The sequence below is a fragment of the Lysinibacillus sp. NPDC094403 genome (assembly GCF_050278745.1).
Lineage (GTDB): Bacteria > Bacillota > Bacilli > Bacillales_A > Planococcaceae > Lysinibacillus.
In genome coordinates this window covers 230,063-287,733 of the sequence record NZ_JBNNTL010000002.1, presented here as the reverse complement: position 1 = coordinate 287,733, position 57,671 = coordinate 230,063, and the positions used below count along the sequence as shown (strand labels likewise).

At 35.7% G+C, this 57,671-nt stretch carries 52 protein-coding genes, 2 pseudogenes and 1 other annotated feature (2 of these 55 running past the window's edge); of the genes and pseudogenes, 17 read left to right on the top strand and 37 right to left on the bottom strand.

What is annotated here, in order from left to right:
• From rsgA to ACQKMV_RS05650, 4 genes are all read right to left on the bottom strand, one after another.
• Positions 1-967, bottom strand: partial view of a ribosome small subunit-dependent GTPase A gene (rsgA, locus tag ACQKMV_RS05665; RefSeq protein WP_427502806.1) — the 5' portion only. It extends 101 nt beyond the left edge of the window; only the first 967 of its 1,068 coding nucleotides appear in the window; the start codon lies at positions 965-967; the stop codon falls past the left edge of the window.
• 685 nt (positions 968-1,652) lie between these two features.
• On the bottom strand, positions 1,653-2,072 hold the full coding sequence (locus ACQKMV_RS05660) for a GNAT family N-acetyltransferase (RefSeq protein ID WP_427502805.1): 420 nt from the start codon (positions 2,070-2,072) through the stop codon (positions 1,653-1,655).
• Between the two features lie 107 nt (positions 2,073-2,179).
• A complete protein-coding gene (locus ACQKMV_RS05655; RefSeq protein ID WP_427502804.1) occupies positions 2,180-2,413 on the bottom strand; it encodes a hypothetical protein in 234 nt (77 codons plus the stop codon).
• Positions 2,414-2,977: 564 nt separating this feature from the next.
• The gene (locus ACQKMV_RS05650) at positions 2,978-4,564 is read right to left on the bottom strand and encodes a methyl-accepting chemotaxis protein (protein WP_427502803.1); all 1,587 of its coding nucleotides are present in this window, start codon (positions 4,562-4,564) and stop codon (positions 2,978-2,980) included.
• Positions 4,565-5,254: 690 nt separating this feature from the next.
• Here ACQKMV_RS05650 and ACQKMV_RS05645 point away from each other — a divergent pair.
• On the top strand, positions 5,255-5,815 hold the full coding sequence (locus tag ACQKMV_RS05645; protein WP_427502801.1) for an AAA family ATPase: 561 nt from the start codon (positions 5,255-5,257) through the stop codon (positions 5,813-5,815).
• A gap of 183 nt (positions 5,816-5,998) precedes the next feature.
• Here ACQKMV_RS05645 and ACQKMV_RS05640 read toward each other — a convergent pair whose 3' ends face one another.
• The 15 genes and pseudogenes from ACQKMV_RS05640 to ACQKMV_RS05570 all read right to left on the bottom strand — a co-directional run bounded on the left by ACQKMV_RS05640 (position 5,999) and on the right by ACQKMV_RS05570 (position 21,683).
• Positions 5,999-6,367, bottom strand: a complete 369-nt coding sequence (locus tag ACQKMV_RS05640) for a hypothetical protein (protein ID WP_427502800.1) — start codon at positions 6,365-6,367, stop codon at positions 5,999-6,001.
• 238 nt (positions 6,368-6,605) lie between these two features.
• Entirely contained in the window at positions 6,606-8,072 is a 1,467-nt protein-coding gene (locus tag ACQKMV_RS05635) for a class I adenylate-forming enzyme family protein (RefSeq protein ID WP_427502798.1), read from the bottom strand.
• A 16-nt stretch (positions 8,073-8,088) separates the two neighbouring features.
• Positions 8,089-8,820: a 3-oxoacyl-ACP reductase FabG gene (fabG, locus tag ACQKMV_RS05630; RefSeq protein WP_427502797.1), complete on the bottom strand. Its 732-nt coding sequence runs from the start codon at positions 8,818-8,820 to the stop codon at positions 8,089-8,091.
• On the bottom strand, positions 8,804-9,715 hold the full coding sequence (locus tag ACQKMV_RS05625) for an alpha/beta fold hydrolase (protein WP_427502795.1): 912 nt from the start codon (positions 9,713-9,715) through the stop codon (positions 8,804-8,806). Before ACQKMV_RS05625 ends, fabG begins: the two co-directional genes overlap by 17 nt.
• A 12-nt stretch (positions 9,716-9,727) precedes the next feature.
• Positions 9,728-10,732 carry a 3-oxoacyl-ACP synthase gene (locus ACQKMV_RS05620; RefSeq protein WP_427502794.1) on the bottom strand — a complete coding sequence of 335 codons (1,005 nt, stop codon included), beginning with the start codon at positions 10,730-10,732 and terminating at the stop codon, positions 9,728-9,730.
• Positions 10,729-11,748, bottom strand: coding sequence for a branched-chain amino acid ABC transporter permease (locus ACQKMV_RS05615; RefSeq protein WP_427502792.1), 1,020 nt, complete (start codon positions 11,746-11,748; stop codon positions 10,729-10,731). The genes ACQKMV_RS05620 and ACQKMV_RS05615 overlap by 4 nt, the downstream gene beginning before the upstream one ends.
• Complete coding sequence (locus tag ACQKMV_RS05610) at positions 11,745-12,617, bottom strand: branched-chain amino acid ABC transporter permease (protein WP_427502791.1); 873 nt, start codon at positions 12,615-12,617, stop codon at positions 11,745-11,747. The genes ACQKMV_RS05615 and ACQKMV_RS05610 overlap by 4 nt, the downstream gene beginning before the upstream one ends.
• A gap of 15 nt (positions 12,618-12,632) precedes the next feature.
• Positions 12,633-13,340, bottom strand: coding sequence for an ABC transporter ATP-binding protein (locus tag ACQKMV_RS05605; protein WP_427502790.1), 708 nt, complete (start codon positions 13,338-13,340; stop codon positions 12,633-12,635).
• Positions 13,315-14,091, bottom strand: coding sequence for an ABC transporter ATP-binding protein (locus ACQKMV_RS05600; protein WP_427502789.1), 777 nt, complete (start codon positions 14,089-14,091; stop codon positions 13,315-13,317). Before ACQKMV_RS05600 ends, ACQKMV_RS05605 begins: the two co-directional genes overlap by 26 nt.
• A 91-nt stretch (positions 14,092-14,182) precedes the next feature.
• Positions 14,183-15,424, bottom strand: a complete 1,242-nt coding sequence (locus tag ACQKMV_RS05595) for a substrate-binding domain-containing protein (protein ID WP_427502788.1) — start codon at positions 15,422-15,424, stop codon at positions 14,183-14,185.
• 390 nt (positions 15,425-15,814) lie between these two features.
• A complete protein-coding gene (locus ACQKMV_RS05590) occupies positions 15,815-18,193 on the bottom strand; it encodes a heavy metal translocating P-type ATPase (RefSeq protein ID WP_427503096.1) in 2,379 nt (792 codons plus the stop codon).
• The gene (locus ACQKMV_RS05585) at positions 18,186-18,551 is read right to left on the bottom strand and encodes an ArsR/SmtB family transcription factor (protein WP_427503095.1); all 366 of its coding nucleotides are present in this window, start codon (positions 18,549-18,551) and stop codon (positions 18,186-18,188) included. Before ACQKMV_RS05585 ends, ACQKMV_RS05590 begins: the two co-directional genes overlap by 8 nt.
• Positions 18,552-19,358: 807 nt before the next feature.
• Positions 19,359-20,627, bottom strand: coding sequence for a VTT domain-containing protein (locus tag ACQKMV_RS05580; RefSeq protein ID WP_427502787.1), 1,269 nt, complete (start codon positions 20,625-20,627; stop codon positions 19,359-19,361).
• Between the two features lie 65 nt (positions 20,628-20,692).
• Positions 20,693-20,780 (bottom strand): annotated as a pseudogene (locus tag ACQKMV_RS05575) (hypothetical protein); the annotation flags it as partial.
• Between the two features lie 273 nt (positions 20,781-21,053).
• Positions 21,054-21,683: a GNAT family N-acetyltransferase gene (locus ACQKMV_RS05570; protein ID WP_427502786.1), complete on the bottom strand. Its 630-nt coding sequence runs from the start codon at positions 21,681-21,683 to the stop codon at positions 21,054-21,056.
• Between the two features lie 125 nt (positions 21,684-21,808).
• On the opposite strand from ACQKMV_RS05570, the gene ACQKMV_RS05565 reads away from it, so the two are divergent.
• Entirely contained in the window at positions 21,809-22,633 is an 825-nt protein-coding gene (locus ACQKMV_RS05565; protein WP_427502785.1) for a MerR family transcriptional regulator, read from the top strand.
• Between the two features lie 578 nt (positions 22,634-23,211).
• Here the strand turns inward: ACQKMV_RS05565 and ACQKMV_RS05560 are convergent.
• The 5 genes from ACQKMV_RS05560 to ACQKMV_RS05540 form a co-directional block, all read right to left on the bottom strand.
• Positions 23,212-23,766: an alpha/beta fold hydrolase gene (locus ACQKMV_RS05560; protein WP_427502784.1), complete on the bottom strand. Its 555-nt coding sequence runs from the start codon at positions 23,764-23,766 to the stop codon at positions 23,212-23,214.
• A 94-nt stretch (positions 23,767-23,860) separates the two neighbouring features.
• Positions 23,861-24,289, bottom strand: a complete 429-nt coding sequence (locus ACQKMV_RS05555) for a helix-turn-helix domain-containing protein (RefSeq protein WP_053485525.1) — start codon at positions 24,287-24,289, stop codon at positions 23,861-23,863.
• Positions 24,290-24,661: 372 nt separating this feature from the next.
• Positions 24,662-25,495, bottom strand: a complete 834-nt coding sequence (locus tag ACQKMV_RS05550; RefSeq protein ID WP_427502782.1) for an alpha/beta fold hydrolase — start codon at positions 25,493-25,495, stop codon at positions 24,662-24,664.
• A gap of 165 nt (positions 25,496-25,660) precedes the next feature.
• A complete protein-coding gene (locus ACQKMV_RS05545) occupies positions 25,661-28,849 on the bottom strand; it encodes a BTAD domain-containing putative transcriptional regulator (protein ID WP_427502780.1) in 3,189 nt (1,062 codons plus the stop codon).
• A 191-nt stretch (positions 28,850-29,040) separates the two neighbouring features.
• A complete protein-coding gene (locus tag ACQKMV_RS05540; protein WP_427502779.1) occupies positions 29,041-30,021 on the bottom strand; it encodes a diaminopimelate dehydrogenase in 981 nt (326 codons plus the stop codon).
• A gap of 448 nt (positions 30,022-30,469) precedes the next feature.
• Here ACQKMV_RS05540 and ACQKMV_RS05535 point away from each other — a divergent pair, with 448 nt between their 5' ends.
• Positions 30,470-30,766: a hypothetical protein gene (locus ACQKMV_RS05535; RefSeq protein ID WP_427502778.1), complete on the top strand. Its 297-nt coding sequence runs from the start codon at positions 30,470-30,472 to the stop codon at positions 30,764-30,766.
• 6 nt (positions 30,767-30,772) lie between these two features.
• Here the strand turns inward: ACQKMV_RS05535 and yeiL are convergent, their stop codons facing one another.
• Complete coding sequence (gene yeiL, locus ACQKMV_RS05530; RefSeq protein WP_427502777.1) at positions 30,773-31,435, bottom strand: transcriptional regulator YeiL; 663 nt, start codon at positions 31,433-31,435, stop codon at positions 30,773-30,775.
• A 100-nt stretch (positions 31,436-31,535) separates the two neighbouring features.
• Here yeiL and ACQKMV_RS05525 point away from each other — a divergent pair, with 100 nt between their 5' ends.
• Positions 31,536-32,687: an MFS transporter gene (locus ACQKMV_RS05525; protein WP_427502776.1), complete on the top strand. Its 1,152-nt coding sequence runs from the start codon at positions 31,536-31,538 to the stop codon at positions 32,685-32,687.
• Between the two features lie 49 nt (positions 32,688-32,736).
• Here the strand turns inward: ACQKMV_RS05525 and ACQKMV_RS05520 are convergent, their stop codons facing one another.
• Positions 32,737-33,921 (bottom strand): oxalate decarboxylase family bicupin, encoded by a 1,185-nt coding sequence (locus tag ACQKMV_RS05520; RefSeq protein ID WP_427502775.1) that lies wholly within the window; start codon positions 33,919-33,921, stop codon positions 32,737-32,739.
• 58 nt (positions 33,922-33,979) lie between these two features.
• Positions 33,980-34,570: an O-methyltransferase gene (locus tag ACQKMV_RS05515; RefSeq protein WP_427502774.1), complete on the bottom strand. Its 591-nt coding sequence runs from the start codon at positions 34,568-34,570 to the stop codon at positions 33,980-33,982.
• A gap of 648 nt (positions 34,571-35,218) precedes the next feature.
• Between ACQKMV_RS05515 and ACQKMV_RS05510 the strand changes: the two genes are divergently transcribed.
• The 3 genes from ACQKMV_RS05510 to ACQKMV_RS05500 are packed head-to-tail and all read left to right on the top strand — an operon-like array spanning position 35,219 to position 36,248.
• Positions 35,219-35,554, top strand: a complete 336-nt coding sequence (locus tag ACQKMV_RS05510) for a hypothetical protein (RefSeq protein WP_427502773.1) — start codon at positions 35,219-35,221, stop codon at positions 35,552-35,554.
• Between the two features lie 10 nt (positions 35,555-35,564).
• Positions 35,565-36,032, top strand: coding sequence for a hypothetical protein (locus tag ACQKMV_RS05505; RefSeq protein WP_427502772.1), 468 nt, complete (start codon positions 35,565-35,567; stop codon positions 36,030-36,032).
• An 18-nt stretch (positions 36,033-36,050) separates the two neighbouring features.
• Positions 36,051-36,248 (top strand): hypothetical protein, encoded by a 198-nt coding sequence (locus ACQKMV_RS05500; protein ID WP_368638742.1) that lies wholly within the window; start codon positions 36,051-36,053, stop codon positions 36,246-36,248.
• A 216-nt stretch (positions 36,249-36,464) separates the two neighbouring features.
• On the opposite strand, the gene ACQKMV_RS05495 is transcribed toward ACQKMV_RS05500, so the two are convergent.
• Positions 36,465-37,640: an oxalate decarboxylase family bicupin gene (locus tag ACQKMV_RS05495; protein WP_427503094.1), complete on the bottom strand. Its 1,176-nt coding sequence runs from the start codon at positions 37,638-37,640 to the stop codon at positions 36,465-36,467.
• 546 nt (positions 37,641-38,186) lie between these two features.
• Here ACQKMV_RS05495 and ACQKMV_RS05490 point away from each other — a divergent pair.
• Positions 38,187-38,342, top strand: a complete 156-nt coding sequence (locus tag ACQKMV_RS05490; RefSeq protein WP_427502771.1) for a hypothetical protein — start codon at positions 38,187-38,189, stop codon at positions 38,340-38,342.
• Positions 38,343-38,905: 563 nt separating this feature from the next.
• Here the strand turns inward: ACQKMV_RS05490 and ACQKMV_RS05485 are convergent.
• From ACQKMV_RS05485 to ACQKMV_RS05475, 3 genes are read right to left on the bottom strand one after another with little or no spacing between them, the layout of a single operon-like run.
• The gene (locus ACQKMV_RS05485) at positions 38,906-39,628 is read right to left on the bottom strand and encodes a hypothetical protein (RefSeq protein ID WP_427502770.1); all 723 of its coding nucleotides are present in this window, start codon (positions 39,626-39,628) and stop codon (positions 38,906-38,908) included.
• A 2-nt stretch (positions 39,629-39,630) separates the two neighbouring features.
• Positions 39,631-40,494 (bottom strand): ATP-binding cassette domain-containing protein, encoded by an 864-nt coding sequence (locus tag ACQKMV_RS05480; RefSeq protein ID WP_427502769.1) that lies wholly within the window; start codon positions 40,492-40,494, stop codon positions 39,631-39,633.
• Positions 40,491-40,859 (bottom strand): GntR family transcriptional regulator, encoded by a 369-nt coding sequence (locus ACQKMV_RS05475; protein WP_427502768.1) that lies wholly within the window; start codon positions 40,857-40,859, stop codon positions 40,491-40,493. Before ACQKMV_RS05475 ends, ACQKMV_RS05480 begins: the two co-directional genes overlap by 4 nt.
• Positions 40,860-42,017: 1,158 nt before the next feature.
• Here ACQKMV_RS05475 and ACQKMV_RS05470 point away from each other — a divergent pair.
• Positions 42,018-42,287, top strand: coding sequence for a hypothetical protein (locus ACQKMV_RS05470; protein WP_427502766.1), 270 nt, complete (start codon positions 42,018-42,020; stop codon positions 42,285-42,287).
• A gap of 205 nt (positions 42,288-42,492) precedes the next feature.
• On the opposite strand, the gene ACQKMV_RS05465 is transcribed toward ACQKMV_RS05470, so the two are convergent.
• Positions 42,493-42,939 (bottom strand): hypothetical protein, encoded by a 447-nt coding sequence (locus ACQKMV_RS05465; protein WP_427502765.1) that lies wholly within the window; start codon positions 42,937-42,939, stop codon positions 42,493-42,495.
• 401 nt (positions 42,940-43,340) lie between these two features.
• Between ACQKMV_RS05465 and ACQKMV_RS05460 the strand changes: the two genes are divergently transcribed.
• Together ACQKMV_RS05460 and ACQKMV_RS05455 are read left to right on the top strand one after the other, a co-directional pair.
• Positions 43,341-43,949: a CPBP family intramembrane glutamic endopeptidase gene (locus tag ACQKMV_RS05460; RefSeq protein ID WP_427502764.1), complete on the top strand. Its 609-nt coding sequence runs from the start codon at positions 43,341-43,343 to the stop codon at positions 43,947-43,949.
• A gap of 224 nt (positions 43,950-44,173) precedes the next feature.
• Entirely contained in the window at positions 44,174-44,590 is a 417-nt protein-coding gene (locus ACQKMV_RS05455) for a YjdF family protein (RefSeq protein WP_427502763.1), read from the top strand.
• Between the two features lie 188 nt (positions 44,591-44,778).
• On the opposite strand, the gene ACQKMV_RS05450 is transcribed toward ACQKMV_RS05455, so the two are convergent.
• Positions 44,779-44,970 (bottom strand): hypothetical protein, encoded by a 192-nt coding sequence (locus ACQKMV_RS05450; protein ID WP_427502762.1) that lies wholly within the window; start codon positions 44,968-44,970, stop codon positions 44,779-44,781.
• A 233-nt stretch (positions 44,971-45,203) separates the two neighbouring features.
• On the opposite strand from ACQKMV_RS05450, the gene ACQKMV_RS05445 reads away from it, so the two are divergent.
• Entirely contained in the window at positions 45,204-45,404 is a 201-nt protein-coding gene (locus ACQKMV_RS05445) for a hypothetical protein (RefSeq protein ID WP_427503092.1), read from the top strand.
• A 373-nt stretch (positions 45,405-45,777) separates the two neighbouring features.
• On the opposite strand, the gene ACQKMV_RS05440 is transcribed toward ACQKMV_RS05445, so the two are convergent.
• Positions 45,778-47,205: a PLP-dependent aminotransferase family protein gene (locus tag ACQKMV_RS05440; RefSeq protein WP_427502761.1), complete on the bottom strand. Its 1,428-nt coding sequence runs from the start codon at positions 47,203-47,205 to the stop codon at positions 45,778-45,780.
• A gap of 109 nt (positions 47,206-47,314) precedes the next feature.
• Between ACQKMV_RS05440 and ACQKMV_RS05435 the strand changes: the two genes are divergently transcribed.
• On the top strand, positions 47,315-47,917 hold the full coding sequence (locus ACQKMV_RS05435) for a LysE/ArgO family amino acid transporter (RefSeq protein ID WP_427502760.1): 603 nt from the start codon (positions 47,315-47,317) through the stop codon (positions 47,915-47,917).
• 285 nt (positions 47,918-48,202) lie between these two features.
• Positions 48,203-48,646, top strand: coding sequence for a hypothetical protein (locus ACQKMV_RS05430; RefSeq protein WP_427502759.1), 444 nt, complete (start codon positions 48,203-48,205; stop codon positions 48,644-48,646).
• A 206-nt stretch (positions 48,647-48,852) separates the two neighbouring features.
• On the opposite strand, the gene ACQKMV_RS05425 is transcribed toward ACQKMV_RS05430, so the two are convergent.
• Entirely contained in the window at positions 48,853-49,701 is an 849-nt protein-coding gene (locus ACQKMV_RS05425) for an alpha/beta hydrolase (RefSeq protein ID WP_427502758.1), read from the bottom strand.
• A 162-nt stretch (positions 49,702-49,863) separates the two neighbouring features.
• On the opposite strand from ACQKMV_RS05425, the pseudogene ACQKMV_RS05420 reads away from it, so the two are divergent.
• From ACQKMV_RS05420 to ACQKMV_RS05410, 3 genes and pseudogenes are all read left to right on the top strand, one after another.
• A pseudogene (locus ACQKMV_RS05420) lies at positions 49,864-50,227 on the top strand (DUF3888 domain-containing protein).
• A 385-nt stretch (positions 50,228-50,612) separates the two neighbouring features.
• Positions 50,613-52,112 (top strand): glycosyltransferase family 2 protein, encoded by a 1,500-nt coding sequence (locus ACQKMV_RS05415; RefSeq protein WP_427502757.1) that lies wholly within the window; start codon positions 50,613-50,615, stop codon positions 52,110-52,112.
• Between the two features lie 1,133 nt (positions 52,113-53,245).
• Positions 53,246-53,386, top strand: a complete 141-nt coding sequence (locus tag ACQKMV_RS05410) for a YjcZ family sporulation protein (RefSeq protein WP_082172660.1) — start codon at positions 53,246-53,248, stop codon at positions 53,384-53,386.
• Between the two features lie 440 nt (positions 53,387-53,826).
• Here ACQKMV_RS05410 and ileS read toward each other — a convergent pair whose 3' ends face one another.
• A complete protein-coding gene (gene ileS / locus ACQKMV_RS05405; RefSeq protein WP_427502754.1) occupies positions 53,827-56,916 on the bottom strand; it encodes an isoleucine--tRNA ligase in 3,090 nt (1,029 codons plus the stop codon).
• A gap of 58 nt (positions 56,917-56,974) precedes the next feature.
• Positions 56,975-57,214, bottom strand: a binding site (T-box leader).
• Positions 57,215-57,295: 81 nt separating this feature from the next.
• Positions 57,296-57,671, bottom strand: partial view of a DUF2785 domain-containing protein gene (locus ACQKMV_RS05400; RefSeq protein ID WP_427502753.1) — the 3' portion only. Its footprint extends 470 nt past the window's final position; the window shows 376 of its 846 coding nt (coding positions 471-846); its start codon lies off the right edge, out of view; the stop codon is at positions 57,296-57,298.

Below are 57,671 nucleotides of genomic sequence, written 5' to 3'. Positions count from 1 at the left end.
TGTTTTCCCGCTTCTGTACAAGATAACGCTCCCAATGCTCTGGTGCTAACGATCCATCGGCAAGGGCGGCAAGAACTGCACAACCCGGCTCCGTCTGATGTCGGCAGTCATTAAAGCGACACAGTGTGAATAATTCCTCCACTTCGTTAAATCCCGCGCTGACCCCGTCGTCCGCACCGAACAGCCCAAGTTCACGCATACCAGGCGTATCAATAACCATCGCACCGGAAGGAAGCATGAAAAGCTGTCGATGCGTTGTTGTGTGCCGTCCCCGGCTGTCGACCTCGCGGATAGCCTTAACAGTCATCACTTCCTTATTCATCAAGGCGTTTAGCAACGAGGATTTTCCCACACCGGACATGCCTAGGAAAACCACGGTTTTTCCTGGTTGCAGATATTCGCTCAACCCGTCTAAACCACTCCCAGTGTGACTGGAAACTGCGTGTACCGGCACATCAGGAGCAATTTTCTTAACTTCAGCTAACGGTTCACTGAAATCCGGGGCCAAGTCAGCTTTTGTTAAGATGACGACAGGCTCGCCGCCACTCTGCCGTGCCTGTGTCAGGTAGCGCATGATACGGCTGACCTTGAAATCCCAATTTAGGGACGACACGATAAATACGTAATCAAAATTCGTTGCTACGACTTGCTCCAGTATGGTTTTGACATAACCTGCAGCGTGCCCCGAATAGTCAGCGCGTGAAAATTTCGAGCGGCGAGGCAGCAATTTGGCTATGCGAGAAGTACCACGTTCGTTGTATTGCAGAAATACAAAATCGCCAACGCACGGAAAATCCTCCCGAGTAACCGCAGTATAGTAGAAAGCGCCCTTCAATACAGCCGTCACTTCTCCTTGTTCGGTGATGACGGTATATTGCTCTCGCTGTTGTTCCGTAACCCTTCCAGGTATTAAACATATCGGCGGCGTTTCGGCTTCGTTATATCCGTATTGTTTCAAATCAATCATTGAACCGATCCACTCCTAAAAAATTAAAATTATTTTTGTGCATAAAAATACCGCGAACAAGAAGCCTCCTAAGAAGCTGCTTGTTCGCGGTGAAAAGCCAAAAGTCGACTATAATCAAAAAGAAATACGACCTTCATCGTATCCCGTTAACAGCAGTATTCACGAAAGGTTACTGTTTACGGCATAACAAAAAACACGGGTGATATTCCCGGTTGTCTCATTCCAAGCTATAATGAAAGATTGAAATTTACTATGCCCGATATTCGGTTAAGTTAAAACCACCAATACCATATAAGTAGTCATTAAAAACATCCCCTTTCGCAGGAAAAAGTTGGAATACAATTCCACTTCTATAGTGTGCCATAACCCCTCGTGAGAAATCAACAGAAAATTTTGATTATAAGCAAATTTCATCATTCAGTACCTCTCCACTCAATCCCCCAACTATTGCATAAAACACGAGAAAGCCACCTTCGTTTTCGATTTGAAGGTGGCCTCTTGTGCCGCTTTGCTACGTTTATTTTTTTGTGTGTAAAAAGTAAACGACAGTGCAATTACAGAAACTTCTTCGACCTATGCAACTCAATGGCCACAATAGTTTAAGTACAATGTTTTCATAATCTTAGTCTATCTTTTTCACTAAAACTTCTTTTTTAGGGAACCAATCAGATGTAAGCAAATATATTTAGCTGTATTTAAAGATACTAACGAAATAGTTTTCTTCAGGAAAATCACCAATATATTCTAAACCATTCCTTGAATAAAACTGTTTTAACTTTTCATTTCCAGCCCAACAGTCTAAAAATAGGGTTTTATCTAATCCTTTTGCAAAAAAACAAGCAAATTTTGTTATAGCTGAACCAATGTTTCTTCCTTGAAACTTGGGTAAAATGGCAATTTGGGATAGATACTTACCTTTTTCATCTAGGGAAAATTCATTTATATGATCTATATCATATATACAAAATGTTCCTATCATTTCTTCTTCTACTAATAAAACGTACAAAAAGTTATTCTTTAATTGGTTTATAATTTTGTTGTTATCCCAAGGGTATTCCCATTGGTCTATTCCTTTTTCTTGTAGATTTAAAGTAACCTCATTCAATATATACAACACTTACGAGAAGTCATCGATTTTGGCTAATCTTATTTCCACTATTTAGGTCTCCTTTGGTGGTTTTAGTTTTCACCATTTCTGCTCCGTTAATTTATTTACGCCTTTTTGCGAGTTAAAGGTGTTTCTGGTCGGTTAGGGCAATATTTGCAATTAGGGTCACTACATTTTGATTCAGTCCAAATATTACATTTAGGGCAAAAATAAGCATCAAAATCATCGTAATATACTAAATTAAACTTGCATTTAGAACAATATTTTTCTTGTTCAATTTGACCATAAAATTCAAAGTCGTCTATTATTACTTTTCCATATTTTTCAACTATTTTCATAAATATACTCCTTTAAATTATTCAATCCATATTTAAGTATCAAATAACTATATTAACATATATTAGGCTCATCACCAAAACGTGTGGTTGATTTCCGTTCCGACTGGGCGCTTTACTAGGGGCGTCCAGCCTCCACTCCAATCAACTATATGCATGACATAAGTTTTAACAAATGTCATCCACAACATTTGGTGATGATCCATATATTATCCATTTATTTGTTTCAAATATTTACTATTATTGAACTATCCTTTCACCGTTAGTTGAATGGCAGCAATCATCTTTTAGAAAACAACTATATCTTTAATTTCTTAGGGGTTAAAAAATAGGCTTAAATGTACTTTGATAGAAACTTCTTTATTACCGCAACGTTAGAATGATGAACGAACAATTAGTTGTTGAAGTAAATAGGGTCATTTTTAATAAAAAAAGGATAGTTAGAGCGAATTTATGTAAGCTCTTCTATCCTTTTAATCAAATTTTATTGGAGTGTTCGTTTAGAAAAAACCGTTCCCTTTGTGTACTTGTTTGTACTTCAAAGGATATCACCGTTTTTCAACATCTTTAATATTGGAATTTTTTTAGTAAGCTTTGAAGCTCGTCTGCCTGTTGAGCCATCTCTTTGGCTGAAGAAGCCATATTGTCTATGAAAGCTAATTGCTCCTCTGCCGTTAACGTAACGTGCTCCGTACTTTCAGTTGCTTTGCTTGCAATACGTGACATTGCTTCTGTGGAGGCAGTAACTTCTTCAACACTTGCTGACATTTGCTCCGTCACAGCAGAGATGTCATGCAACTGTGTGCTAACTCCCTTAATCGACTGCATGATCTTGTGGAAGGCTAGCTTTGTATCATCTACAACATCCATACCTGCCGCAGCTTCCTTCGAGTTACTAGAAATAGCTGTAATAACATTGGCCGTATCATTTTGAATAGAATGAATAAGTGATGCTATTTGATCAGCAGATTCCTTTGATTGTTCTGCTAATTTACGAACCTCATCTGCAACGACAGCAAAGCCTTTTCCTTGCTCACCCGCACGAGCCGCTTCAATGGCAGCATTTAAGGCAAGCAAATTCGTTTGATCGGCGATGCTTGTAATAACATCAACTATATTGCCAATTTGATTCGACTGATCACCTAATATACGAACCTGTGCCTCTACATTGTCTGATGATTCATTAATAATTGTCATTTGTTTCAATACACGATTCAAAGAGTCATTTCCTTGAGCAGCCTCATCACTCATTAAATCAGCTGCATCTGAAACAGTTGAAGCGGTTTCAGCAACTTGTTGGATGCCAATCGCCATTTCCTGCATGGCAGTTAAGCTATCACTTGTGCTATGTAATGTTGTTCTTGAACCATCCGCTAAATCTTGTAGAGTTGATGTTAGCTGTCTTGTCATATCCGCCGTTTGCTGTGATTTAGATGTTAAGCCATCAGACGATACATCAACTTGTTTAGAGGACTGTGCAATTTGTTGCATTAATACTCTTAAACTTGTCAGCATTTTATTAAAGGATTGCGCAAGCTCACCTGCTTCATCCTTGGAATTTATTTGTAGCTGTTTTGTTAAATCTCCTTCTCCATCCGCAATATCATGTAGTTGTTTATTTATTTCACGAAGCGGCTTCACAAATGCTCTTGTGAAAAGGAAGCTTCCTAATACAGCAATGACAGCTCCGATGAACAATACAATAAGAAGCTTACCGATAAATGCAAAAATAATAGCATTAACCCCATCTATCGTTTCCCCGACAAACCACATCCCAATGATGTCTCCCTTTGCATCTTTAATGGGTGCATAGAGTGTTAAATATTTCGTTCCTACTACATCTGCTTCACCAATGAAAGTTTCCCCTTTTTTCATTACATTTTCAACGACTATTGGATCAGCATCTTTGCCAACTAAGCGTTCTCCATCTAACTGTAGATTAGTGATAAGCCCTTTTGTGCCTTGGAAAATAGTAACGCCACCATCGATGCTTTCTCCTACCTCATCAACAAAGGCTTCCTGATCAACTATTTTTGTATCCCCTTTATAAAGTTCCCCATCTTTTATAGCCCAATCTCCCTTAAATCGTTCCTCTAGCAGCTTATAACCAACCTTTGAAATATGGGTGATACTTTGCTCAAAATTGTTCCGCATAATTTGTTTCACTTGTATATGAGAAACAAATCCAATCATAACGCTTAAAAATAGGATGACTCCCACCAAAAGCAAATTAAATTTTGTGCTGATTTTAAAAGTGCGCAAAAATCCGTCTCTCCTTTCTCACATTTATTAGGAATATTATGTATAAAACGTATGCCAATTTCATTAAACATTATTCAATGAATAGTTTCAATACATTATCAATAAATTAATATTTTTAATATAAATGAGCTGTTAGTTAGCAGTGGCTATGGGAAAGACAATGATTTCACAACGTAGGGTTGATTTCCGTTCCGACTTGGCATTTTGCTGCCGATGCTTCGCTTTCGCACAGATAAAACATTTGCCGCTGCCGCTTCGCTTTCGCGCAGATAAAACATTTGTTGCTGCCGCTTCGCTTTCGCACACTGTAGAGCTTCCTGGGGTCGTCCGATGAGCTGCTTCGCTTCGCTCCAGGGTCTCGGGCCAACACGAGGTTGGTCACGAAGGCGTTATCACAGGATGAGATGCTTTTAGCCTTCGTTCCTCTATCACTAATCCCCGAGGAGTCACCCTTTCCCCTTAACATCGCTTAACATATGTTTTAACAAATTGTTCCCAACTCTCAGTGGTGAACCATAATTCTTCATTTATTAGGGGGAGTTTGAAATTTATGCTAATATATTTTTAAAAGGGAGAGAGATTATGAAACTTGTTTTAATATTTGGTCCTCAAGCAGTGGGGAAAATGACTGTTGGACAGGAATTAGCGAAAAGTACAGATTTGAAACTTTTTCATAACCATATGACGATTGATTTGGTTGGTCATTTTTTTGGTTATGGTACAACTGAAGGAAAAAGATTAGTTAATTTGTTTCGCCAGGAAATATTTGAAGAGGTATCGAAAAGTAATTTGTATGGTTTAATTTTTACTTATGTCTGGGCTTTTAATATGCAGGAGGATTGGGATTATGTCGATGATCTTGTTAAGCTTTTCGAATCTAGAGGAGGTACTGTCTACTTTGTAGAACTTGAAGCTGATGTAGCAGAAAGACTGGAACGAAATAAAAGTGGTAATCGACTTGAACATAAACCTTCAAAAAGAGATATTGAATGGTCTGAAAATGATTTGAAAAGCTCGATGGAAAAATACAGATTAAATTCTATAGAGAGCGAAATAAATTATGCAAACTATCTAAAGATTAATAACACCAACTTGAGTGCAGAAGAAGTTGCTTTGAATATAAAGGAAGCATTTCATTTATAAAGCTGAAAAACGCCTGGATATCCAAGCGTTTTTCAGCTTCTATAATGGAACTACATACCACTTATAACTCTTGGGGGCGTCGGGGCAACAAATGGCTTATTTGCGAAAGCGTAGCGCAAAGGAAGTAATAGTATATGTTTTTCAAAAGGATTACTATGATTTCTTATTAAAGCTCCTGATACTCTATTTAGTTATTGAATGTTCATCAATCGCTTGAACAGCTAGTTTCAACGCTTTAATTCTTCTTTCTAAAAGCGTTCTTTGGGGACTACCAACCTTTGACTTCATATATATGTTCTCAATTGATGGTAATAAACCAGCGAGAACATTGCGCGATTTGGCTAAATCTTCTTGGGTATAATGATGGGGACATTGACTCCAAACGTTTTCTAACATTGCTAAACCAATGCATACAGCTTTGAGTCGTTTCTTTACTAAGGTAGTATTTGCGCCTTTCTGGGTCATCTGTGACAAGGCATTTTCGAGTTTGCGGATTGTCGATTGTAAAGACTTTATTGATTCCAATTTTTCTCCATTTGTTACGTATTCCATAGTAATACTGCCCTTTCTTCGTTTTTGAAATATATTCTTTGATACTGAAAATCGTTAAAAATCTGATTTCACTCGCAATATTTTATCATAATTAGACAGGAGATTCTCAACAATCTGGCGCAGTTGAATAGCGTCTTATATCCGTTTATCTCCATCATTAAGAGACTTCTTCGAATAGAGAATTAAGGAAACATTTATAGAAACCAAAAAAAACGCCTGGATCTGCAAGCGTTTTTTGTTATTTCGCAGCTTTCGCATATATTTGTAATGCTTTTTTATCAATTTTTCCGACACTTGTTTTGGGCAATTCATCAATGAAAATAATCCTTTTTGGAATTTTATAGCGACCTAGATGCTTGCTACAGGTTTCTTTGATTTCCTCTATTATAGAATCTTCCTGAATCTTACATACAATAATCGCCGTCACAATTTCTCCCCAATAGTCATCAGCCACGCCAATCACTGCGACCTCTTGCACTAGCTGATGGCGCAAAATACATTGCTCTACCTCCTGAGGATAAACATTTTCACCGCCAGAAATAATCATCTCTTTACTACGACCGACAATATAAAAGTCACCATCCTCATCCATCATTGCTAAATCGCCCGTTCTTAACCAACCATCATCAATGATTTTTTCTGTCTCCTGCTGGTTATTCCAGTAAAACCGAAACATATGCTTTCCTCTAACCAAAAGCTCACCGACTTCATTTGGCGCACAGCTTTCACCTGCACTATTCATTACTTTAGCCTCGTTAAATTGCATGCTCTTCCCCACGGCACCTTTTTTCAAATAGGCTGCCTCTCGAGAAATATAAAAATTATTTGGCCCCGCTTCTGTTAAACCATAGCCCTCTTTAAAAAATAGCCCCTTCTTAAAAAAAGCGTCATAGATTGGATACGGGCAGGGTGCTCCACCTGATAAAAATACTTTCATTGAAGGGAAACTACTTCTCTCAAAATAATCCGTCGCAATCATCGCTTGGTACATAGTTGGCACAAAAAGCGAAATCGTGGTCTTATACTGATTAATCGCTTTAAGAGCGTTTTCTGCCTCGAACTTATCACCAATAACAACTGTACCGCCAGCCATTAGCAGCGGTATACAAAGGGCATTCAAACCTCCTGTATGAAACAACGGCATATAATTTAACGTACAATCACTATCACATAAGCCCCAACTAATAATAGTATTAATAGCATTCCAATTTACAGAATTAAAGGATAATACAACACCCTTTGGCTTGCCAGTTGTGCCCCCTGTATAAATCATTAACCAAGGATCATTAAGATCTACTTCACGAATGCTAAGAGCAGTCCCATCAATAGTTAAACGAAGAGAATGCATGTTTTCGAAAGATAAAGGACATTTCATTTCTTCATCGTAAAGTAGTAAAGAAGGCGTAGCATCCGTTAAAATATCATTTAATTCCTCCGTACTCATACGCCAATTTAATGGCACATAGATAAGGCCTCTTAATCCACAGGCGAATAAAACAGCAAAAAGCTGGATGTGATTTTTCGCAAATACAGCTACACGACTTCCTGCCTGTAAATTTCGGCTCTCAAAAAAATGACTCCATTTTGTGATTTCCTCTGTTAGTTGCTGATAAGTCCACTGCTCTTGTGTTTCTAGGTTCACCAATGCTAGACGATTAGGTGTTAACGTTGCACGTTTCAAAATCCAGGATTGCTCTACAAACATCTTGAAAGCCTCCTTATCACATCATAATTGCTCCATCCACATGAAGCGTGTGACCGTGGACGTAGGAAGCCTCATCAGATGCTAAAAATAAATAGGCATTGGCGATATCTCTAGGTGTTCCTAACCTTTGCAGTGGCACGATGGAGCGCATTTGTGCCAGCACATTTTCTGGCATTTTTTTCACCATGTCTGTTTCTGTAAAGCCAGGTGCCACCGCATTCACGTTGATACCCTTGCGCCCCAATTCCTTTGCCCATGTTTTTGTCATGCCGACAATAGCCGCCTTTGTGGCAGCGTAATTCGTTTGACCAACATTTCCATAGACACCACTAACTGAAGATGTATTAATAATTTTGCCTCCACCGGCAGCAATCATATGTGGGATTACCTCTTGTGTACAATAAAAAACGCCAGTCAAATTAACATCAAGCACCTGTTGAAACTGATCCTCCGTCATTTTTGTTAACATTGCATCACGTGTTATTCCTGCATTATTCACTAAAATATCGACTCGTCCCGTTTGCTCTATGACCGTTGCCACTAGGTTCTTGACACTCTCTCTATCAGCAACGTCTACTTGCACAAATAATGCTTGATCCCCTAATTGCTGTGCAGCTGAAACACCAGCATCCTCATTAAAATCTGCAATGACAACGAATGCACCTTCTTCAATAAATCGTTCAGTAGCGGCATAGCCAATCCCGTTCGCAGCTCCAGTAATAATGGCAACTTTATTGTTTAAACGCATACTTTTTTCCTCCAATTTCTAAAAAAGCTTCAATTTCAGAAGTAAGCTGTGGTAAATCATCGATTAATGGAGAATGACCACAGTCTTTTAAACTTACAAATTGTGCATTTGCCCCTAAATCGAGCATTGTTTCGTCATTCATTTCTTCTGTTATGACGTAATCACGATCCCCTCTTAATACCAAAACTGGAATGGTAATCTGTTGTACCTCATGAGTGCCTTTTGCAACCTCATTATCAACAGCGCTAATATTAAAGACATTTAATGCATGATAAACTTCAGCTAAATTTCGTTGCGTCAGCATATCCTCCACATATGTCTGATAGTGTTCCGGGCTAGGCTGATTATGGGTGTAAATTAGTGCGTTCCAGACAGACTGTAAGCCCTGTGCATTTTTCGAATCATAGAAGCCTTGTACTAATTTTGTTTTAGATGTATCGACGAGTACTTCTTCATAGGTAAATGCCCTCTTTAATGCTGCTTGATTGCCAGTACCTAAATCCGTGTAAAATGGATAGCCTCTCGTAGATGCCGAAGCTAGTAAAATAAGCTGCTGACAATAGCCTGGATAATGAGCGACAAACTGCATACATACAGCTCCGCCTGTTGACCAGCCAATCATGTCAAACTGTTTCAATTGAATGGCATCCACAAAAAGTTTCACATCATCGCTAAAATCTTTAATCGCGGAAATCGGTTTATGATATGATGAACCACCAAAGCCTCGTAAATCCATCGCATAAATTGTATATTTTTCATCCAATGCATCGATTAGAACGTCCCAATGCTTAGAGGATGTCATATTGCCATGAATAAGTAATAAAACACGCTCTCCCCCTTGGCGTTTATGATAAGCAATCGTTTCTCCATTTGATAGCTGAACAGTTTTTAACATCACATTTCCCCCTTATCTCCATCGAATAGTAATAGCTCCCCAAACATAGCCAATTCCTGCACTAACAAGTGTAACGATATCTCCATCGTGGATACGGCCTTCTTCTAATGCCAGCTGCAATGATAATATTTGGTCAATCTGTCCGATATGACCGTACTCTTGTAAGTAGATGGACTGCTCCTGCTCTAAGCCGAGTTCAGATAAAATATAATCATGAGCAGATTTTTTCATGTGAAGCATTGCTAGATAGCCAATATCCCCCTCAGTTAATCCACTTTTCGCCAAGGATGTTCGAATTACCTTCAAAAAATTGCTTAAAGATTTTTGCTCTAAGCGCTCCTTCATCCCAATCGGATCGATCACATCGAGTTGATACAAATTATTTTCTAAATCAGAAGACGTCAAAGGTTTTTTTGTACCACCGACAGGTACGACAACATCCTCTGAGAACGAGCCATCCGTCATAATATCTGCCTCTAATAATTGATTTTTGTCATAGTTTTTTTGTAAAAGGATGGCGCCACCACCAGCTGCTAAATTGTACATAAAGCGTGTTCGAGGATTACTGTAATCGATAAAATCAACGTTGCGATAGCCACCAGCTAGGAGTATGGTATGAATTGAATCATCCGACGCCATTAAGCTTTTCGCTAGTTTTAGTGCCATAATGGTCGTGCCACATCTTAATTGCACATCGAATGCCCAAGCATTTACGGCCCCGAGCTCCTCCTGCATTTTTATCGAGGCAGTCCATAATGGATACTCCTTATGCTCCTCTCCCATATAAATCACAACATCAATGTCCTTTGGGTCGATATTAGCCTTGCGTATAGCGTCCTGTGCTGCCCATATACCCATTTGAACCGTATGATCATGCTCACCAGGAATAGGCTTTTCATAGATGCCCATTTTTTGCCGAATAATATCCTCTGGAATATTGGAAAGCGCCGCAATTTCTTTAGATGTCATTTTCGTTTGTGGAATATAGATTCCTGTACTTACTATGCCTACAGTCATTCGAATCGCTCCTTTTCCTGCGACAGGGCAACCGATGTTTGATCTTTTTCCTTATGCTTTATTCGCCATTTCCAAAACATCATACGCAGTGAGCCAATAATTCCTTTTGGGAAAAAGATAACAGCTAAAATATAAAGAATCCCAAAGAAGATAATCCAACGTTCAAATATTGGATAATCACGAGCTAACCCTGAAAGTGCATGCTGTGCATATTCAATAACAGCAGCTCCTAGTAATGGTCCAACTAATGTGCCAACACCGCCAATAATCGTCATTAATAATGCATCTAACGTAATGTCCATTGTCATCACACTCGTATTGACAAATCGGAGTGACACAGCATATAAGGAGCCTGCTAAGCTGGCAACTGTTCCTGCGACAATTGATGCAATCACTTTATAGTACAAGGTGTTGTAGCCTAACGATTTTGTTCGTTGTTCATTTTCCCGAACCGCAATTAAAATTCGACCAGTCGGCGAGTTAACGAAGCGATATAGCGCAATAAAAATAACAACTAAGCATGTTAGCACAAAGAAATAAAACGTCATTCGATCTCTAAATATTTCTGGTGCTCTAAACGTAAAACCATCATTTCCGTATGTGACAGAACGCCATTTTTCTGCCACTACTAAAAATAGTCCCGAAAAGGCTAATGTCAACATCGCAAAAAAATGACTTTTCAATCGAAGTGTCAGTAATCCTACTAAAAAGCTAATGAACCCTGCTAGCATCATGCCAACTACGATAGATAAGAAAAATGTCGAGAGTGTTGGCTCCATTTGTTTCAGCATGACAGCCGTTGTATACGCACCTATACCAAAAAACATCGCATGCCCGAACGACACAATACCTGTATAGCCAAGGAGAATGTCATAGCTCATCGCTAAAATACCGAAAATAAAGATTTGACTTAATAAAATAATGAGCGTCCTTGAATCATTGACGAAAGGGAGAATCACTAAAATAGCTAACATTAGGAAAAAGCATAAATGCTGCAAAGAAAGCTTCATTTTCATGTTGATCTCTCCTTTCTCATAGCAAATAAACCTTGTGGACGGAAAATTAAGACGATGGCCATTAAAATCATATTGACCGCAAGTGATAGCACTGGCACATAATATGCCATAAAGCTACCTGCCAAACCTACTAATATAGCTGCCAGTAGCGAGCCCGAAAAACTGCCCATGCCTCCGATTACGACAACGATAAAGCCTAAAATCGCATACTCCATACCCATTTCCGCATAGATAACACCTGAATACGGAGCCATTAACATACCACTTAGCGCTGCTAATGCCGCACCAACCATAAAAACATATAAAAATACTCGCTTTATATGAATGCCAAGTACCTGTGCCATTTCTTTATCCTGTACACCAGCCCGAACTATTAGCCCAATCTTCGTCTTCTTTAACATGTATTGGAAAATACCAAAAATGATAAAACCTACTACAATAATAAATAATCGATATTTAATGATAATAACGTCTCCAATTTCCCAGCTGCCTGTTAAGTAACTCGGCGTTTTCACCGCTACACCATTTGGACCAAATACAACTTTAATCATCTCTTGCAGCACGAGCATCAGCCCTAATGTAATTAAAATTTGCTGAATATGATTGCCATACACAGGTGTTATAATTAATTTTTCTGTAATAAGTCCTAATAAAGCCCCTGTTACAATGGCACCTATAACTCCAATGAGAAAGCTCTCTGTAAACATATACGTAAAGATCCCAGCATAAGCCCCCCAAACAAATAAACCACCATGTGCAAAGTTCAAAACATCCATTAATCCAAAAATTAGCGTCAGACCGGCCGCCAGTAAAAAAATTAACATACCAGTTGCAAGGCCATTAATGACTAAATTGACGAATAGCTCCAATAAAGTACACCACCTTTATCCGATTCCAAGATATTTTCTTTTTAGTTCTTCATGATGGATAAGATCCTGCATTTTGCCCGAGTGAACTGTTCTACCATCATCAATCAATGTATACGTATCGCCAATTCGGCTCGCCATCATAAAATTTTGCTCTACAAGGATGATGGACGTTTGCTTTTTCATTTCAACGATGGCCTCCATTACTTTTTCTACCACTATGGGCGCCAGTCCTTTAGAAGGCTCATCAATCAAAATTAACTTACTATCATTGATAAATGCCCTTGCCATGGACAGCATTTGCTTTTGACCACCCGAAAGATGTCCACCAGCCTTCTTCCAAAATTTCTTTAAATCAGGAAACAGCTCCAGTACATAATTTTGTCGCTCTAAAGTAGCTGTATCTTCTTTCCGCATGGCCACTTTCATATTTTCCTCTACGGTTAAATCTGCAAAAATCCCTTGGTTTTCCGGTACATAGCCTATTCCTAATTTTGCAACTTTATAGGTTGGGTTTTTCTTAATAGAATGTGAGCGAAATTCTACCTCTCCCTTTGAGGCAGGCGTTAACCCCATAATCGTTTTTAATGTGGTCGTTTTTCCTGCTCCATTTCTGCCAAGCAGTACACTTACTTGCCCCTCCATGGCCTCAAAATTGACCCCCTGCAAAATATGATATTGACCGATATATGTGTGGACATCATTTAATTTCAGTAAGGTGTTCATCGTACAGACCTCCTAAATAAGCATTTTGTACGGTTTCGTTTTTCATGATGTCCCCTGGTGTTCCATCTGCAAGAAGCTGGCCATTAAATAGCACCATAATCGAATCCGACAAATCTAAAATCATATCCATCTTGTGCTCAATGAGGAGAATGGTTTTATCACCTTGATTTTTAATAGTGCGAATCACCTCTAAAATCGTTGGCACCTCCTCTAAAGACATGCCTGCCGTTGGTTCATCAAGTAAAAGGATTTCCGTATCAAGTGCTAATAGCATAGCAATCTCAAGCTTTCTCTTTTCCCCATGGGACAGCATTGTCGTCAGGGCATCTCTTTTATTTTCAAGCAATACTAGTGTTAATAGCTCTTCCGCTTGTTCTGTAATCGCCTTATAGCTTTTATAATGGCGAAATAATTGGTAACGAACTTTCTCCTTGGATTGCACAGCCAAACGGACATTTTCTAAAACTGTTAAGTTCGGAAAAACATTCGTAATTTGAAAAGATCGCCCCAGTCCCATTCGAGTTCTTTCAATAGATGATTTTTGTGCAAGTGATTGTCCCTTGAAATAGACATCCCCGGCAGTCGGCTTTAACTCTCCACTAATCAAATTAAAGAAAGTTGTTTTTCCGGCTCCATTTGGTCCGATAATTGACTTTAAATGCTTTTCCGGCATATTAAAATTCACATGGTCGACAGCTGTGTGTCCGCCAAAACGAATGGTTAAGTTTTCTGTTCGCAAAATGGGTTCCATCGTATTCTCCTTTCTAGTACTTCTATCTCTCTTCACCCATTTTCATATGAAAGTGGGTGAAGAGAGACAGAAGAATATCTGTCTCGTAATTTCACTTATTCATGATCGGAGGTGCTGTTTCTTCAGGGCTAAGCTCGCGAATTAGTACTGGTACCGGATAATCTACACCATCTTGTTTTTCAAGACGGATCGAATACATCGACTGTAATGCTTGATGATCTTCTTTTCGGAAAGTCATCTTTCCTTTTGGCGTTTCAAATGACATTCCTTCCATAATGCCGATAAGTTTTTCCGCATCTGTATCGCCATTTGATTTTTTCAGAGCATCTACAATTGAGATTGCTGCAGACATGCCCCCTGGTGTAAATAAATCCGGAACTTCATTGAAGCGTTTTTTATGTTCCTCAACTAACCATTTATTTACATCATTTTGTGGTAACGTATGATAATAAACAGAGAACCCTTCCATACCAATTAACGGATTCATAAATTTCAATGCAATAATATCTGGTGCACCCGTAGAAATTTTAATGCCCTTTTCTTGAATTTTTAAATCTGCAATTTGATTCCACGGTGAGTTTGCGCCAGCCCAAACAACAAATAAATAATCTGGTTTTGCATCAATTACTTTTTGCAAATTGGACGTAAAATCAGTTGCTGCCGGATCAGCATATTCCTCTAAAACAATTTCTGCGCCTAGTTTTTCCGCAGCAGTCTTAAAGGCTTTTACCCCATCCAAGCCAAAAGAATAATCCGGCGCAAATGTTGCGATCTTAACACCTTTTCCTGCGATTGCTGCCGCTGCAGCATAAGCATCCTGAGAAGAATTTCGACCTGTACGGAAAATATATTTATTAAATTCTGAACCCGTAATGCTATCCGCTACCGCAGGCTCCACCACCATAATCTTTTGGTATTCTTCCGCAAGTGGTAGAACAGCAAGCGTATCACCTGAGCTAGAAGAACCTACTAAGAAATCAACCTTGTCATTTTCCAATAGCTTTGTCGCTTTCTGTACTGCAACCTCAGGCTTTGTTTCTGTGTCTTCATAGACAATTTCTATTTTCTTACCATTAACCTCCATCGTACCGCCTGTAGCATAATCAATCCCTAATTCAAAGCCATTCTTTGTTTGTTTCCCATACGACTCCAGAGCACCAGTCAATGACGCAAGCACACCGATTTTAATAGTGCCCCCTTCCTCAGCAGTCCCCTTCGTATCATCCTCCGAAGCCTTACCATCTGTTGAACTATCCTTCGACCCCTCTGAATTACAAGCCACCATCAACATTGTCAGCATCAATAAAAACAATAATAGCCAATGCTTCTTCATCCCATATCCCCTTTCATAATGAACTAATTAGAAAGCGCTTTCGTTGTTAAATCCACTATATAAAACTGTAGTTACAAATTAGTTACAAAAAATGAGCTGCCCTAAGGGGAGCTCATTTTTCTGCAGCGAAAGTGGAGCGGTAGCGCAACGACAGCTGCAAGGGGGCTCTGTCGCGAAAGTGCAGCGGTAGCGCAACGGCATCGACAAAAAATCTTTAATGAGCAGCCCTAAATGTTTTATTAAAAGTCAACAATTTATTTACAATTATTAATGTAACAATACTTTTATAAAAGGTTGCACATTTTAATCAAAAAAACAAAGACTGAATCCAAGATTGGATTCAGTCTTTGTTTCGAATTACAAATATAAAAAGATGTTATACGAATCATTTTATTCTTTTACTCGCATTAATCGTAGACCATTTAATGCTACTAATAAAGTTGCTCCCATATCAGACATAATAGCGATCCATAAAGTTAACCAACCTGGTATTACTAATAATAAGGCGATAAGTTTAATCGCTATTGCAAAGATAATGTTGGCTTTAATAGTATTTAATGATTTTCGACTTAATTTGATAGTGAATGGTAACTTACGCAAATCATCTGCCATTAAAGCAACATCTGCTGTTTCTAATGCAGTATCTGTGCCAGCGCCACCCATAGCGATACCTACAGTAGAAGCTGCTAAAGCAGGAGCATCATTAACACCATCACCGACCATTGCGACATTACCATAGTCTTTTCGAAGTTGTTTGATATAGGAAAGTTTATCTTCGGGCATTAATTCAGCTTGAATTTCAGAAACCCCTACTAGATGACCGATTGCATGCGCAGTCCCTTTATTATCACCAGTCAACATGATTGTTTTCTTAACACCCATGTTATGCAATTTTTCAATAATTTCTTGGCTAGATTCACGTACCTCATCAGCTACAGCAATGACTGCTAATACTTCTTTTTCAGTCCCTAAAATCATGGCAGTTTTGCCTTCATTTTGAAGAGTTATAATTTTTTCTTCTAAGTTCTCTGGAATGAATACCTTTAACTCTTGGAACAATTTAGGGCTACCAATGTAATACAGTGTGCCATCTACTTCACCTTTAATTCCCTTACCAGTAATAGCTGAGAAAGCATCCACATTGATATCTTGGAATGAAACATTTTCTTCTTCAGCTCTTTTAATAATCGCAGACGCTAAAGGGTGTTGTGAGCGATATTCTAAAGCTGTAATAATCGCTAGAATTTCTTTTGAATCTTTTTGTTTGCTCATTACATCAAAGTTTGTAACTACTGGAATACCTTTTGTAAGTGTACCTGTTTTATCAAAAGCAATTGCTTTAAGCGAACCCATTTCCTCTAAGTAAATGCCACCTTTAATTAACACACCTTTTTTAGCAGCATTACCAATGGCAGAAACAATTGAAATTGGTGTGGAAATAACAAGCGCACATGGACAACCAACTACAAGAACAGATAAACCTTGATAAATCCAAGTTTCCCAACTACCATCAAAAAAGAGTGGGGGAACAATTACTACAAGCCCTGCAATGACCATAATAATGGGTGTATAGTATTTAGCGAATTTATCAACAAATGCTTGTGAAGGAGCACGTTCACCTTGAGCTTCTTCAACTAGATGTATAATTTTTGAAATCGTTGTATCTTCAACGTATTTTGTGATTTTAACTTCTAATAAACCTTCTTCATTTAATGTACCAGCGAATACCTCATCATTTACTGTTTTTGAAACTGGTACTGATTCACCTGTAATAGCTGCTTGGTTGACCGCCGAAAGGCCGCTAACAACGACACCATCCATGGCAATTTTTTGTCCAGGTTTAACAATCATAATATCGCCAATCTCGATATCATCCACGTTTACTATGATTTCTTGACCATTTCGACGAATTAACGCTTCTTTTGGTGCGATATCCATCAATGAACGAATTGATTGACGTGCTTTATCCATTGAGTAACGCTCTAACGCCTCACTAATGGCGAATAAGATAACAACAATGGATGCTTCTGCCCATTCCCCAATAATTGCAGCACCGATGACAGCTACCGTCATTAATGTTTTCATGTCAAAGTCAAAGCGAGTTATATTTTTGAAACCAACTTTGAATAGACTGAAACCACCGATTACAATCGAAGCTACAAATAATAGGGAAGTAATAAGGTTTTCTTCACCATTTACGTATTGGGATAGGTAACCGAATACGATAAACAAGGTTGCGTATAAAAGTGTGCTATGTTTTTTATAAAATGGCACTTTCTTTTCAACTGGCTCATCACTTTTGTCAGAAGTCGGTGCTTTAGATTTGTATGAAGGCGTATCCATTGAGACTTTTAAATTTTCAAATGCGCCAGCTTTTTCAAGTTCTGCAATAGTCGTTTCACCTGTTACTGAAATTTTTGAAGCACCAAAGTTTACTTTTGCATTTTGTACTCCAGGAAGCTCTTTTACATTACGTTCAAATTTACCTGCACAGTTCGCACAAGAGAAGCCTTCAACTCTATAAGTTGTATCTGTATGGGATGGAGCAACACGTTTTGGTTTTTCTGGCGATACTTTTAAGCTTTCGAAAGCTCCTGCTTTTTCTAACTCTTCTACGGTTACTTCGCCTTTAACTGAAATTTTAGATGCACCAAAGTTCACCTTTGCATCTTGAACACCAGGTAATTCTTTTACATTACGTTCAAATTTACTTGCACAGTTGGCACAAGAGAAACCGTTCACGCGGAATACCTGTTTTTCTTCATTCATTTTTTTCACCATCTTTCTGATCTTCAAAGGCAACACTGATTAAATGCTTAAAATATGGATCATGAATAGCGTAATAAACTAATTTACCTTCCTTGCGATATTCAGCTAATCCTAGATTACGTAATAGTCTTAAATGATGAGATGCAGTTGCCGTTGTTGAACCAATAATATTAGCAATATCACAAACGCATAATTCATCTTCTAATGTAAGTGCATAAGCAATTTTCACACGTGTATCGTCAGAAAGAGCTTTGAAAACTTTTGCAACTTCTAGTGGCTTTTTCTCATTTAATTTTTTTTGTACATTTTTTACTTTATCTTCATGAATACAAGTAATTTCACAAATTTCCTTCATTATCTTTCCCCTCCATACATTCAAACGTTTATTTTATTGTTTTTATAATACTCTCGAATACTCTAATAGTCAAATAGTTATTTGAATGATAGGTATAAAATTTTTCGATCTGAACGTTAATTCTCGTTTTAACTGCTTTCCGAGTAATTGTAAAATAACAAATATTTTAATAATTATCTATAAAATTTTCTCCAAAATAAAAAATGTACACTACCAAAATTAAATTTAGTAATGTACATTTTCATATTATGTGTAACATTATAAAAAAGTAATTATGAAATAAATCATCATGTACAATTACTTATCTTTAATATTACATAGTAGGGCGCTCATTTTTCTGCGACGAAAGTGTGTTTTTTTGCGGGGATGAGGGTTTATCGAAACAGTTTTTAGATTTATCGAGAACTTTTGATTGCTTATCGACCAACTTTATCGATTTATCGACCAACTTTCGAAAAATATCGTCATCTACCTTCATGCACGCTATCTGACCGCACTGATAGTTTGCGTCGCGTCGCTTCACTTGATCAAAGGGATATTTCTAAAGTCATTTACTTTCCGCTTTTTCAGTAGCTACCCTTTTATCATCATTTCCGGGGATAAAAGGTTTATCGGAATAAATTTATGTTTTATCGGAACAATTTTTAGATTTATCGGAACAATTTCAGATTTTATCGGAATGTTTCATCGATTTATCGGAACATTTTAGAAAATACAGCATATCTGACCGCACTAATATCAAAAAAAACGCGAGAAATCAATGTTTCTAAATTGATTTCTCGCGCTTTTTAGGTTTTGACTAGTTTTGTCCTAGCCTCTATTTCCCCTATGCATATCTATACTTCTTAGCAATCGGCTTATTTCAAGTAAAAGTATATTCAAACCTAACCAAACTCCTCCAAAAACAAAATCAGCAGTAATATCACTTGGAAGTTCATCGTTAAAATACAAATGACTGATTGCAATTAGTATTAATACAACTAGTCCAGTAATTGGAACGAAAGTGTGAATCCATCGACTTTCAACATATCGAACAACAATAAAAATTGCGAAACCAAAGATGATAAAATTCATTAAGGTTTGTTCGTTTGGAAAATGGTTTTGGAAAATTCTTCTTAAACCTTCTTCATACAGCTCTCCACCAACAAGAACTATCAAAAAAGAGCTTAACTCCATTAATTTATTTTGCCCCTTCAATAAAATCAAAACTAGAGTAAAAATAATCACTATACAAAGAACTAGTCTCGAACCCATTAATGAGAATATGTGCATAGCCTCTGACCAATTTTGGTTGAAAATTAAAGGCATTAACATACTCACAACCTGGTTAAAAGTTGTAAATTCATTACTAAGGAAGTCTTCTATCATTCCAATCATTAAAATTATTAGCCCTAAAGTCAGTATTAAAGTCAGCGCTAATAGAAATGCAACTTTCCTTTTCGTATGGAATATTGTCAAAGTTACGTTTAATAGTTTGGTGGCCGACTCTATAATGAGGGCTTTGTTTTTTTTGTATAGGAAATAAACGATAATAATAATTGCAATAGCTATTCCACCAATAATGAGGTATTTTTTAATTGAACTGTGAAACATTTCCCATTGTGGCCCCAATATTTTACCGAGTGAAATAAATACTGTCACCCAAAGGAATGCCCCAGTATAGGCAAAAATAGCATAGGTTCTATAGGGAAGTCTGGTAACCCCAGAAAAGTATCCTGTAATGTGTCTAATTCCAGGAATAAAAAAGGCGATAATCAATAGCTTATTGCCGTATTTGCTGAACCACAAAGATGTACTTTCTAATCGTTTTGGCCCTAAATGAACACGATAACCGTATTTTTCAAAGAATGGTTTTCCTAATTTATAACCTATCCAGTAGGAAATAGTCATCCCTAAACAAGATCCAAAGCCAGCTATTAATATGCTTAATATCCAATTTAAATCTCCTTTATAAACAAGAAATCCAGTATAACTCATTAGCACTTCTCCAGGTAATGGGAGTGCGAGTAATTCTAGTAAAAGTGCTATAAATAATACAATATATCCAAATTGATCGATATATGCTGTAACATCGCCCATGGATCGTCGTCCTTTATTATTTTTTAAAAAGTCTTATCCGCCAGAAGCTTTAACTTTCAGATGGTTATTGGTTTTGCTATAGATAAGTTAAGACCAGTTCCTCCTGTTTCCCGATTTCTTGCTTTATCCCCCTCGATAAAAACGTTCAAAAATAGGATTCATTTCATGACGAAGGATTACTATACTATAATCTTTTACACGTATAATGGCAATTTTTATCTATATAAATCCGTATCATATCATGATTTCACCATCTATTTCACTTGTAACAGCACAGATTACATCAAACGAAATTAGTAAAGAAAATGGTTGGAATTAAATCTCCTAACCATTTTCTTTTTAGATTTAACCTCTTTCTCCACCAACATCGTGGTGGTTTTCTACCCTAAGGCCCAAGCGCATTGTCTAGCTCCTTATCGCTATTAGTTAAAAATCATAACTATATAAAAATACGTTAAGTTTTTCCTTCATTGAATCAAATTCAATTTCTTTTTCATCTATACGATCGAAGTTTTGACTGTCATAATATCCATAGTTACATCTAGTATCTGTATATAAATATAAAGATTTTACATCCATACTTTCCATATAATCAAACAAATGATTCATGAGAGCCTTTCCAACCCCAAGTCCTCTGGATTCCCCCGAGACAATGAATAATTCTATACAACCTTGATAATCATTTTCTTTTGCGTGTATCAGTTCTTTATATGCATCTTGAACCTTTCCAAATTCTTTCATGAATTTTTTATTTTCCTTTTTAGCCATGAGTACTTTAAGTATGGAATAGGCAAGACTGAAAATATTATGAGCTTTCTTTAAACGGTTATTGTCTTTTTTTGAATTGCCCAAAATAATACCAATAACCTTATTGTCTTTTTCTGCTACTTCGCTAAATGAACTTTCTAAAATACAGCCGTGTAGATAGATGTTTAATACTGAATCTAAAAATTTCTTATCCTTAATAAATTCATTGAAGCCAAATGCTTCACCAATCAATTCTTTAACAGATTCATAATCTTCTTTAGCTAGACTTCTGTATATTACTTTATCCATATCTAAAAACTCCCTGTTATATAAATAAATTTATTTAGTATTTCTTATAAATACCTTATTATGATCATAAGGTCTCCCCTAAGAGGAGAGTCAACAATTCTGTAAGAAAAAATATAAAGGGAGTGATGATGGTGCAACACTTATTTTCTATTGGGGAAGTTTCGAAGATGAAAGACATTACAGTAAAAGCATTACGCTATTATCATAAAATGGGGATTCTTATTCCAAAATATATTGATGAAACAACAGGCTATAGATATTATTCTATAGATCAATTTATTCATATAGATATAATTAAAAGCTGTAGAGAATTAAAAACAAGCATCGTCGAACTTCAAGAAATTTTTAAGAACTGTAATACTGATGAATTACTGGCATTTTTACAATTGAAGAAATATGAAGCTGAAGAACAAATAAAGAAAATGCAGGAAGTCATCAATACCATTGATCGTTTAAATATAAAGGTAGAGACTTCTAAAGATAATTTAATGAATGAGGACATATCTATTCAGTTGTTTGAACAGCGTTCTGTAGTTGTAGCACCATGTAAAGAAGTAGGAAGTTTACAGGAGTTACTATATTATTCAGACTTAGAGAAGAGCATTCAAGATAAAGGCGGAAAAATGTCACTTGAAAGAGGGATCCTCTACAACGTTAATGCAGAGTCGGATGTAATACCAATGTATGTTTTTAGTAGACTTCAAGGAAATGCTACTTTAGAAGCTGAACAAAATATAAAAACATTACCAAAAGGAAAGTATTTAACGATAGCTTATAGTAAAGAAAATGAAGAGGAGCGGAGAAATAAAATAATTAAATATGTTAAAGAGAATAATTTAAAAGTAAAAAGCTTCATTGAAGTGGAGTTATATAATGATTTCTTTAATACAGAATCTTATAGTTGTCAAATTCAAATATATATTGAAAATAATGAGGCCGTTAATTGTTAGGATTGGTAGTGACCCCAAAACAAACTGAGCTCATCACCAAAAGTTAGTGATGAGCCATTATTAAGCTAGTAGACCGCCATCAATCTATTGGTATTAGTGAGTTTACTGTCCAAGATTATGTACGTTCTGCCATTCGCAAACTTGACGCATTCAATCGTGTACAAGGAGTAGCCGAAGCATTACGTAGAGGTCTTATCCAATAAAATCATTTTGTACAAAAGTAATAATGAAGTACGTACGCTAGAACAATGGCTTTCTATTAAATCATAGTTAAAAAATGTATCCTAAAATTAGATAATACCGCTCTGGTTTTAAGGGTCCCTTCCAGCGTAGCGACCATTATTTCAATGTGGATATCTATAAATAGACAGAAAAAAATCTATTGAATATTGATTATTCATGGATTTTTTTCTGTCTATATTTGTTTGATTCATAATAAAGAAAAGCATTTCAATCGATAAATGCCTCTACCCTATCCAACCATTCATGCATAAGACTATTAAACAAATTCGCTTGTTCAATTTGCAAGTTATGCCCAGCCATATCTAAAATAGTGAAGGTTGCTCTTGGAAATTTATCTAAAATGGCTTTTCAATACCTGCTAGCACTTCATTTGTGTAACGATGACAATTATATTCATCTAAAACAACTAGATGTGAGCTAAAATCTTCTAGTTCGTGTTTCGTTAATGTCGATAAAAAATCTTTATCCGCAGAGACAATACTTTGTTCTGGCACTGTTCGACTTTGTTTATCCGGAATAATCAACAGGCAAATAAACGCTGCCCCTAAAATTTGCTCTTGATACTCTCTCATGATTCCGCGCACTAAATAGCCACCATAAGATTCTCCTACCAATAAATAACGTTCATTTGGTATTAAGAAGTGTATTAGTTCTATTACGGCCTCTAGCATTTCATCTGAGTTATTGATCTTTTTGTAGTCTGTCGTCTTGCCCATTCCTGGAAGGTCAATATAGATCCGTTTCCAGCCATCGCTTTCGGCAAAAACTGGTTCCATACATCCCTTCATTAATTGATGATCAGGCGAATATCCATGGAGCATGACGATTGGTGTGCCAGTCCCAATTATTTCATAGTAAATATTCGCCTTACTTACTTTACAAAATGACATAGTAGTTCCTCCAAATATACTACATCATAGAATGACTTTTAAATACAAAAAAACAGCAATCAGATAGTGTTGAGCTACCCGATTGCTGTCCTCTTTAATTAAAAAATTTTTTCTTGTTATTTTTAATGTAATTAACGACAATTACAAAGTAAATAACAGCTATGAGATTAATTATGCTTAATGTTAGACCTGATAGATTGGACCAGGGAAGTACAAAAAGCCAAAATACTACTAAAATAGAACTAAATACATACAGCCATTTAAATCGATCTGTCATTTTTAATTCCCCCATTTTTCCTTCTTTGATGATTTTATTTCTCAAGAAATTATCTCCTTTAATTAATTCATCAATGCTAATGTTGAATAAGTCACTTAATGTAATAAGTGTTTCAATATTTGGATAGCCTTTTTCAAGCTCCCATTTAGAAACCGATTGTCTGCTTATGTTTAATTTAATCGCTAATTCTTCTTGTGATAAGTTATGTTTTAAGCGTTCTTCTTTTAGCTTTTTATAGAACTCCATGATTTCAACTCCTTAATTTTATTTTTACTATAGCTTATAAATATTTGTAAGAATCGTAAGGTAGAATGATGTAACCTCAGAGTAGCAAATGCTTGCAACAGCTGGTTGCAACGTCTTGCTTTTGTCCGAAGAATTATTATTCTTCGTTCATGTTAAAGAGGTTTCTACTCTTCCGTTATGGTGCGTGTTTGCCGAAGATCATAGGATGAAAGTGATCAATCTTTTTTATAAAATGTGAATACAAGTTCATAAGAAAAGAATCCATTTTGATCAATCTTTTTTCAAAATGGATTCTTTTTATTTGCCCCAGAATGGGTTTTTGCGGAGTATTTTTGAATCAGTTATGCCTCGGCATAATTGCGTCCTAAGGCTTTAACTTCGGTTATTCGAATGCATAAATTCCTCTATCCGATCCAACCATTCACTCATAAGACTCGTAAACAAATTAGCTTGTTCAATTTGCAAGTTATGCCCAGCCTTATCTAAAATTGTGAAGGCTGCTCTTGGGAATTTATCTAAAATGGTAAAAGCGTCCTTATAGCCAACCATGGAATCCTGTTTACCTAGCAAAAATAAGCAAGGTTTATCAAATGAAATCTCATCTACAGGAAAAGAAAAACTATAGCTTTTTTGGATTTTTTCTAAAAATTCTACATCTGCGTTTTCTTGTCCTGCTAACACTTCATTCATGTATCGCTGACAATTATATTCATCTAAAACAACGAGATGGGAGCTAAAATCTTCTAGCTCCTGTTTCGTTAGTGTCGATAAAAAGTCTTTATCCGCCGAGACAACACTTTGTTCTGGCACAGTTCGACTTTGTTTATCTGGAATAATCAACGGACAAATAAACGCAGCCCCTAAAATTTGTTCATGATACTCTCTCATAATTCCACGAACTAAATATCCACCATAAGATTCTCCTACCAATAAATAACGTTCATTTGGTAGTAAGGTATGAATTAATTCTATTACGGCCTCGAGCATTTCATCTGAGTTACTGATTTTTTCGTAGTCTGTCGTCTTGCCCATTCCTGGAAGATCAATATAAATTCGTTTCCAGCCCTCCCTTTTTGCAAAAACGGGCTCCATACATCCCTTCATTAGTCTATGATCTGGCGAATATCCATGGAGCATGACGATTGGTGTTCCAGTCCCAATAACTTCATAGTAAATATTCGCCTTACTCACCTTACAAAATGACATAATAGTTCCTCCAAATATTATTATAAAGTGGATTTCCGTTCCGACTGGGCGCTTTTATCGCTGCCGCTTCGCTTTCGCACAGAGCAAAGCTTCCTGGGGGCGTCCAGACTCCACTACAATTCACAAGTTAATATTACAAAAAATGGTTTATACGCCTTATATATACTACCCCATTATTAAATCATAAACAACCATCGTCGATTCCATGGGTGTTGTGTTTAGTTCTCTTTTTAATTGCTGCACACATTTTTCATACCACTTTAATGCAAGGGAGCGGTTTTGTAATTGATAGTAGCTATACATCAATAACCGATAGCCTTCTTCCCATAATGCATCCTCACGAATCATTCTTTCCGCATAAAAAATAGCTTGCTTATAATTTTGTTGTCTCGTTGCATTTTGTGCTAATCTTTCCAGTACTTCAATATACATTGATTGTAGCTTTTCTCGATCCTGTATGAGCCAATCTAACTGCTTCTTTTCAGCATAAAGCACATCCGTATAGCTCGTTTCGGCAAGATGTAGCCATTCGTTTGACAATTGTGGATCGATCTCCACCATCCCTAATTCATAAAAATAGAGAAAGCGTTCGACATCGATTTGCAGGAAATGAATATGTTGCAATTCGTACATATTATTTTTGCGCTGAATGAAAAAGCTTTCTTGACGCGCATTTCTATTTGGCTCAAGAACCTTTAACAACGTATTCAACACAACTTTAAAATCCCGATCTAGTGAATCAACATTCCGCTCTGGCCATAATGCCTGTGCAATCTCTTCCTTTGGCGTAAAGCGGTTACGATGACAATATAAATAGACGAAGAGCTCCTTCGATTTATCGCGCTGCCATTCTTTATCCTCAAGCTTGCGATGCCTTCTTATTAAATCTAGACTTCCTAAAAAATTCACCTGCACTTCCTCATGCGGATAAACGATATTGTCCTCAACTTGAAAATAGCTGCGCATCGTCAAAATAGCAGCATTTTCTCCATCACACTTTCTACTAAATTGTAATAGCTCATAAAAAATCATCCTATTCGGTGGGCCGAGGATGGTTTTCCTTTGTAAAAAGTAGTCGTAGCCATTTGTGATACATAGCTGTGCAAACTGCTGAAAATAATGATTAAATTGTTGAGGATTATTTTCTTTGAAGGCAATCACAGATTGAAAGAATAGTACATGCATTTCACCATTTTGATCGCCACAGTCGTTGAATAATCGCTGAGCCTTCATTAATAATTGGCGTGCTCGTTCATATTCATGTTGAGAAAGAATGATTTTCACTTCAGCAATTAAAATAAGGGCAGTCATCCAAGCATCTTGTACTTGCTCCGTTTCCTGTAAGCCAAGTGCTACATATTTTTTTGCTGAGATTATATCTCCTTGCGCATGTTTGACAATCGCTAGTCCCATGTATGGCTCGGCCTTCACACGAGAGATATTAATAGTATTCATTAAAGTCAGTGCTTTCTCATAAGCGTTACAGGCCCCATGATAGTCAGGGAAATCTATTAATAGTAAAGCATGTGCTTTGCGAATATAGCCTACAGCCTCAATAAAAACCGATTTTTCACGTAACCCTCTACGAATCCCATGTTGAGCGGCATACCAAGCATCCTTCCCTAAACCTAATAGCGCATAGACAAATGATGCTAACAGCTCACTCTCTCTATGTGTCGCGACAAGCTGTGGCGGTAATTCCAACCGCTGCGTCAGCAATTCATTTGCTTCTAGTAGCTGCCCTGTTCTTAACAATATTCGAACATCGACATTTGCTCTTTGTAGCACTTCCTCTGTCAAAGCAACCTCGTCCGTAAAAATTTGTGCACCTTTCGCCTTCCCTAAATTCACTAAATTTTCAGCATACTGACGTTGCAATTCGACAAGTTCCTCTTCGTTTAGTGGTGTATGATTCGCTAATTCTAAAGCCCTTTTTAAATGCGGCTCTGCTAATGCTGGCTGAATGGTATCAAGATAAATATGTGCTAAACCTGCCTGCGCTTTCGTCATAAAGAGAAAATCATACTTACTTTTAGCGATGTTTGCACAGTTTTCATAGCATTGCCTCGCTTTTTCATAATAAGCACGATAACGGTGACACTCACCTTCGAAGTAATAAAGTTTGTAATATTCTGTTTTTTCACCAACTGTAAATCTATTTATTTTTTCTAATAACCACTCAAATTGCCCAGCACGTATTAGACTTTCAGCATGATTTTGTAATAGCTCACCACAAAAATCCTGATCATTCGTTTTAAAAGCATGATGAAGAACAGCTTGTATATTGTTTTGTTTTACATAATACAATGCTGCTTGTTTATGCAATGCAATATACTGTAAAGCATTTTGTTGCCATTTTAACTCTAAAAAACGACAGAACAAGGCATGAAAACGATATAACCCATCCTTTGTGATGGGTTGAATAAATAAATGCCGCTGTACAAACAGTTTTAACGCCTCTGCTATTTCTGTACCATAAAATTGAGTAATAAACTCCTCTGAGAAAGTGGGGAAAATCGCCAGCTTTAATAATGCCTCTTGCTCGAATGTAGACATCTTAAGATAAACTTCCTCCGATAAATAGGTGAAAAGATCATTAGTAGAGATATTTAGCCAATGAGTTAATGTCTCATTGTTCCATTGCTCCGCTAATAAAGAGATGCTAATTGCCCAACCTTCTGTAATTTCCAAAACCTTAGATATTTCATCTTTTGTTAAATGTACAGCTACATAATCCTCGAAAAAGACAGCGATTTCCTCTGATGAAAATGCTAATTCTCCTTCAGAGATAACGAGTAATTTTTTTTGTAGCTTTAATCTTCTCGTAATATCCCAATTCGGCAACGTTCTCGAGGCGATAATAAAGTGCACATTCGGTGGTGCAAACTCAATTATTTTTTCCATCACATAATTAATATGAAAATCATGGGAAACGAGATGATAATCGTCTATGACAATTAAAATCGGTCCTTCAATTTCACATAAACTATTGACAAACAGCTTAAACAAACGATTAAGCTCCTCTATTTTCGGAAAACGAGACAATTGATTCCAAGCATCAAATTCATGGCCGAAGCATGGAACAATTCGTGTGATACTAAAAACTAAATGCCTTAAAAACGGCAATATATTATCATCTTCCTCTGACACACTATACCAAGAAAATTTGCTTGATTGGGCATGTAAAAATTGTGTAAGGATTGTTGTTTTACCATACCCTGCTCCACTATGAATAAGTGTGCAAGAATGGTTTTGGCTTTTTTTTAATGTTTTCATTAATGTTGCTCTACTAATACAATGATTGGACGGACTCGGTGGAATACATTTTGATTGGATAATAATGTCTGTAGTCATGTGGTGATAACCTCCCCATTCAACTGGTTATGTAAGGTTACAACTTCATAAAAAATATAAAAATCTTTTAAATAATTAAATTATTGACAGTTTACCATATACTTTATGTTAATTTACAGAATTGAATCGTAATAAAATAAAAATCCCGATTATCAAATAATATGATAATCGGGTAGTTAGATAGTTTAATATTATAAAAGTTCTTTACGTAATTCAGCAGCTGATTTTGGTGATAACAGACCGAATGGGATATCGAATACTGTTTTTGCACCTTTGTCTCCAGCTTGGTTTAAGCGATGTGCTGCACGAGCAAATGCTACTAGAACACTAGACGTGAAGTTTGGATTACTTTCAAGCTTTAATGAGAATTCAAGAATTTGTTTTTCACTAGCGCCGCTTTCACCGCTGCGAATAACGAATCCACCGTGTGGCATACCTGTGTGGTTTGCTTTAAATTCCTCTTCAGAAATAAAGTTTACTGTAGTATCATACTCATCAAAATAGTTTGGCATCGTCACGATTTCTTGCTCAACTTTTGCTGCATCTGTACCTTCCTCAAGAACAACCCAACATTCACGTGCATGTTTTTCACGCGTTGTCAGCTCAGGATTTTCACCGTTGCGAACACGGTCTACAGCCTCTTTAATAGGTAATGTGTATTGTACAGCATTTTTAACACCCTCAATACGACGTATAGCATCTGAGTGACCTTGACTTAAACCGTCTCCCCAGAAAGTATAAGTTGTGCCTACTGGTAGAACTGACTCCCCGAGTAAACGATTTAATGAAAATAAACCTGGATCCCAGCCAACTGAAATGACTGATACTTTACCAGATTTTTGTGCCGCTGCATCTACAGCCTCGAAAAACTCAGGGATTTTCGCATGTGTATCAAAGCTATCAATTGTATTAAACCATTGTGCAAAGTGTGGTCCTTGCTCTGGTAAATCTGTTGCTGAGCCACCACATAAAATCATCACATCAATGTCATTTTGGAATTTTTCAGCATCATCCACTAAATATACGCTTGCATTACTTGCAATGTTTACAGTTGAAGGATCGCGACGTGTGAATACCGCTACTAATTCCATATCTGGATTTTGTGAAATTGCATACTCTACACCGCGCCCTAAATTTCCATAACCTACAATACCTACTCGAATTGCACTCATTAAAAATTCCTCCTCACGATTACGTGACAATGTGAAGTCCTTCACGTTAAATCTACTACTATAATACGTTGTGTTGGGAAAATTCACAATAGTTTGAGTAAGTGTTTTTCTCTTGGAATTATACAAATTTTCTATGATTTCTATTCGTTAATGGCATGAATACGGTTACATTTTACTACTCTATCTTTCAGCGGGTGTACAAACAACTGCTGAAATAGAGGAACGCAGTCTAAAAACACCACGTCCTGCGGCAATTCATCTGTTGCTGACGCTTCGCTTTCGCACAAAAAACATTTGCAGGCCAAAGCACAAAGCCGATTCCGGACGCAATTATGCCGAGGCATAATTGATTCACTAACTTTTAAGTTTTCGTTAAAGCCTTGTAAATGAATACTTTTCCGATTGCATGTCTTGTACAATAAAACTAACGACAAAGGGGGCATGTTGAATGAAAGGTAATTGTTATTCACCTAGCACAACATTAGAACAAGGAGAATTACTTGCTCGTCCATTCCAAAATGCACAAAAATCTGCTGAAGCTCGTAAAAACATTGAAGCTAAGGCAAAGCACAAAAGATTTTTACCCGATAAACACCAACGTATAGGGGTTATACCTTTTGGCGTTATAGAAGAAACCCTAAATATTTCCGCACAAAACCAAAGTGTCCATGAGATTAACTTCTATCATAGCGGCAAAGAGATTGCACGCTGGTTAGTTAAAAAAAGTGAATACAATAAGCTGTAGTATTCCTTACAGTATCTCCTGTGCCAATTCGGAAAGACGCTTTTCATCCATAATGTGATAGCCTTTCTTTCTCTTCTCTAAAATTTTTTCTTCGCAAAATTGTGCAAGTACATATAATAAATGTCGATAAGAAACCCCTAAATATTCACAGATTTCCGTATGTTTTTCTTTATAGATTCCTTGATCTGACGATAATTGGATAAATGCAGCAAGTCGATTTTCAAGTGGATATGCTTGATTCTGAGTATATTTTGACGTTATTTTGGTCGCCTTTTCCCCTAAAAACACACAAAGTTTACGTAAAAATAGTACATCCGTGAGTAACTTTTCTTTGCAAGACTGTGTAATCGAAAAACAAATCGTCTCAGTTACTGTCTGAACTCCCTTCGTATATCTCGCCTCATTAAGCAACTCAATTTCACCCATAAAACGCGGCGCCTCTGGGTATTCGATAAGCGAGACCTTTCCGTTTTTATGCGTCATATATATTTTCGCTTTTCCTTCAATCATGTAGTATAACGTATCTGGAAATGATCCTTCTTGAAAAATCCATTCCCCTTTGTCAAACTTACATACTTCCAGAAATGGATCAATATCAAAAGAAAAAAAATCATCAATTGGATATTTATTAAGATAGTATGAACGTTCCTCAGCTGTCAGTATATGCATTTTTTACTCTCCCCTTTAAAAAAATGTGAGATATCTCACATTATTGTATCGATGAACGTGCTATTATTCAACATAGTTAAATTGGAGGTACGTAAAATTTATGAACAATCAACGATGGCTTTCTCAAAATTTCTTTGCATTTTTCTTTACATGGGGTATTTTTTTACCTTATTGGACAGGGTGGCTAGTAGATGCCAAACATCTTACTGTTTCACAGGCTAGCGTCATAATGGGCTGCGGTCTTTTAGCACGAGCAACTTCAAATCTATTTTTCTTCCCGACGCTTGCAAAATATGTGCATAATAAACGACTCACTACTATTCTAGCAATAGGTGCCCTGATCACAGCTTTACTTTACATACCAAGCACAAGCTTTATCTCGCTTCTTATCGTAACTCTTTTATTTAGCGTATTTTATCCAGCTTTGCTCCCTGCCGTTGAAAGTAGTGCAGCAACACTCGTACAGCATGGAAATGTACACTATGGTAAAAGCCGTTCCTTTGGTTCCGTTGGCTTTGTTATTGCAGTATTAATCATTAGTATGCTGACAGGTGCATTTGGCAATGACATTATCTTTTGGAGTATGGTGGTCGGCCTGATTGGTATGCTGTTAATGCAACAAATGGCTACACCAAAAGAGTTACTCGTTGTACCGACGAAAGAACAACGTGCAAAATCATTGTCGATGAAAACATTATGGACAATTAAAGGCTTCCCTATTGTTTTATTAATAGTTATCCTATTGCAAGGCGCACATGCTTCTTATTACAGCTATGGCTATATATATTTAGGTGATTTACATGTTGATCCATTCTATATGGGGATGATTATAAACATCGCCGTTATTTGCGAAATTTTATATTTTATGAAGGCTGATACACTATTTAAAAAATGGCGCTCGTCTTCTTTATTACTTTTAGCAGCAAGTGGTTCTTCACTACGTTGGCTTCTCATTTACCTATTCCCGAATGTCTGGGTATTTATCGCTTCTCAAACATTGCATGCATTATCTTTTGCTCTCGCGCATTTCGCTTTTATCAGCTATTTAACAAAAACATTGCCGAAGGAGCAAATTCCGAATGCACAAGGCATTTACTCCGCATTAGCAATGGGATTAAGTACAGCTATCCTTACATTTTTAGGCGGCTATTTATACGAGATTTCACCTGGACTATCATTTGCAGCAATGCTTATTTGTACTGTTCCGGCAATCGGTATTCTGCTTGCTACTAGAAATAAATATCAATATTAAAATAAGCAGGTGAGAAAAATCTCATCTGCTTTTCTATATGTTCATATGTTCACCTTGGATAATAAGAAAATCCAGGATATTTTACAACCGGCCACTTTTCCTTTCTTAATACATTAAGAAGTTCAGGACCAATATTTAAATTGCTTTGTACTAACTCAGATGGAGTAAGAGCCATCCATTGATTTAATGAAACATCCTGAAATCTATCACTTTTAAACATTTCAAGGAACCATAATGTATCAGGACCGGTATTCTCAATGTAGTGACCACTTGCAAACGGCACGTATCCAACATCTCCTGCGCGATAATCGAATGTTCTAGCCACGCCATTAGCAGCAAACACTGTCATACGTCCTTTTCCTTGAAGGTAATATTGCCATTCGTCATTATTCGGATGCCAATGCAGCTCTCTCATTGCACCAGATTTAATCTCGACAAGTGCTGCTGCTATATTTTTAGAAATAGGGAAATTAGTGGAATCTACAATTCTGACACTGCCACCAGGTGTTTTAATAGGAGTTTGGGCAAGTAGACTATGTTTGAATGTTTGAGGAACTGTACCGTATGGGGATTGTACTTTTTGTGTATCTAATGGTCCTGGAACCTTATCTTGATAAATATAGACCTGTTCTTTCGGGGTATGTTTAAAAGCGCTCATTGGAACACCAAAATTAGAGGACAGTACATCTTTAGGAGTATGGGCAAACCAATCAGATATTGAAAATGTACTAAGATCTGAGAAATGCCCATCGTCAAACACCAGTAAAAATTCACAGCCATCTTCAAGACCCTGTATGGAATGCGGAATTCCTGGTGGGAAATACCATAAATCCCCTGGACCTACATCGGCAATAAAGTTACGCCCATTTTGATCGACCGCTGTAATGCGTGCATGACCAAAAAGCATATACGACCATTCTGCTTGTTGATGCCAATGCAGTTCACGAACTCCACCAGGTGTCAAACTCATATTGACACCTGCCAATGTAGTGGCAATTGGCAAATCACGAGCGGTAACTTCTCGAGACCAACCGCCATTTTTTAAAACCATATGCGTATCAGAAAAAGAAAATTTTAAATTTGGTACAAGTCCAGCATCTGTTTTTGGAGGGACAAGCATATCAGGATTTTCCAGATCCCTCATAATATCTCTCGGCCCTTTATCCAGCCAACCCGCCCCATCTTTCTGAATAGGCTGTGGTACATAAGAATAGCCATCTGGCGTGTTCTCCAACTATTCACCTCTTCATAAAGAAATCGTTATTAAAATATGTATGGTTTCTTTACTTGGATTATTCTTTTCCTTTCAGCTTAGTTGCGAGGATAGCAGAGGATGTTGCTGTTAAGTAAATTTCTGTAGCTCTTAATTCTTTATGATTTAACCAAAAGTCCCTGACCTTATCAGGTTTCCCTCTCCATTCTTCTGGAAAATGTTCTTCAGGCGTAAAATCGTCCATTAATAACATACCTCCAACAGCTAATGCCTCTAATAGTTGTACACATTCAATCGTTTTAGCAGCAGCTACATCAGCAAAAATAAATTGAAAAGGACCTTTTGCTACCGCTTCTTTCCAGTCACCTACTAAAAATTCTGCCTGCTGATGACGAATTGTTTGAGCAGTAGCATCGATTTTTTCCTTTGCATGATCCACTGAAACAAACTGTACATCTGGTGCAATGGTAGAAAGAATCCAAGCACTGCCTACCCCGTAGCCAGTCCCGACTTCAAGGATTGTTCCATGCATGATTTGACCAACAAGCACTGACAACAATCTTCCGGCCTCATCTGAGCATGAATACTCGAAATTATGTCTTTGGGCTAACATTTTACTAGCCTTCACCAATTCCGGAATATATGTATTGGAGCGATATTTCGTTAACATAATAACTAACCACCTTTAGGATTTTAAATTACATATTTGCTTTTTCTAGGCTGATTTTTTCGCGAATCGAAAATTGGGTAATTTCCTTATATAAATCTTGTTTCATTGCCTTAACTAGTTGATCTGCTCTTTGTAATTCTCCGACTTCTTCTTAAACAATCAGTATTTTCAGAGCAACAATCTATACGAAAGCAGCTTTAATCAAAGAGTTTTTGTTATTATATCTGACATAGCGATCTTCAGTAATAGCTTATTACTTCGGCTACGTATAGAAACAGATCGCCGATTTTGTCACCCCAAATTTTTGTCGATGAATATTTTTTGAACTTATCAATTTTTGTTCTATTTATGACAAAAATTGATAAAAAGCAAAGAAGGCGGAAAACATGATTTAAATTGGGAACTATTTTCATGTAGATATGAACACAAAATACAGATTAAGTGAAAGATAGTAACTTATTACACTATAAAAACAAGCAAAATTAAAACAAATTTCTCGGAAGCAATAGCTAATTTACTAACTTTTCTCAATTTTTGTTCAATTATCAACAAAAATTGATTTCTTAATATTCATAACTAATGATATGTTATTAACATACCCGGGGAAAAGTAAAAAAAAAGAGGAACATGAAAAGGAGATTGATAGCAATGAACAAAAAAATGTTCGGAAAAATTTTTCTATCTTTTTTACTAATCGCCACTTTATTTGTTACTACAGCAATTACTCCTTTAACTCTAGCACAGACATCAATACCCGAAGAATACAATGGTTTAGCTGAAACTTTTAAGGATTTTAATAAAAATTATTCAGAAATGCCTGAAGAAAAAACAAACGATTTAAAGAAAGAATTACTTACATTAATAAAACAAGGAACTATTAAATTACAGTCAAATGGTGAACTAGATTTCAAAGACATACAATCAAAGCAAAATGGCGAGAATAATGTGCTATATATGCCTATAGAATACAAAAACATAGAATAATGTGCTATATATGCCTATAGAATACAAAAACATAGAATCTACGCTAAACATTTCGGCCCTTACAGTTATCTTTGATAACAAAGGAGAACTTGTTAATTATGACGAAAGAAAAATTGTAGCAGATGATAAAAATTATACTTCTCAAATAGAAATCTATACTGATGGAGTATTAACTAAATCAGAAAATGTACAATTAACAAAAGAAGATTTTATGATTACACCAGAAAAAGAAAAAAATTCAGATTCAATCTTATCAATTTTAAAACTTGATACTGCAGAAGCTGCAAGTTGGGCATCCAAATTTTTTAATTGTTTAGATGATCAAGGTGTTCCAGGTTGGGTTTATAAAACACTATCAGTAGTTTGTGGAATTGCCTGTGCTACAGCAGTACTTTGTGTCCCATGTGCTGTAGGAGCTGCATTAGTATTTGAAGCAGATATTATGTATTGCGTAGGTAAAGCAAACGGAAACTACTAACGAAAGGAACGATAAATTATGCTTAAAAAAATAAGACTAATGTTATCAGGAGTTTTAGGCATAATGGCTTTTTTTTCGCTTCTAACCTTTTTAAAAATAATTGATATCCCTGATTTTATTTCAAATATCCCTTATTCTATTCCCTTTGTTTTTATTATCGTTTTATTATTAATTGTTTCATTATTGGAAAAAAAAAATCTTAATAAAAATATGTAATTCTAAAAAGAGTAAAGGGATTAAGTACAGCTATCCTTACATTTTTAGGCGGCTATTTATACGAGATTTCACCTGGACTATCATTTGCAGCGATGCTTATTTGTACTGTTCCAGCAATCGGTATTCTGCTTGCTACTAGAAATAAATATCAATATTAAAAACAAGCAGGTGGGAAAGATAAGATCTTTTATCGTTCCCACCTGCTTTTTTATACCCTCACCTTGGATAATAAGAAAATCCAGGATATTTTACAACCGGCCACTTTTCCTTTCTCAATACGTTAAGAAGTTCAGGACCAATATTTAAATTACTTTGTACAAGTTCAGTTGGAGTAAGGGCCATCCATTGATCTAACGAAACATCCTGGAATCTATCACTTTTAAACATTTCAAGGAACCATAATGTCTCAGTACCGGTATTTTGAATGTAGTGACCATTTGCAAACGGTACGTATCCTACATCTCCTGCACGATAATCGAATGTTCTAGCCACACCATTTGCTGCAAATACGGTCATACGTCCTTGACCTTGAAGGTAATATTGCCATTCGTCATTATTCGGGTGCCAATGTAGCTCTCTCATTGCCCCAGGCTTAATCTCGACAAGCGCTGCGGCGATATTTTTAGAAATAGGAAAGTTTGTCGAATCCACAATTCTAACACTACCACCAGGAGTTTTAATAGGAGTTTGTGCAAGCAGGCGATGCTTGAAGGTTTGGGGAACTGTACCGTAGGGTGATTGTACTTTTTGTGTGTCTATAGGTCCTGGAACTTTATCTTGAAAAATATAGACCTGTTCTTTTGGAATATGATTAAAAGCGCTCATCGGAACACCAAAATTAGCGGACAGCACATCTTTAGGAGTATGAGCAAACCAATCAGATATTGAAAATGTACTTAGATCTGAGAAATGTCCATCGTCAAATACCAGTAAAAATTCACAGCCATCTTCAAGACCCTGTATAGAATGTGGAGTTCCTGGTGGGAAATACCATAAATCACCCGGTCCTACATCGGCAATAAAGTTACGCCCATTTTGATCGACCGCTGTAATGCGTGCATGACCAAGAAGCATATACGACCATTCTGCTTGTTGATGCCAATGGAGCTCACGTACTCCACCCGGTGTCAAACTCATATTGACACCTGCTAATGTAGTGGCGATTGGCAGATCACGAACAGTAATTTCACGAGACCAGCCGCCATTTTTTAAAACCATATGCGTATCAGAAAAAGAAAATTTTAAATTTGATACAAGTCCAGCATCTGTTTTTGGAGGGACAAGCATATCAGGATTTTCCAGATCCCTCATAATATCTCTCGGCCCTTTATCCAGCCAACCCGCCCCATCTTTCCGAATAGGCTGCGGAGCATAAGAATAGCCCTCTGGCATGTTCTCCAATTTTTTCACCTCTTCATAAAGAAATCATTACTTAAATATGTATGGATTCTTAACTAGGATTATTCTTTTCCATTTAGCTTGGTTGCAATCATAGCAGAGGATGCTGGTGTTAAATAAATCTCTGTAGCTCTCAATTCTTTTTGATTTAACCAAAAATCTCTGACTTTATCAGGCTTTCCTCTCCATTCTTCTGGAAAATGTTCTTCTGGCGTAAAAATCGTCCATCACTAACATTCATCAATTTAACATTAATACCCATTCACCTCAAAGAATAACCTCCTTTTTATAAAACTACATCTTAAATAACAAAAAAATTGTATACTTCTATTCCCTCAATCCAGGGAGCTTCTACAAATGCAAGTGTGACAAATCATGTTCTAATCTTGTTAGAAAAACCTTTGCCGGCTTATGTTGTGGAGGTAAAAATTTTACTATATCCTATCTTTTGTTTCATCACATATATTTCATTAATTAATTGTAAGTTATGCGGATAAAAAATCATCTTTCACTCACACTAATAGTGGAGGTGAGATGATAATGGGTAGTAATAAACATAAAAATAATAAAACTCAAGACAACAAAAAACAGCAGAATCAAAATCAAAATGCTAACAGAGAACGTAAAAATGAAAACAGAGAAGAGTTCGCTGAGGAAGTAGACTTCAGCCAAATTCAAAATGCAAATAAACGTTAGTATAAAAACTAACCCCCAATATTCACTTTATAAAAAGGTGTGTATTGGGGGTTTTCTTATTCTGCAACATCTTGATCCATCTCTTTCGATTTCTTAAAGTACAAAAAACCCGGAAATAATTCCGGGCTGATTAACACTTACTTTTCTTCCTCCATGACACACTGTCTCGCTTTCGCATTCAATCTTAAGAATAACCTAAGACAACCGCTTTAGCTTTCAGTTGATGGTTATTCAGAGTAAACGATCAATCGTACTCATCGGGTTAACCCTCCTAGTCATATTGGTTGAAGTGAAATCTTTAATAGTATTGATTAATTATTATTTTTTATACGCTTTTTTGAAAAAGTTTTTTAAAATTGTGAAACCATGCACTTGTGCTGTAGCTTTAGAATAAAATTTGATTAAAATATTTCCTTCAACCTTTATTTATCAGCAAATGCAAAAACTCCATTTTGAAAAAATATTGATCAAAATGGAGTTAATCTTTCTAACAAAGTATGAGAGTTTACAAATTGTTTTTATCATTTCTTTAATGAACAAATACTGAAATAAACATTTCCAGTTTAATCCTTTCTTAACTTTGGTTTTAACGGAGCATTTCGCATAATAGGATATGATAATAATAATGCTCCAACACTACTTAAGCCTAAAAAAGTAATCAATGTCATTCCCAAAGCATTTAAATCTAATCCTAAAAACCATTCCATACTATCGCTTAAAAAACCACCATAATATAAAACCATGAAAATAACTGATAGCAACATGAGAATAATGATGCTTTTCCGCATCCCTAAACGAAAGTTAATACTATATAGTAGAAAAGGCACCCCGAACAAAAAGAGTCCAAACATAAGATCAATCCATAAATAAGCAAAGAAATGATATCCATCTATTAAGAATAATCCAGGATGTAAAATGTTTGCTCCGACTTCCCATTGAAGATATAAAGTTTTTAAAATATATTGCAATACATTTAGAAATGTAATGCATATAACAACTGTTAATATACCTACACCATAATATACTTTGAGCAACTGTACTCTCGTACTTCCCATCCCCATCGCGACGGGATACATTGATCTATATCCATTTACTCCAAATAATGCAATAAAGAAATAAGCGGGGCCTGAAATTGAGGCAACTACATCATCACCAAGTCCGAATATATATCCAATAAGGATCCACAACAACGTCAACGGAATAGTAATGTAGAGAAACATTAATTTGCCTAGATAAAATAATGCCTCCTCTGAGACTAAACGAAATGTTCCATTTAAAGAATTCATCCTTATTCTGCCTCCTCAGTCCTATTTAACAAATAATCTTGTAGTTTTACTTTATCTATTGATAGTCCATGAAAAGATGCGATTTCTTTCCATTTTTCATTAAAAGGTACATCAACCATCACTTTTAACCTAGATCCTAATTCACTTGCTTCTAAAACATATTGTCCATCCGTCACTTGCTCTATCTTACTTTTGTCTCCTACCAACCAAATTCCACACTCTCTAATTTCATCTATTGGTTCATGGATAAATGCTTCTTTATCATGAATAACAAGAATTGAATCACATATCTGTTGGATTTCTTCAATATGGTGAGTAGATACTAAAAACAATCTTGGATGCTGCTCCTGACTTTCTCGTATAGTTTTATACATTTTCTTACGCATATTTGCGTCTAATCCATTACTAGGTTCATCCAGAATTGTGATTTTCGCATTGCTAGAAATTCCAATGATAAACTGCAAAGCAGATTTCATCCCTTTTGATAACTTTGATATTTTCTTCTTTTCATCCAGCCCAAAGATCTTTAAGAGTCGATTAGCCATTTCCATATCCCAATTAGAATAATAATACTGTCCAAATCGCAAAGAATCCTTTACATTCCAGATGGCACTAAATGGATGATCCTCTTGCATATAACATACATTTTGAACAACCTCTGCACGATTATAGGGAGCAGTTCCCATGATCTCAACAATTCCTTTGTTAGGCTTTTCATGCCCGGCAAGAAGTTTCATTAGTGTAGTTTTTCCAGCCCCATTTCGTCCCCATAATGCGGTAATACCATTTTCCTTTTCTTTGAAAGAAATATCCTTAAGTATTGGTTCCTCACCGTATCCATAGGTAACATTCTCAACTCGAATCATTTTTTCTCCTCCTCTTTTATTAATTTCATCACTGTCTCAAAACTCATTCCCAATCGCTTTGCTTCTTCTAGCAGTGGCAGTATATATTCATTTCGATACTGTTTTTTCCTTTCATCTAATAATTTTGTTTTAGCCCCTTCCGTTACAAACATCCCAATTCCACGTTTTTTATAAATAATTTCTTCATCAACCAAATTCTGCAGTCCTTTTCTCACAGTTGCCCTGTTGATGTTATAAAAATTTGATAGTTCATTTTCAGATGGAACTTTTTCGCCTTCTTTTAAGTGTCCTTCAACAATGTCGTTTATTACGATTTGTGCAATTTGCTGAAAGATGGGTAGTGATTCATCTAATATTGGCTTCAACAAGAACACTCCTTTCTTTGCTCAGTTTTGCTCATGTTGATTGTATGGTTGTATACTCGTGTAACCAACTGTACAATAGCTGCATAATTTTGTAAATAGGTTTTTGCTCAACAAATGGTTTCTTCAAGAAATTTTCCTAAAAAATAGGATGTGTGGATTACGCAAAAAACACTGATCCATCCAATAATTTGAACGAAGTCAGTGTTTTTCTTATTCTGGTTCCTTACTTGAAACAGGTTTAGAGTATTCTTTTTATTTGTAATGGTTTAACAAAGTAAAATGGCCCTTTTGTTTACCCTTTATTAAACTAACCTACACCGTTAGCTTAATATGAAAAAGGCTTTACTTCCGTTTGAAGTAAAGCAGATGCTAGCTAAGTTTAATCTAATAATAAAACCTTATTACAAGATTAAATCCATAAAGAATTCGTCATACTTGCTTGTCTCTGGGAAGCATCACTTGTTAAACACAAGCTCAAACTTTCTATTCGTATAATCAATCACCATACGTCCAATTCCCTCTAGAATGGATCCCTGCTACTTAATCAAGTACTTTTTGGGGAAAAATCCTTTTATTTTTTCTTAAACTAACGCACCCTATTAATGTTTGTTTAGTAATAACCTTTATTTATTTTAATAATCTCATTTCAAACATTTTTACAGTTGGAATGTTATCAAGCCCTTTTACATATATTTACTTCGGGATAGCTTACCCTATGCATCGCCCCAAAACGTCATTGTAGTTTGCTATCCCACCATTATTTTAATTTTCCTCAAAGTGTGCAGTTATACTGTATATAGTTCACTGTGCATGACACACTATGAACTTTTAAAAGTTTACCTGTTAATATCGAATATCTCTTTCTACTAACTCCTCTCAACAATGATTATTTGTTTATTTCCACAGTTAGGGCATTTTTCGGTTTCCATTTTATCACCCCAAACTACGCATTTATTCCTGTTAGCACTCTCTAAGGCATGAGCGCTGTTTTGTCTTTCTACGAAGAATGAACTATAAATAAGTAAAACGCAGAAAAGACTATTTCATTGCACATTTAGTTTCGGTTAATCCTCAAAACTTTTACTTTAACTCACGAAGGAAATTTATAAAAAAGTTTGTTACAATAAATTGGAAATCTTTTTCTGGAGGGAGTTTTAAATGTTTAGCAAACTATCCATTATTATTGCAGGAATCGGGGCAGTTCTTTTGAGTTTCTCCTACATTTATTCAACCAACTTTGAGATTCTTATGACATCTGGATTAGGTTTATTATTCATAAGTTTATTTTTAAGTTTCGGTGCAGTATTTAAAAGAGAACAGGGGAAATTCAAGTTTTTTCCTGTTATTGTATTTTTCTTTTGTAGTTTCATCATTACTTGGTATGACCCATTTCAAATTGTACGATTACTTACTTGGATTGAAAATTAATCGTTAGAAATGTAAAACAATATTATATTATTCCTGTAATTAGTTAGTAATAGTAACTCCATCTTGATCACGTTTTTTAAAAAGATTGCTGTTAAATGTAAGTCACTCATGCTTGTATTTTTCAAATGAGTGACTTTTTAAATGCTCTATGTACAAAAAAAGACCAAAATAATTAATTTCATCTTGGTCATGATATTATATACATTTAAATTGCGGGTTTATGAATCCAATAATGCAAAGAATTTAAAATAAACTTTCCTGAAGGTACAGTTATTGGAAGGAATAAAATACTGTAAATGACGCCCCATATCATTGAATCTTCTAGATTAAAAGTATTTAAATTACCGCGCAATATCAATTCACTAATTATAATACCCAATGTGCCAGTAAATAAGCTGACAATTAAAGTTACAAAGAAACTAATCCACCACATTTTTTTATTTGGGATATTCTTTAGAGTAGATAGATAATATCCCATTATGACCATGGATAGCATCAGGGGAATAGAAAATGCTATATATACCCAACTTGCTCCCCAATAGCTCAAACGGCCTCCTGCTAAAGTATCCCCTACACTATTAAAAAGGTATGGAATAAAAATTGAACAAAAAATGCCTAAAGTAATTCCCTTTAAAATACCTTGTGCTTTCATACAAACTTCTCCTTCTTTTCCCCATAGGTTTATAATATTGTCACGTTTAGGACAGTGAGTTTCATAATAACAACTGAAAATAATGCTATAAAGGCGCAATAAAATCTTCAACTAGAGAAAATACACTATACCATTAATATACATAATAAGGATATATTTCACTATAGTAATTTAGCATATTTTTGGATATTTCCTCTCCAATACTCAAAACCCCTGTTTTCCTACTGACATTTTGCTCACTTTAATAATTCCGGAAATATATGACACGGTTACCTTAACTTACTTTAAAATTTTCTCAATAAAACCTATTTATCGGAAAAATAGAAGCGGTTGCATTTCCTACCAAAATATTATGGTAAAATATCTCTTTATTCTATAGTTATCAAGAAAGAAGGAAAGATATGGAGTATATAAAAGACAAACAAAAAAAGACTAAGAAGGATTTTAGACCAAAAGACGCTGTATTTGTATTCTCTTCTTTTACATTCGTTTGTGTGGCTACCATTTTCGCTCTTATCGTTTATGATGTATTCACAATACAAAATTTCTTATCATTCGAAAAGCCACTTAGTATGATAATGAGTGTAGTTCTTGCTTCATTTGGTCTACTATTATTTGGGATAATTTTAACATTCTTTATTCCCTCTAAATACATAGATGAAACTAACAAAAGCTATCAAGACTATTCGTTGTCAGGTATTGTAGCTTTTATGTTTATAGGGGCGTTATTTGAAGAAATTTTGTTTAGGGGAATTATTCAAAATTTGCTTTTTGTATTTCTAGAACACAAGTGGACTGCAATAATAATAACAACTTTACTGTTTTTAGGAATGCATGCTCAATACTTCAAAAAACCTATTATGTTAATAAATATCGCCGTTCCAAGTTTAATATTTGGGTGGATATATTTTGAAACAAGCAATATTTTAGTACCATTTCTTGTGCATTTTTTGATGAATTTAGGAATGACACTATTATTCAAATACAATTTAATAAAGGTTAAACATTAATGGGGATCGTAGATATACACTTGATTAATATTAATTATAAATCATTTAAATTCCTTGTTACTGTTTAAATTCCCCATTACAAATAATAACAAATCGTTTATAATACAACTAGAATGAAAAAACACGATTCGGTTGGTAGTCCGGATGCATCATAATTTGATGTCAGTAACCTTCCCCTCCTCGGGATGTCCATCATTCGATTTTAAAATGAGGAGGGACCTACTATGAAACTAACCATTTTTTATGATGGCCAATTTTATATAGGGCTAATAGAACACATTTCCGAAAACAAATACAAAGCATACAAGTATACCTTCGGAAATGAACCTAAAGATCAAGAAGTCTTTGATTTTGTAAATAAGAATTTGTTGGATTTTATCAAAAATAATGATAAACATGATGGAATACCTATCCAACAAATTAAAATGAAAAAAATCAACCCTAAAAGGCTTCAAAGAAAAGTTTCAAAAGAGCTTAGAAATCCAAGTATTACCTCTAAGGCCGAAGAAGCTATAAAAGCAGAATTGGCACTTAGAAAAAAAGAAAAATCTGTTACCTGTAAACGACTTAAAGAAGAACGAAAAGAATATATTCGGAATCTCAAAGTTCAAAAGTCTAAAAATAAACATAAAGGTAGGTAATATCATTCTTTTTACTGACAACTGATGTTGTCAGTTTTTTTATTAGGGTTTAGGTTACACTTCCGAAATCTCATCTCCCACCTTCACTGATGCTTACACACCTATACGTTTTGAAGTGGGAGACTTCTTTCGGAGGGAAGTTAATTTTGTCAAATTTATCTATCGTCTACCCTAGTTAAAATAATTTCCTATAATTGATGTTCTAATAGCCAACTATCATGTAACCATTTTTCTGTTATTCGACCACCTTTCCATTTAATGTCTTGCTCAAATGCCATAATATTTCCATCAGGACCGACGATGACCCATGCCCATGAATCATTCTCTGGTACATAGCATTTATATTTCATGCCTGTAAGCGTTAAAGTTTCGTTATTCACTGTAATTACTTCATCATGAGGACGAATCCAATGATTTTCTAATTGATCAAATTTTCAACTTTTAATGTAAAATGGTTACGAACAATATTGGAGGAATTCAAATGAGCGAAAAACATGAAATAGATCCTATGTTAGACTTCGATTTACTAAAATAATTAGTTGTTGGAATAGGAGAAGTTTCTAATATAACAGGAGTTCCTACTAGAAAAATTCGTTATTGAGAAGAAAAAGGTATTATTGATTCAGAAAATGAAGTGGAAGGTACTACACGTAGATATAATTACTTAAATATCAAAAAAATTCTTTTAATTCAGGAGCTCATTGATGAAGGATTTACTCTCGATGCAGCTGCTAATAAAGTTGAAAATCGAATGAAAAATCTTAACGAAAAATTAGCGAATTCGTCATCAGAGAAAGATCATACAATCAAATAATTTATCTATTCTTCTTATGTTATTTTAAGAATGAAAAAGTGGCTGGGACAAAACTGGTCAAAACCTTAAAAAGCGCGAGAAATCAATTTAAAAACGTTGATTTCTCGCGTTTTTTTGATGTAAAATATTTTAATTTTGCGTAAAAAAATATGCTTATGTCATAAGCGACGTAAATTATCAGTGCGGTCAGAGTGTGTTGCATGAAGGTAGATGTCGATATTTTTCAAAAGTTGGGTGATAAATTAAAATAGTTGGTTGATAAATCGATAAAGTTGGTGGATAAACAATCTCAAAAGTTCTCGACAAATCTCAAAACTGCAGCTCATTAAAGAGTTTTGTCCCAGCCTATTTCTTTTAGAATCTATCTAAAAGTTTATATCTTCTTTCTTGCAATCTCGTATAGGATATTTAATCCTTTTTCCAACTCTTCATCTGTTGCATAGGCATATGATAATCGAATATGTTGGGTATCTTGAGGATCGTAAATATAGCCAGGATTAATGAGGACTTGTCGATGCAAAAGCTTAGTAAATAACTCTTTATCAACGATTGGATCATGAAACTTTAGCCAAATATAAAAGCCACCTTTTGGCTTATTCCATTCAGCAATATTACAGAATTTTTCTTGTAAAATAGCCTCTACATAATCTGCCCTTTGCTGTAATTTTTTGCGTAGGCTGACGATATGCTCTTCATACTTCCCTGATTGCAGCCAATGCAGCACAATTTCCTGTGAGATGGCGCTTGAACCGTAATCTGTTTGCATTTTTATATCTGCTAACCGCTCAATTACTGTAGTTGGACCGATTAACCAGCCTATACGAAGTCCAGGGCTTAATGTTTTCGAGACACTTCCAATATATAGGACTTGCCCGCTATCATCCATTGATTTAATTGGAGGCATTGCCGCTTCAAAGAGCAATTCGTGATAGACATCATCTTCAATGATGGGAATACGAGACGCTTTACACGCTTGATAAAGTTGCCTTTTTTCAAGCGATGTCCATACCCCACCTGTCGGATTGTTTAATGTAGGAACAGCATAAAATACAGCCTGCCTTTTTCTTTTCCGCTGAGCCAATGTTTGTGTAAGCTGTTCATCACGATCGATAGCTATCATTTGCATACCAACAGACTGGAAAGGATGGACTGAATTTAAATAAGACATCTGTTCCTGGAATACGATAGAACCCTGCTCAAGCAGTCCAACAGCAATAAGTTGCAATGCCTGTAGTGCACCTGAGACAATACAAACATTATGGGGCTTTGCATGGATCCCCCTTTTTTTCACATATTCGCAAATCGCTTCTCGAAGTTTATCACTACCTTGTGGTGAAGAATAGCCTAAAGATTTCGGCTGTAAAGAGAGTTCTTTCAATGACGCTTCAATTTCAGCAGTTGGCAATAAACTTGGTGCTAGCTCCCCAGTTCCTAATCGAATGACATCATCACGCTGCTCGTATTCATTGATTAATTGAATGGTATGATAATTGGGCTTATGAAGGCTTGTGTCTATGTACTTTTGCCAATTTGGTTGCGTTTGTGTAATTAATGAATCCCAGGAATTATGAGCTACAAATATACCTGAGCCTACCTTCGATTCCAATATTCCTGCCGCTTTTAACTCCTCTAACGCCTGCTGAACAGTACTGCGGTTTACCCCAAACTGCATGGCAAGCTGTCTTTGTGTTGGCAGCTTTGTTCCTGCCACCCAATCTCCTCGCTCAATATGTTGCGTAATCCACTGAATAATTTGCTGCTGTAATGTTATCTCACCCTGTCTACTTGGCTGCCAGCTCATCCTTATCACCTCAAACACTCGAAATTGGGTGGCTAAAAAACCATCCAATTGGTCGTTTTCTTTTAGTTATAACATAACTAGAATATTTAGTGAAAGGAGGGATTTTCAATTGGAAGCATTTCTTCATGGCATGATTTTAGCATTTGGACTTATTTTGCCCTTAGGCGTACAAAATGTCTTTGTTTTTTCTCAAGGTGCAACACAGCCACATCTAGTTCGGGCCTTACCCGCCAGCATTACTGCCTCAATTTGTGATACGCTTTTGATACTTCTTGCGGTATTTGGTTTATCGATAGTCGTGTTACAATTTGAGTGGTTACGTATCGCCTTGATGTGTGTTGGGATACTTTTCTTACTTTATATGGGCTATTCAATTTGGCGCTCAAATCCGGCATCTACCGATAATAACGAAGCACTTCCTGTTAAAAAACAAATTTTATTTGCGGTTTCTGTCTCTCTCTTAAACCCACATGCTATTTTAGATACGATAGGTGTTATCGGAACGAGTGCTTTAAAATATAGTGGGACGGAGCAAATGTTGTTCACTTCAGCATGTGTTTTGATTTCTTGGTTGTGGTTTTTCGGTCTAATCATTGCTGGAGCATCATTGAAAAGACTTGATGGTTCAGGGAAGCTTATGAATATTTTTAATAAATGCTCAGCGATTTTTATTTGGGGAACCGCTCTCTACCTTCTGAGTGGTTTACTGTAATCACATAAAAAGCGCTCAGAATACGGGTTTTATTAAAAGCCAAGAGTTAAATTAATGCACTTAATAGTTCAGGATCCTGTATACAATGTGCATTATTATATGTAATTTTTAAGCTGAACTAATTTTGATATTAGTTCGGCTTCTATTTGTGTTTACCACTTAGTTAAGAAATTAAAAGTGACTATTTTTCGGAATATTACATTTACAATAACAAAATTGTATAGGATAATGTAATAAATTAGGATTGGTATAATTTGTTACATTACGAAAGTTAGGTGAAGTTAATTGTTTAATCATTTAGGTATGTCTTTTTTATGGATGTTACTTGCTTATTCAGTCGCAACGTTAGTAGTTTTTATACATATGTTAATTTCCAATAAGTTTTATGGTGTTCAAAATGCGAAACAGGCAGGAACAACTTTTTTAAAATCACCAGTTTATGTTAAATCTAGACCCTACCAGGTTCTTTACAATGTTATAATATTCCCAATTTTTCTATGGCTATACAGCAAAGGGATTGATACGGATAATGTAAAAGAATTTATGCTTACTACCGTTATCCAATGGACGACACTTTCAATAATAATTGATTATATTAGTTGGGTTTTAATACCTCATAAATTTAGGTTAACTCATAAAGAATTTTATATTGATTATCAACCTTATATTACTTTAATTTATGTTGCAATTTTTGTTAGTCATTATATAGTTGGATTTTTCATTTCGTAAATTTTGTAGGATTCATAACCCTTTAATTATCTTATATAGGGAGGCACAATAATTGGAGGTGCTTTTTTCACTAACGAAGATGCTTCCCAGTAGAAAAAGCGACTGCTCTATTGAACAATCGCCCCCTTTACTTCAAATCAAATTCTTTACGTTCTTACTTTTATATAGAGCTGCCATGGGCCACTTAAGTTTTATTTCCAGATATCTTAGTTGTTTTGCATATAAAACAACAGATAATTTTTAACTTGTGATTTCCAAAACGAATAATTATGTCCTCCATTTCTTACATGGAGTTGTGTTTTCACACCATGTGAGTCTAAAAGATCATTTAGATAAGTATTCCCTTGAATAAGCCAATCATGGTCCATATCGCCATGATCCAGGTACAGTTGAATCCCTGAAAGATCCTGTTTTTTTACAAGCTCAAAAAGATTCATGTCTGATTTTGCCAGCCAAGACAATCCCGTTGGAATATCGTTTTGATTTTCCCATATCGCAGCACTGTGTCCACCAATTTTACTGAACACATCAGGATGGGATAACCCCAGGTTCAGAGCGACAAATCCTCCCATGGATATTCCTCCTATAAAACTACCATCACGAGTAGTCGCTACCGAGTAGTGATCTTGAATATAAGGGACCAATTCCTTTAAAATATAATCTTCATACATTCCTAAATTATATCCATCCCTTGAAATCGTTGTTGAAGAGGAATTAATGCCGTAACTGTTGTCAATTTCAGGAGATACAATAACTAGAGGTTTTATTTCTCCCTTTTGAATCAATTCATCTGCTACACGATCTATTTTTATACCATTAAATCCATAAAATCCATTCATAAAACTATCTTCATTTCCATCTTTACCGTGGAATAAAAACAGAACAGGATATTTATTGTCGGTGGAATATCCAGTTGGCAAATAGATATTTACTTTCATATCTTTTTTTAATGCTTGGCTATAAAGAATATCCTTTTTTGTATTTGGATCTCCTTGATTGAAAAGTAAATATAATAATAAAAAAGCAGGTACTAAAAAGAGCAATATTTTTTTCATAAATCTCCCCCTCGCAACATTTCCTCTTCCAGTTACCAGACTATATGTATAAGCACTTACAAGAAAATTACAGTCATTAAATCACCAAACTGAATTTACATATCTGGACTACATTCTATTTGCCTACAACAAATAATTAATAAGAATATATTCGTAAGACAAATACATTGCTCCTTTGTTCGTTTTTATACTACCCTTGTTCTTATTACTTCTTTTCAAATAACAATCGTTTCATCAGCTGAACCAACCCAAGATTCTGACGAGCTTAGATTACAGGATATGCTTAAGCTTATGCTAATGCTTACTCTTTATTTTGAAAAAGATTTGAATAGCTACTATTATCTAAAACAATTAGAGTAAATGGTTTCCGTGGTTTTATATTGCAAATTACATTCGAAATAGACCTACGGATGGTGGACAGTGAATTCCAGTAGGGAAGGACAGAATGACCTATGAAATTTCTTCTGGACCAAAGGTTAAAATAAATCACACGCACCTAAAGACGTATGAATATCCGCCAAAATAATTTAATCATTATATCTGACATTGTTCTAATAACCTACACCCTAAGTTTAAGTATAAAAAGGCTCTACTCCGTTAAACTAAAACTGATTTTTATTCTTCGTTCACTGTCTTCTTTCTTCTTCTCCTAATACTAATTTAGCTACAATTTCTCCCCCACCATTTATCTCTAATTCTTCTGTATTTTTTAAATCTCCTACATCTAGTTCACCATATATCTAGCCCGGCAATTCAGCGATGTATATTTGATGAATAATATAAGGATGGAAGAAATGAAGAAGAAGTGAGATTCCGTAAAGATTTGACCAAAGGAGGTAATAAAACCATTCAATAAAATATATTTTTCATACTCTATATAAAAATGTTAATTATATAGGAGGAGAATTAGTTTGGAATTCAAAGAAACTAAACTATTTAGCGGTAAAGAAAACAAAAGTAATGTAAATGAAAAAATAAATAATGTAAAAGAAAAAATAAGTAGTGCAAGAGAAAGAATAAGTAGCGCAAATGTAAAAATTAGTAATGTAAAAGAAAGACAAAGTAATGTAAAAGAAAAAAAGGAGGAAAATTATGAATTAATTATAAAAAATAAAGATAAAAAAGATATAAAGGTAAGTATTATTATGCCTTCATACAATAAATACGAATATGTTTCTTTATCGCTACATTGCTTATTGGGACAAACATTTGATTTTTCTAATTTCGAAGTTATCTTAGTTGACGATTGTTCCTCTGACAATACTTCTCATATTCCTAAAGAATTCGATCCACCCTTTAAGTTTAAATATGTGCGTCCAAGAAAAAACCAAGGTCGGTCACGCGCACGTAACTTAGGCATCCAGCTTGCGGAAGGAAAAGTGATAATCTTTCTAGATGCGGAAATGCTCACTGAGCCTAACTTCATTGAAAATCATTATAAACATCACATTAATGATAAGAATATAGTAGTAAGTGGTGCGATGCACTATAGAGGTATTTATACCTTTCTAACTTCCGATTTCAATAGTAAACAGTGGGTACACATAGATGATTTTGTTCCCCGTGATCCATATTTCACATTCTTATATAATGAATATAAACAAAATCATCAAAACTCTAATCAGTTATTCCCACTCATCACTAAGAAGGATATAAATAATAATTCCTTTCAAAATCTATCATTTCCGAATTGGTATTTCACCAAGGAGTTAAATAATGGATTAAGCGAATTTGGATTAGATCTAAGTAATTTTATGCTTCCCTATATTGCGTTTTTAACAGGGGACGTATCAGTCAATAAAGAACTACTGGATAAGGTAGGATACTTTGATGAATCATTTCGAGGGTACGGTGCAGAAGATTGGGAGCTTGGATATCGCTTGTACAAAAATGGCGCCCGCTTTTTATTAGATTCTTCAACATTTTGCTATCATCAGGAACACCCAATATCTTCAAATAACTTTCCTGAAGCGATGGGTAATTTACATCAATTTATGAAAAAATTCCCTAATTTCGATGTTCTAGCTTTAGCCTTAGAACATAAACCAGCTCTAAGTTTCACTCAAATTCATTATGTGGTCTCTCAATACAATGAACTATGCGAAGTACATCCATTTGAATACCGAGAATTTAAACAATTATTCCATACCATGCTTATTAAACTGGTAGAGAATTTAAGAGATAGTAAACCAATATCAAAACTCCATGACTGCAACACTTCTTCGGAAGTGAAAATATCGAAACAATTAAATGAATTAAAAAAGCTTCGATTGTACGCACTTACTAATTCTTTTGAAGCACTCTCAGAAAAAAAAATGGAGACACTTCTAGAAATGGTGCCGCTTTCATATAGATTCTCAATAAGAGAGTCAAGTTCATTCAAGAAGTTCATTCAAAATTCTCAAGGTTAATGCAGGGTTATCCATTTCTTTATGTTATTTTTAGCAAAAATCCCTCCTATAGGAAACCATTGATACGCAGTTTTTTTTTTGGTCAAAAATAACTGCGTATCAATGGGCACTCTCTTTCAACTCTCGATATTAGATATTACATTCCTTGATTACTCCAATCTAGCTTATTTATTTCGATGTAAATGCAACTATTTCCTTCTTCAACTATTGCTCTGTTAGTAGAAGAAGAATTCGTTCCGTAACACTTCAGTTATGGCATCACGCAAATTAAAAGAAACCACCTCATATGAGATGATTACCTTTCTCTAGCTATTTAACTAAATAACCCATTAGCACAAGAAGCGAGTGTACAAAATTAACAATCGCACCGTTAGTGGAATATGAAATTTAGGATAGGAGGTAATAACAATAACAATAGTGCGATTGAAATCAGCCGTTTTGTCAATGTTTTTGAGAGTTTGGCTTTAACCTCTCCTTTATACCATCCACCTAATTGCAATTTATTTCGATATAATACAGTAAATATAATTAAAATTGAGATTACCATTATAATTCCATAAGTATTTGAATATTTAACACCTAATTTTTGGTAGATATAAGCAACAATATTGCCTGAAATCAAATAAAAAATTATGAGTAAGAAAAACATTCTTATGAACTCCAATAGTACTCTCATTACATACACTCTCCAGGCTTTTATTTATTATTTATTTCACCACATATATCCATATATTATTCAACTATCCAGCACCGCTAGTTAAAGTATAATTCTTCAAAATTTCTTGATATTCGTAATAAATAGTGGATTATCTATTTATTAATTTCCTCATATTGTGCAGCACCTACCTTGTTTGTAAATTTATTTAAAGCTGTACTTTTATTTTTAAAAATCTATTTCACAGGCAATTCACTATACAAACATAGCTATCACATCATAATAATAGTAAGGTAAAGCTAATTTAGCCTTACACCTCCTAGTCTTTTTACTAAGGGTCACTCCATCCCAAGTGGCCCTTTTTTATGGTCTTATCTCACAAAAATATATTTTTTAATGCCTATAGCTAAATGGTTTATCAAACATACTCCTTCTCTACAGCTAACATATTATATATTGTAGAAAGGAGGTGTGCTTTATGGGATACTATGGTGGAAATGTTGGTGGCATTAATAACTGCGGCTATTACGGCGGCGGTAATGGTTCTACATTTGCCTTAATTGTTGTTCTATTTATTCTTCTAATTATTGTCGGCGCTACATTCATGACTGGATATTAACATTTCCGATTTAAGGGTCGCCATCCCAGCCTGGTGACTCTTTAATAGTTTCTTTCCTCATATTGTTCAGTTGTAGCTAACTATAGTTTTATTAAATATACTCCTCAAACTATATCTTTAAACACAAATAAAAGCTGAACTAATACCAAAATTAGTTCAGCTTTAAAAATAGCATTTTATAATGTTGCTCATTGTATATAGGCTCTTGAAATATGAAGTACATTACTTCAACTCTTGACTTTTAATACAATACTGGAACCTGAGCGTTTTGCGTTGTTCTGTGCTTTTCTTCTAGCGACTCCTAAGCAGTCCGGGGCTTACCAGAGCAGTTTCCGGGCTTACCTGATCACTTCTTCTGTCTACCCGATCAGATTTGAAACTCTTCAGATCACTGCTTCTGCCAACCCTTGCGTTTGAAACTTACCTGAGTATTACAGATTCTACAGCTTAAAATAAACAATAACTTTTTCATCAAACACCTCTGTCTCCATATATCGTTCACCTTGATCGTCACTCACATAATGAATATCATTTAACAACACATTTGCCTTTAACAGTGCTTCGTGCTGCTGAATGATAGTTATTGCTTTGGCACTTCCAGCAATCGAAATTGATATATATTGCTCAACAGGAAGTTTCCATTTTTTGCGTGTATCTTGAATTGTGCGAATTAGTTCTCTTATTTGCCCTTCCTCAAGTAAGGTAGTTGTCAGATGAACATTGAGGAGGACTCTGCATAAAGTATCTTCGGCTAAGATATACTGATCCTTTACAATGGACTCTGTTAACACGTGTGCTTTTAACAATGTTATCTGTTCCCCATCAATCGTGAATGCAACTGATTCTGTACGTTGTAATATATTTTTTTCTTCATCATTTAAATTCACTACATAATCTTTTACTTTGTTCACTTTTGCTCCAAATGCTGCACCTGCTGTTTTAAAATTGAGCTTATACTGAACTGTTTCATATGCTGAAAAATCTTTTGTCCAAATGCATTCTTTTATATTTAATTCATCTTTCACGAGCTCGTTATATGGTTGATAATCTGTTAGCTCACCGTCAACAGAGACAATCATTTCACTTAAAGGTTGCTTAACTTTGATGCCTTGACTATTACGGATGCTGCGGCCAAGCTCTACGACTGTTAATACATTTGCCATCTCTTTTTCAAGCTTTGGATTCAATAGTTGTTCATCGTATGTTGGGTAGTTTTGTAAATGAACACTTTTTCCTGATAATTGTCGATATAAATCCTCTGCGATAAATGGCGTAAATGGTGCTAGTAATTGGCAAATTGTTGTTAGTAGCTCATACAGTGTACTATAGGCACCTCGTTTATCCTCTGTCAGCCCGTTTGCCCAAAATCTTGCTCGTGAGCGACGGATATACCAGTTACTTAGCTCCTCTACAAGCTTGCCAATTTCACGTGTTGCTTGTGTAAATTGATAATCGTCCATAGATTTTGTCACAAATTGGATCGTATGATGTAATCGAGACAATATCCAATGATCCAGTTTTGTACGGGTACCAGTCTTATCTGCATCGTATTGGAAACCATCTATTTCTGCATATAGTTGATAAAATTTGAACGTATTATCTAGTGTATCGACTAGCTTTGATTTCGCATCCATCACAATTTTTTTTGAAAACCGTTTAGGATTCCAAGGTGAGCTGTCGACTAAAAATGCCCATCTTAAAGCATCCGCTCCGTACTGTTCTATCAGTTCAACTGGTTCTAATGCATTTCCCTTACTTTTCGACATTTTCTGTCCATGCTCATCTAAAACATGCCCTAGAGAGAGTACATTTTTATAAGGTGCCTTGCCTGTAAATAAAGTCGATACAGCTAATAAACTATAGAAAAAGCCTCTTGTCTGGTCGATGCCTTCGATGACAACATCGGCAGGAAATTGATTGTTAAACGTATCAAGGTTTCCAAAAGGATAATGATGCTGAGCAAATGGCATTGAACCACTATCAAACCATACATCAATCACTTCCGGTGTGCGTTCCATGTCGTCATTACATGTTGGGCAAGTACACATAACCTCATCAATATATGGCTTATGAAGTTCGATGTCAGGTAAAGTACCCTTCGCTAACTCTTTTAAGGCAGCAATACTATTTGGTGCCTCTTCATGACCACAATCCTTACAAACCCAGACATTGAGCGGTGTACCCCAATAACGATTTCGACTAATATTCCAGTCCACTAGGTTTTCTAAGAAATTACCAAATCTACCGTGTTTAATGTGCTCAGGATACCATTTTACTTGATCATTATTTTGTAAAAGCTTATCTTTCAGTGCTGACATATTGATAAACCAGCTGTCAGTTGCGTAGTAAAGCAAAGGTGAGTCACAGCGCCAGCAATGTGGATAACTATGCTCATATTTTTCCTTATCAAACAACAGTTCGTCTTTAGCGAGCATTTTAATAATGTCGACATCGCAATCTTTCACAAATTTACCGGCAAGCTCTGGAACCTCTTCTGTATAGCAACCCTTTAAATCAACAACATTTACAAAGGATAGCCCATTTTGATGAACCGTTTTATAATCGTCCTCCCCGTATGCAGGCGCGATATGGACAATTCCAGTTCCACTATGCTCTGTAACATAATCCGCTAGTACAACGACATGCCCTTTATCAACTGTGACATAAGAAAATGGTGGGATGTACGATACACCTTCAAATTCATACCCCTCATGTTCACTTAACACTTCAACAGAATCAGCAAAAACTTTATTCACTAGTGATTTAGCTAAGATATAGACTTTATCGTGCTGCTTCACTCGAACATACATAAGCTTAGGATTCATGGCTAATGCAACATTGGCAGGTAATGTCCACGGAGTCGTTGTCCAGCCAAGAAAATATTCATTTTTATCCTTTAGCTTAAACATTGCCGTGACAGATAAATCTTTTATATCCTTATAGCCCTGTGCAACTTCATGTGAGCTTAATGATGTTTGGCAACTAGGGCAATATGGTGAAACACGGTGCCCCTTATATAAAAGCTTTTCCTTGTGCACATGACTTAAAATATTCCAAACAGACTCAATATAATCATTACTTAGCGTTAAATACGGGTCATCCATGTCAATCCAATAGCCTAGCTGCTCTGTAAAGGAACGCCATTTCTTCTCATAGGTAAAGACACTTCCCTTACACTCTTGAATAAATTGTTCTACACCATATTTCTCAATTTCTTGCTTACCAGAAATACCAAGCTTTTTTTCCACGCCTAGCTCTACAGGCAAACCATGTGTATCCCAGCCAGCTTTACGTTCAACTAAATAACCTTGCATCGTTTTATAACGAGCCACTACATCTTTAATAGTTCTGCCAAATGCGTGACCTACGTGTGGTAAGCCATTCGCTGTCGGCGGTCCTTCGTAAAATACAAAAGGCTGCTGTCCAACACGATTCGTCACGGATGTTGCAAACGTGTCTTCTTGCTCCCACAATGCGAGAATCCGTTTTTCTCGTTCAACCGTTGTTTCCTTCTTTTGTTCTGCTAGCATATTAGTTCCTCCTATACAATCAATTTGTATAAAAGGCATACAAAAAACCCCGTCCCAAGTAAGGGACGGGGTTAACCGCGAATACCACCCTAATTCTATTGAATCAACGTTCAATAGCTCTCAGCAACGTACAATCATACGTGTTCTTTTTAACGGTAGACACCCGGATTAGCTTACTATGTTCAGCCAATCTTCTCAGAGAGGATTTTCATGTAGCACCTGCACACCGACTTCCACCAATATGTCGGCTCTCTGTAGAACAAAATGAAACACTACTCTTTCTCATCAACGAATTTGTATGCTTTTATTGACACTCATCTTAACAAACCAAATTTTGTCTGTCAATAATTTCAAAGTACTAATATTGGTAGTAATTTCCTCACAATTCATCAAGACATGCTTCGATGCTTTTATGAAGAGCTGCGAACTTAGGCTTCTCATTTGTTTTAATATAAAAGCTTTTCACAAAGGATTTACAGTTAAAAAGTAAAATTCTGTGATGCTGTACATCGAGCTGTTCCCTTTTTCCTCTTAAAAAAGCAGGTAATTCTTGCAGTAATTTTATGATCTCTTGCTCCTCTAAACCATGCTCAAGCATTGTGAAAATAGGTACTAAAATCCGTTCATCTTCATTATGTATGAAAGCATAATTTTCTTGCAAAATGGCGTTCCATAATGCGCTTACAATTTCACTATAAGAAGCTTTATTTAATTTTGAATTTTTCACCAATTCATCGATTACATCAGCCATATGG

Excerpts from the sequence above, each read along its gene's own strand:
- ACQKMV_RS05620 (WP_427502794.1), bottom strand. The coding sequence starts at position 10,732 with ATGACTGTAGGCATAGTAAGTACAGGAATCTATATTCCACAAACGAAA.
- ACQKMV_RS05505 (WP_427502772.1), top strand. The coding sequence starts at position 35,565 with ATGCCTATAGAATACAAAAACATAGAATCTACGCTAAACATTTCGGCC.
- ACQKMV_RS05515 (WP_427502774.1), bottom strand. The coding sequence starts at position 34,570 with ATGTTAACGAAATATCGCTCCAATACATATATTCCGGAATTGGTGAAG.
- ACQKMV_RS05440 (WP_427502761.1), bottom strand. The coding sequence starts at position 47,205 with ATGAGCTGGCAGCCAAGTAGACAGGGTGAGATAACATTACAGCAGCAA.
- ACQKMV_RS05555 (WP_053485525.1), bottom strand. The coding sequence starts at position 24,289 with ATGGAGTTCTATAAAAAGCTAAAAGAAGAACGCTTAAAACATAACTTA.
- ACQKMV_RS05560 (WP_427502784.1), bottom strand. The coding sequence starts at position 23,766 with ATGTCATTTTGTAAAGTAAGTAAGGCGAATATTTACTATGAAATAATT.
- ACQKMV_RS05565 (WP_427502785.1), top strand. The coding sequence starts at position 21,809 with ATGATGGTGCAACACTTATTTTCTATTGGGGAAGTTTCGAAGATGAAA.
- ACQKMV_RS05645 (WP_427502801.1), top strand. The coding sequence starts at position 5,255 with ATGAAACTTGTTTTAATATTTGGTCCTCAAGCAGTGGGGAAAATGACT.
- ACQKMV_RS05470 (WP_427502766.1), top strand. The coding sequence starts at position 42,018 with ATGTTTAGCAAACTATCCATTATTATTGCAGGAATCGGGGCAGTTCTT.
- ACQKMV_RS05580 (WP_427502787.1), bottom strand. The coding sequence starts at position 20,627 with ATGGGCGATGTTACAGCATATATCGATCAATTTGGATATATTGTATTA.
- ACQKMV_RS05600 (WP_427502789.1), bottom strand. The coding sequence starts at position 14,091 with ATGGAACCCATTTTGCGAACAGAAAACTTAACCATTCGTTTTGGCGGA.
- fabG (WP_427502797.1), bottom strand. The coding sequence starts at position 8,820 with ATGCGTTTAAACAATAAAGTTGCCATTATTACTGGAGCTGCGAACGGG.
- ACQKMV_RS05410 (WP_082172660.1), top strand. The coding sequence starts at position 53,246 with ATGGGATACTATGGTGGAAATGTTGGTGGCATTAATAACTGCGGCTAT.
- yeiL (WP_427502777.1), bottom strand. The coding sequence starts at position 31,435 with ATGCATATACTGACAGCTGAGGAACGTTCATACTATCTTAATAAATAT.
- ACQKMV_RS05590 (WP_427503096.1), bottom strand. The coding sequence starts at position 18,193 with ATGAATGAAGAAAAACAGGTATTCCGCGTGAACGGTTTCTCTTGTGCC.
- ileS (WP_427502754.1), bottom strand. The coding sequence starts at position 56,916 with ATGCTAGCAGAACAAAAGAAGGAAACAACGGTTGAACGAGAAAAACGG.
- ACQKMV_RS05545 (WP_427502780.1), bottom strand. The coding sequence starts at position 28,849 with ATGACTACAGACATTATTATCCAATCAAAATGTATTCCACCGAGTCCG.
- ACQKMV_RS05455 (WP_427502763.1), top strand. The coding sequence starts at position 44,174 with ATGAAACTAACCATTTTTTATGATGGCCAATTTTATATAGGGCTAATA.
- ACQKMV_RS05635 (WP_427502798.1), bottom strand. The coding sequence starts at position 8,072 with ATGTTTGTAGAGCAATCCTGGATTTTGAAACGTGCAACGTTAACACCT.
- ACQKMV_RS05550 (WP_427502782.1), bottom strand. The coding sequence starts at position 25,495 with ATGTCATTTTGTAAGGTGAGTAAGGCGAATATTTACTATGAAGTTATT.
- ACQKMV_RS05490 (WP_427502771.1), top strand. The coding sequence starts at position 38,187 with ATGGGTAGTAATAAACATAAAAATAATAAAACTCAAGACAACAAAAAA.
- ACQKMV_RS05480 (WP_427502769.1), bottom strand. The coding sequence starts at position 40,494 with ATGATTCGAGTTGAGAATGTTACCTATGGATACGGTGAGGAACCAATA.
- ACQKMV_RS05535 (WP_427502778.1), top strand. The coding sequence starts at position 30,470 with ATGAAAGGTAATTGTTATTCACCTAGCACAACATTAGAACAAGGAGAA.
- ACQKMV_RS05595 (WP_427502788.1), bottom strand. The coding sequence starts at position 15,424 with ATGAAGAAGCATTGGCTATTATTGTTTTTATTGATGCTGACAATGTTG.
- ACQKMV_RS05615 (WP_427502792.1), bottom strand. The coding sequence starts at position 11,748 with ATGAAAATGAAGCTTTCTTTGCAGCATTTATGCTTTTTCCTAATGTTA.
- ACQKMV_RS05640 (WP_427502800.1), bottom strand. The coding sequence starts at position 6,367 with ATGGAATACGTAACAAATGGAGAAAAATTGGAATCAATAAAGTCTTTA.
- ACQKMV_RS05460 (WP_427502764.1), top strand. The coding sequence starts at position 43,341 with ATGGAGTATATAAAAGACAAACAAAAAAAGACTAAGAAGGATTTTAGA.
- ACQKMV_RS05465 (WP_427502765.1), bottom strand. The coding sequence starts at position 42,939 with ATGAAAGCACAAGGTATTTTAAAGGGAATTACTTTAGGCATTTTTTGT.
- ACQKMV_RS05485 (WP_427502770.1), bottom strand. The coding sequence starts at position 39,628 with ATGAATTCTTTAAATGGAACATTTCGTTTAGTCTCAGAGGAGGCATTA.
- ACQKMV_RS05570 (WP_427502786.1), bottom strand. The coding sequence starts at position 21,683 with ATGGATAAAGTAATATACAGAAGTCTAGCTAAAGAAGATTATGAATCT.
- ACQKMV_RS05495 (WP_427503094.1), bottom strand. The coding sequence starts at position 37,640 with ATGCCAGAGGGCTATTCTTATGCTCCGCAGCCTATTCGGAAAGATGGG.
- ACQKMV_RS05540 (WP_427502779.1), bottom strand. The coding sequence starts at position 30,021 with ATGAGTGCAATTCGAGTAGGTATTGTAGGTTATGGAAATTTAGGGCGC.
- ACQKMV_RS05625 (WP_427502795.1), bottom strand. The coding sequence starts at position 9,715 with ATGTTAAAAACTGTTCAGCTATCAAATGGAGAAACGATTGCTTATCAT.
- ACQKMV_RS05425 (WP_427502758.1), bottom strand. The coding sequence starts at position 49,701 with ATGAAAAAAATATTGCTCTTTTTAGTACCTGCTTTTTTATTATTATAT.
- ACQKMV_RS05510 (WP_427502773.1), top strand. The coding sequence starts at position 35,219 with ATGAACAAAAAAATGTTCGGAAAAATTTTTCTATCTTTTTTACTAATC.
- ACQKMV_RS05525 (WP_427502776.1), top strand. The coding sequence starts at position 31,536 with ATGAACAATCAACGATGGCTTTCTCAAAATTTCTTTGCATTTTTCTTT.
- ACQKMV_RS05605 (WP_427502790.1), bottom strand. The coding sequence starts at position 13,340 with ATGAACACCTTACTGAAATTAAATGATGTCCACACATATATCGGTCAA.
- ACQKMV_RS05655 (WP_427502804.1), bottom strand. The coding sequence starts at position 2,413 with ATGAAAATAGTTGAAAAATATGGAAAAGTAATAATAGACGACTTTGAA.
- ACQKMV_RS05500 (WP_368638742.1), top strand. The coding sequence starts at position 36,051 with ATGCTTAAAAAAATAAGACTAATGTTATCAGGAGTTTTAGGCATAATG.
- ACQKMV_RS05650 (WP_427502803.1), bottom strand. The coding sequence starts at position 4,564 with ATGCGGAACAATTTTGAGCAAAGTATCACCCATATTTCAAAGGTTGGT.